The sequence below is a fragment of the Mycobacterium sp. genome, assembly GCF_965229105.1.
GTDB lineage: Bacteria > Actinomycetota > Actinomycetes > Mycobacteriales > Mycobacteriaceae > Mycobacterium.
Map to the genome: position 1 here is coordinate 1,869,653 of NZ_OZ245858.1, position 56,797 is coordinate 1,926,449.

Here is a 56,797-nt window from a genome sequence, read left to right on the forward strand (position 1 = left end):
CGATCAGCACCCGGTCGCCCACCTTTCCGGCGTTGACCCGGATCGGGCTGTCGGGTGCATAGCGCAACGCGTTGTCGATCAGGTTGACCAGCACGCGTTCCAGCAGCCCGATATCGGCCATCGCGACAGCGTCGCCGACTTCCACTTTGACCCGGTCGAACCCGACGTCGCCCGAAATGCCGCTGCCCCTGCTGATTCCGAGCAACGCCCGTTGCACGACCTCCTCGAGGTACACGCGGCGCAATTGAGGTTTCACCACCCCTGCTGCCAGCCGTGAGGAATCCAGGAGATTGCCGACGAGTGCGGTCAGCTGGTCGATCGACTCCTCGACGGTGGCCAGCAGTTCGGCGGTGTCCTCGGGGGAGAAGCCGATATCGTCGCTGCGCAGGCTGGACACCGCGGCTTTCGCGGCGGCCAGTGGGGTCCGCAAGTCGTGGCTTACCGCCGAGAGCAACGACCGACGCAGCTCGTCGGCCTGGGCGATTGCCTCGGCCTTGGCCGCCTCCTCGGTCAATTCGCGTTGTTTGACCAGTCCCGCCGCTTGTTTGGCGACAGCAGAGAGCACTCGTCGATCGCGGGCCGCGAGTTTCTTGCCCGCCAACAACATCCAGAATTGGTCGTCGCCCACTTCGATGGCAGTGTCTGCGCTATCGACCTGGACACACGGGTCGGTACCCACGCAGGCCACTATCCCGGTCCCTTCTTTCAGCAGGCTGACGGCGCGTTGTGAGTAGGTCTCCCTGACCCGTTCCAGCAGGGTGGCCAGGTCACCGCCCCGCAGCACCGATCCGGCGAACAGGGCGAGCAGCTCGGCCTCCTGGGAGGCGCGCCGCGCTTCCCGCGATCGACTGGCAGCGCCGTCGACCAGTGCGGCGACCGCCACCGCCACCGCCAGTAGCACCACGATGGTGATGGCGCTGTCGGGCTCGGCGATGGTGAAGGTGTGGCGGGGTTCGACCAGGAAGTAGTTCAGCAACAGCCCGGAGAACACCGCCGACAATGCCGCCGGGGCGACACCGCCGAGCAAGGCGACGATCAGCACGCCGACGAAGAACACGGCGCTTTCGCCCCCGATGCCCAGGAACTTGTCGAGCAGCAGAACGGTCACCGCGCAGATGGCCGTCGGCACCACGATGGCGGCCAGCCATGAGGCCAAGTGTCGGTGCCGCGGGGACAGGGATGCCCAGGTGAATCCCGGTTTGGTCTGCTCATGGGTCACCATGTGCACGTCGATCTTGCCCGAGTGCTGCACCGTCGCTGCGCCGATTCCCTCGTCGAAGATCCGTGCCCAGCGCGAGCGCCGCGACGTCCCGAGCACCAGCTGGGTGGCGTTCATCTCGCGGGCGAAGTCGAGCAGCGCCGCGGGGACGTCGTCGCCGACGACGGTGTGCAGCGTCGCATCCAGGCTGGCTACCAGTTCGCGAACCTTGCCCATCTGAGGTGCTGATACGCCGGCCAGGCCATCACCGCGGACGACGTGCACCACCATCAGCTCGGCGCTGGACTTCGATGCGATGCGGAAAGCGCGGCGCACCAACGTCTCCGACTCTGGGCCGCCGGTCACGGCGACGACAACGCGTTCGCGCGCCTCCCATGTTGCGGTGATCTTGTTCTCGGCCCGGTACTTCGCCAGTGCGGCATCGACCTGGTCGGCGAGCCACAGCAGGGCAAGTTCCCGTAGCGCGGTGAGGTTTCCTCGCCGGAAATAGTTGGACAGCGCCGCATCGATCCGCTCGGGAGCGTAGACGTTTCCGTGGGACAGTCTGCGCTGCAACGCTTCTGGAGTGATATCGACAAGTTCAATCTGAGCCGCGCCGCGGACCACCGTGTCAGGGACGGTTTCCTGCTGTTCGATACCGGTGATCTGCGCGACGACGTCGTTGAGGCTCTCCAGGTGCTGGACGTTGACGGTCGAGATGACCGAGATGCCTGCCTCAAGCAGCTCCTCGACATCCTGCCAACGTTTGGGGTTCTTGCTGCCGGGGGTGTTGGTGTGGGCGAGTTCGTCGACCAGCACCACCTCGGGGTTACGGGCCAGAACCGCAGGCACATCAAGTTCGGGGAACCGACTGCCCCGGTACTCGATGTAGCGCGAGGGCACCATTTCGATGCCGGCGAGCCGCTCCGCGGTCTTCTCCCGACCGTGCGTCTCGATCACCGCACCAACCAGATCGGTGCCCCGCTCCAACCTGCGGTGCGCCTCGCCGAGCATCGCGAATGTCTTCCCGACACCCGGCGCGGCACCCAGGTAGATCCGCAGCTCGCCTCGCTTGGCGCCGTGCTGCGTGGTCGTACTCACCCGCTCATCATCCACTGCCGCAGTCAGCTTTTCGCGGAGTACTTCTGGTCGAGTTCGAGGTTGAGCTCCAGAACATTGACCACGGGCTCGCCCATGAAGCCCAGCGCGCGACCGGTGGTGTTGTCGCCGACGGCATTCTGGATATCGGCGACGCTGACACCGCGGGCCTTGGCTACCCGGTCGACCTGCAAATTCGCATAGGCAACCGAGATGTTCGGATCGAGTCCGCTACCGCTGGCGGTGACGGCATCGGCCGGCACGGCGGGGTCGGCGGGCGCGGCACCCTGTACCGGCACAATCTGACCCAGCGAGTAGTCGTCGCCGAACTTCGCACATTCCACCCGGACACCCTCGTAGGTCGCCAGGAACGGAACCTTGGTCGTCGAGCACGGTTCGTTGACACTGATCACCCGGGTCGGAGCCGCGACGTTGCCACGGGCGTCGCGCGGGCCGATCACCGACAGCACCGCACCGACACCGTCACCAGTGCAGAAGGGCCGCGACCCACTCACGCCCTCGCGCTGGCCGATGGCCGCGCTTCGTGAGCACACCAGAGTGAGCAGGCTTGCCTTGTACCCGTTGTCATCTGCGGGCAGGGCAGGATCGGCGAGTGTGTCGACGACGCTCTCCGGCCCGAGGTTGCTCGCGCTCGTGGAGAGCGGGTCGTAACCGTCTCCGGCCGCGGAAGGCCGGCTCTGGAAGTACTGCGGCAGCGCATTCCCGTCGGCGTCGGTGAACGACTGGCCGATCAGGCGACTACCCACTGGCTTGCCGTCGACGGTGACAATCGACCCCTCGGCGTTATCGTGCAGGCCGGGGATTTGCGCGATGGCCAAAACCACCAGCGGATAGGCGATGCCGGTGATCACCGTGAGGACCAGCAGTGCGCGGATCGCCGCCCAGTGCAGGCGAATCAGGTTGGAAATCTTCATAATCAGGACATCCCGGGGAAGAGTTGGACTACCAGGTCGATGAGCTTGATCCCGACGAACGGGGCGATGATGCCACCAAGTCCGTACACATAGAGGTTGCGGCTCAACAATTTTGATGCGCTGCTCGGCGTATATCGCACCCCGCGCAGTGACAGGGGGATCAGCGCGATGATGATGATCGCGTTGAAGATCACCGCGGACAGGATCGCCGACTCCGGGCTGTGTAACCGCATGACGTTCAGCATGTCCAGGCCGGGGAACAGCGCCACGAACATCGCCGGAATGATGGCGAAGTACTTCGCGATGTCGTTGGCGATCGAGAACGTCGTCAGTGCCCCGCGGGTGATGAGCAACTGCTTGCCGATCTCGACGATCTCGATCAGCTTGGTCGGGTCCGAGTCGAGGTCGACCATGTTGCCGGCCTCCTTGGCTGCCGACGTTCCGGTGTTCATCGCCACGCCCACGTCGGCCTGCGCCAGCGCCGGAGCGTCATTGGTGCCGTCACCGGTCATCGCAACGAGCTTGCCGCCCTCCTGTTCGCGTTTGATCAGCGCGAGCTTGTCCTCGGGGGTGGCTTCGGCGAGGAAGTCGTCGACACCGGCCTCGTCGGCAATGGCCTTGGCGGTCAACGGATTATCGCCGGTGATCATCACCGTGCGGATGCCCATCCTGCGCATCTCGTCGAAGCGCTCACGCATACCCTGCTTGACGACGTCCTTGAGGTGAATCACGCCGAGCACCGATGCTGTGCCGTCGATGACATGTCCCACCACCAGCGGGGTGCCGCCTGCCGCGGAGATCCCGTCGACGATATTGCCGAGCTCCGGGGGAACGATTCCGCCCTGGGCGCGTACCCAATCGGCCACCGAGGTGGCGGCTCCCTTACGCAACTGTTGGCCGTCTTCGAGGTCAACGCCGGACATCCGGGTGGTGGCGGTGAATTCCACCCAATGGGCACCGGTGAGCTCGCCGGGCGTCCTGGCCCGCAGCCCGTAGGTCTGTTTGGCGTAGACGACGATGGAGCGGCCCTCGGGGGTCTCGTCGGACAGGCTGGACAGTTGGGCGGCGTCAGCGAGCTGCTCGGGCGTAACACCAGGCACGGGAAGGAAATCCGAGGCCTGTCGGTTACCGAGGGTGATGGTGCCGGTCTTGTCGAGCAGCAGCGTGTTCACGTCGCCCGCGGCCTCGACCGCACGCCCTGACATGGCCAACACGTTGCGCTGCACCAGCCGGTCCATGCCGGCGATGCCGATCGCCGAGAGCAGCGCGCCGATCGTGGTCGGGATCAAGCACACCAGCAGCGCCACCATGACGATGCCGGTGACACCGTTGCCGTCCAGCGCCTGGGTGTCGGGCACACCGGGGTTGTTGGCCTTGGAGAAGATCGCCAACGGCTGCAGGGTGGCCACCGCGAAGACGAAGATGATGGTCAGTGCTGCCAACAGAATGTTCAGGGCGATCTCGTTGGGCGTCTTCTGCCGGTTGGCACCCTCGACGAGCGCGATCATCCGGTCGATGAAGCTCTCTCCGGGCTTCTGGGTGATCTTCACGACGATGCGGTCGCTGAGCACTGTCGTGCCACCGGTGACCGCTGAGCGGTCACCGCCGGACTCGCGGATCACCGGGGCGGATTCGCCGGTGATCGCCGATTCATCCACTGAGGCAATGCCTTCCACCACGTCACCGTCGCCAGGAATGGTCTGACCGGCCTCGACGACCACGTATTCGCCCTGCTGGAGTTGCGGGGCGGCGACCTCTTCTTCGGCGCCTACCACGCCCGGTGTCCAGTCGGTGAGGCGCCGCGCCATCATGTCTGTCTTGGCCTTGCGCAGCGTTTCGGCCTGGGCTTTACCGCGGCCTTCGGCGACGGCTTCGGCCAGGTTGGCGAACAGCACCGTCAGCCAGAGCCAGAAGACGGTCAGCCAGGCGAACCAGGTGGGGCTGGTGATCGCCAGCACGGTCGACCACACCGCGCCGATCTCGACGATGAACATCACCGGGTTGCGCCACAATGTGCGTGGGTCGAGCTTGCGCAGTGCATCCGGCACCGAGCGCAGCAGCATCTTGGGATCGAGCAGGCCGCCCTGGACGCGCGCCTTGGGGTGCTCGTCGTCGTTCTGTCGAGTTGTTGAATCAATCATGGACACAGTCATTTTCAGTGAATTCCTTCAGCAAGGGGCCCGAGTGCGAGCACGGGCAGGAAGGTGAGCGCGACGAGGATCACCGTCACGCCGGCAACCATGCCGACGAACTGTGGTCGGTGGGTGGGCAGCGTGCCGATGGACTCCGGGGTCCTGCCCTGTTTGGCTAGCGAGCCGGCCAGGGCGAGAACGAGAATCATGGGCAGGAAGCGACCGAAGACCATGGACAGTCCGAGAGCGGTGTTGTACCACTCGGTGTTGACCGAAATCCCCGCGAACGCCGACCCGTTGTTATTGGCCGCCGAGGTGAACGCGTAGAGCACCTCGGACAAACCATGCGGTCCGGTGTTGAGCATGCTGGCCCGCTGGCCGGGCATGGCCATCGCGATTGCGGTGCCTGTCAACACAATCAGCGGGGTGACCAGGAAATACGCTGCGGCGAGCTTGATTTCGCGGGGGTTGATCTTCTTGCCGAGGTATTCGGGGGTGCGCCCGACCATCAGGCCGGCGACGAACACCGTGATGATCGCCAGGATCAGCATGCCGTACAACCCGGAGCCGGTGCCGCCGGGCGCGACCTCGCCGAGCTGCATGTTGAACAGCGTCATCATGCCGCCGAGGCTGGTGTAGGAGTCGTGGAACGAGTTGACCGCACCGGTTGAGGTCAGCGTCGTCGCGTCGGCGAACACCGCGGAATTGGCTACACCGAAACGTTGTTCGACGCCTTCCATCGCTGAGCCGATCGCGGTGGGAACCGTGCCGTGGTGCTGCAGCTGGAACTGCATCATCAATGTGACGCTGAAGGTCGCAATGATTGCCATCACCGCGACGATCGCGTAGCCCTGCTTCTTACTGTCGACCATCCGGCCGAAGGTGCGGGGCAGCGAGAAACTGATGACCAGCAGAAGGAAGATCTCGATCCAGTTCGTCCAGGTCGTGGGGTTCTCGAACGGATGCGACGAGTTGGCGTTGTAGAAGCCGCCGCCGTTGGTGCCGAGTTCCTTGATCGCCTCCTGGCTCGCGACGGGCCCGCCGGTGATCGTCTGCTGAGCGCCGGTGATGGTGTTGACCACCTGGTCGTGCAGGTGGAAGTTCTGGATTGCGCCACCGGTCAGCAGGATGATCGCCGCGATGAACGCGAACGGGAGCAGGATGCGGATCGTGCCACGGACCAGGTCGACCCAGAAGTTCCCCAGCTCACCGCTGCGAACCCTGACGAAGCCGCGGACCAGGGCGACTGCCACTGCCATCCCCACGGCTGCGGAGACGAAGTTCTGCACCGTCAGCCCGGCCATCTGCACCAGGTGGCCCTGGGTGGATTCGCCCGAGTAGGCCTGCCAGTTGGTGTTGGTGACGAAGCTGATGGCGGTGTTCCACGCGAGCGCGGGCGTCATCGGGGTCGCGGGATCGTTGAGATGCAGGGGCAGCTTGCCCTGTACCAGTTGGAAGATGAACAAGAACACGATGCTGACCGCCGAGAACGCCAGCACGCTACGGGCGTACGCGCCCCACGTCTGCTCTGCCTTCGAATCGACGCCGATAGCCTTGTAGATCACCTTTTCGGCTCTGGAGTCTTTGGTGCCGGTGTACACGCGGAACATGTAGTCGCCCAACGGCACATGGACAGCCGCGAGCGCCAGGATCAGGAGTGCGAGGAAGAGGATCCCCGCGGTCGTCGTGTTCACTAGAACCTTTCAGGGAACAGCAGAGCGGCAACTAAGAAGAGTGCGACGAGCACGGCCAACGCCAGCCCGACGGTGTTTTCGAAACTCACAGCCGCTCGACCAACTTCTGTGTCAGGCCGAGCAGCGCGAAGATCGCGATGGTCAGCACGATGTAGACCACGACAGCCATTTACGTCTCCATTTCAGTGACTGGAACAACCAACGAAATCTATGACCGCAAAAGACCACCTCAGCAGGGCATTGACGGTTTCCTTACACCTGGGCCCGCCACATTTACGGCCTCCTTGCACCTTGGCCCCGCAGCGCGTCGGTTTGATAGAGCCCTAGGTCACAAGATGAGGTCCACGTCGTAGCGACCAGGCGGTGCTGCCGCGTACAGGAATACGACAAGGCCGGCCGCACTGGGGGTAGGCATTCAGCTACGTCAGCGACCGGCGTCTGCGTCTTGATATATGAATTCTGTTGGTGCAGAACTACTTCTGCACAGTGGTGACATCGGGGGTGACCTCGGCCGCCGAGTTCAACACCGCGTTCGCCTTAATAACGAACACCGGTGGCGCGCGCCTAGGGTTGTTACCCTCCGCGCACGGCGTGCTGATTCGCCCCATTGCTCTGGGTGTACAGACGATCCCCGCGGCGGTTCAGATGGCGGATGCCCAGCAGCACGGTGGCCGGAGCGGCCAACATCACGAGGATTTGAGCGAGATCAGCCACGACGGGCCCTCCTGATCGGCGGTTGGGCCTCGGGACGACCGGCTGGTCGTCGTGAGGTCCTGACACATCGATGTGACACCCGGTGTGAGGGCGACGGCTATGCCCCAAACGCGATCCATACGGGGAGGAGTCGGATCTTTACAGCGCGCGCACGTTTTCGGCGCAGAATGCGCGAGCGCCGAGCGTGGACATCACGCTCGGCGCTCGATCGCAGTAGTTGGCCCGGCTGCGGCGGGATGTGACGAACTAGATGGCTTGCGGGGGCATATTCGGATCACCCAGCGGCGCAGGCACTCCCGCGTTGTCCGCGTTGACGATCACCGGGGCATCAGCCGGCGGTGGAACATCGGCAGGCGGCGGCGGGAGTTGCGCGTCGGCGTCGACGATCATCGGATCCATGGGTGCCGGCGGCAAGCCGGGATCGACTGGTGGGGGCGGCAATTCGGGATTCATGATGTCGACCGGGACCACGCCAGGATCCTGATTCATGCCGTCCTCGGGCATCGGCAGATACATGTGATGGGTGAACTGCGGCTGGTATGCGCCACCGCCACCGATTTTCACGCCGCCGCCCTCGCCGCTGGAAACGGGCGTGCCGTCGGGCAGCGTGACGGCGGTGTGGCCGCTGTTCCACCCGATGACCAGGGCGTTTGGTGCGGTGCCGTCTTGGAAACCACGAGCCCGCAGCGCAGCGGCTTCGTTGGCGGTGTGGAACCTGTCGCCGTAAACGGGCCGACCGGTGGCGGCGTTGGAGACCCAGGAGGCCAATCCGGAGCAATCGGTTCCGTGCGGGGAGTCGCCACCGGTGATGTACGGCGTCCCCTGAACCTGACTGATCAGGGTCAGCAGTGTCGCGATATCAATCATGTTGCCGGACACTAACAACGGATTCTGGAGGTTCTCAAAATCTGTGGTTTGCATCACTTTTGGTAACTTAAATGACCGCAGCTACGAAATAGGTGCCAAATATGGTGCTGTGCAACGCTGTTCAGACTGTTGAAATATAGCGGTTACCGTGGAGTTTCACTAATCGTCTCAGCATCCTCTGTGGTGGAGCGGCCAAACGGCGTTCTTAAGAGAACTCTGGCAGAAATAAGCGCCCTTCGTGTGGCGACCATCACAGATATCGCGCAGTATGCCGACGTGCCGCACAGAGCCTTCTGGCTCGTTATCCACCGCCATGGCCTCTTTGGCCGGACTTCGGGGCTCTACGGCGCTCTGAGGGCCGATTTTGGCTGTCGCTGCATGCGGCGTCGGGCCCCTCGATCGGTCGGATAGGGGATGAACAATCGCGGCACCACGGCTGGCAGCGAGTCCTCGGTGATAGGAACGGCCCACCTGCGTGCTGTTAGTGGTGAGTGCGCGATACTCAACCGTCGTGACGCCGTCGATCTCGCCGGCTGGCCCCCATAGCCCAATTGGCAGAGGCAGCGGACTTAAAATCCGCACAGTGTCGGTTCGAGTCCGACTGGGGGCACCGAGAAAGTGCTGGTAAAGGCGTTTTGGAGGCCAAGCGACAACCGTGCGAACCGATCTCGGTGTCACGAATTGTCTCAATCCGAGCAAAAAGTGCCTGCGGTAGCTTTGAGCGCGTTGCCCTGGCTGTAGGCGTACACGGACAGTGTGAACGCCGCGCTGGCGTCTCAGAGCCATACTGCGATGACGGCAATCGGGACCTGGCGCAGATCCGTCTCGGTCACCTTACTCATCTCGCTGGCCGTGTACGGCTCCGACGGCAACTTCAATTTATCGGGCTAGTCGGCGGAGCATCCACGCCATGACACTGGCTTGTGGACGGCGCGTCGGGCGCGTCCCCCACATGACGATCCGCAGTTGGTGTGCGATTCAGTGTGGCGAGGGGGCGGGTCCTGGGTCAGTACGATCGCATCGAAAGATGTACTCCAGCAGGAACTTTGACATTGTCAGCGGTGATGATCGATCAGGTCAGTGATCGCCTTCTGTGCCTCACTCACGCTTACCGGGAGCGTTGCAAAAAGCTCGGCGATCATCATCGCGACCGGGGTCGTCCAGATCAACATCCCCAATGCGACCCCATGCTCGCCGTCGCCGGTCACTCGCTCAACCAGGCCCACGAGGGCAACGCCTAGACGTTCCACCTGTCGTGCGTCGAGCTGTTGGCGCAACTCTTTGGTGGAGATGAGAATCTCCAACCCCGCCATTGCCTTGGGGTTGGCGAACGCCTCCCATGAGGCCCGCACCAAATCCTCGGTGTCGCTGACCTGAGCAGGATCGGACAGAGCTTTGAGCGTTGCGATCAAGCGCTCCATGGCGTCATCGATTACCGCGCTCAACAAGCCGTCGCGGTCCCCAAAGTGATGCTGGATGACACCCCAGCTCACCCCGGCGCGTTCGATGATGTGCCGGGCACTGGCAGCCGAAAACCCTTCTTCCCGGATGCACCGGACTGTCTCGTCGATTAGCAGTTCACGGGTCCGATCGCCACGCTCTTGGCGGCCAGTGCTCGGACGGCGCGGCGTCGTACGGTTGCGCGCCGTCACCGTCGCAGTCCGCCCTGATCGCCGCATCCGCTCATCAACAGCACTTTAGGACACGGGCGCCGGCGCGAGCTCATCGGATCGGTGTGTGCCGATCTTCAAAATAGAAAGATTGTGGCTCTTGCCAGCAAAACATGGCATGTGCAATGCTATGTGGTGTGCAGAGGTCAAACCGGTTGTCCCGCCCAATGTCTCCCGTGGGTGCGCAGAGGTGTGACCGATGACGGAGACCATCGGCGCCACCAACACACAAGAACCCTCATCGGGGAAGCCGGGGCTGTCGGCGCTACAGAAATCGCTCTTTGGTGTTCTGGCGTTCTTCTTCGTCATCCACGTGGTGTTCTGGTATCTCGAATTTCATGTCGGGGTGTCCCACGTCGTCGCCTCCACGACATTGGTCGTCTTGGTCGTGGGCTGCTTCCTGACCGCGCTCGCGCTGCCATGGCTACCGCTTCCGGGTCAGCGGGACCGCACGAAATCGGAACGACTCGGTGCGATGATCATTGTGTGGGTCTTCATCGCCCTGATACCACGATTCATTTGGGAACTACCGTGGCTCTTACTCTTTGACCAAATCAGAGCCGGTGTCGAGAGTGGCGCGCTCTGGACGTACATGTGGTCGCCCATCCTGCTGGGAGGCGACGCACGTTACCTCAACGGCGATCCACTGATCGTCGTTCTTGAGTGGATCGCCTTCTTCATCGGCCTCTTCGAGGCCTATGCGATGGTGCAGTTCTTCCGCAACGGTAAGCAGTTCACCAGCACTCAGCTTTCCTTCATCATGGGCGGGATGATCGTCGAGGTCACTCTGCCAGCGGTCTATTTCGGGGTCGAGATCGCCAACAACCTTCAGAGCATGACCAGCCCGGTGGAGATGTGGATCAAGTTCGTGGTCCTAAACCTTTTGTGGTGCACCATGCCATTGGTCACCTACTTCTGGGGCGTTCGACGTCTGGTCCGCGGGAATCTTGCAGTGAAGTTCTAGCCCACCCTCTGCGAACTCATTCCGCTGGCCTGCGCAGCCAGAGCCAACCCAAACCCGGTGGGGCCAAATCGACCTTGCGATCTGACCGCCGCCTGACTCCCACGCTAGGACCCGGAGCCCACACTGTGACACCGTGCCGATACTTGACCAGTGATGTGGTGGCAGGACAGGGCAATCGAGGGTGTGGCCCGTCCGATCGTTTCACCGATCTCTCATGCCGTGGTGCGACCGAATCGTTTCGCGGGCAATGAAAGAACATGTTCGCCCGTTGGCTGGATTGGGGATGGTAGTGACCATCGGCCTCATCGTGGCCTGTGCGGTCGCATTGTTCCGGGGCAGTTTCGCCGACACCGTGTCGTTGACGGTGATGTCCCAGCGGGCCGGTTTGGTGATGAATCCAGACGCCAAGGTCAAATTTGTTGGAGTACCGGTGGGTCGGGTCGACGCGATCGAAGACCGTCCCGACGGCCAGGCCGCCATTCACATAGCCATCGATCCCGAGGCGCTGTCCAGGATCCCCGATAACGTCATCGTGGACATCTCGTCTGCGACCGTATTTGGCGCCAAGTCGATCGAACTCGTATCACCGCAGCACCCATCGGCGCGCATCCTGCGACCCGGCCAGGTCTTAAGTGCTGAACACGTGACCGTCGAGTTCAACACCATCTTCGAACAGCTCAACTCAGTGCTCTCGACCATTCAGCCGGACAAACTCAACGAGACGCTGGGCGCCATCGCCTCTGCGCTCAATGGTCGGGGAAGCGAATTCGGCCAGACGCTGAGCAGCCTCGACACGCTCCTGGCAAAGATTGAACCGAGCCTGCCCAGTCTGAGCCATGACATCGAGGTGGCACCGGTGGTGCTCAATGCCTACGCCGATGCCGCCCCGGATCTGATCGACAGCGTGAACAACGCGACTCAAATCGGCCAGACCGTCGTCGACCAGCAAGGCGACCTCGACACGCTTCTGGTGAGCGCCATCGGGCTCGCCGATGTTGGAAACGACGTCCTAGGCGCCAACCGCGAGGGAGCTGCAGGTTTGCTGCATGTGCTCGTGCCGACCACCGATCTCACCCAGCGGTACAACCGGGCACTGACGTGCGGGCTGGGCGGAGTCGCCACCATTGCCTCCGGGCCGCCGCTGCAGAAACCCGGGATCACCGACTCAGTCGGGTTCGATCTGGGGCGCGAACGCTACCGCTACCCGACGAACTTACCGAAGGTGGCTGCAACCGGTGGCCCGCAGTGCACGTCGCTGCCAAACGTTCCCTTCGAAACCGGCCCCCCGTTCGTCGTGGCGGATGTCGGCACCAACCAAGCGCAGTACGGGAATCAAGGGATCCTGCTGAACTCTGACGGGCTCAAGCAATTGCTGTTCGGCCCCGTCACCGGGCCGGCGCGCAACAGCGCGCAGATCGGGCAACCAGGATGAACGGGTCGCGCGGACACCTGCTGAAGTTCGGGGCCTTCGGCGCAACGATGATGGTTCTCACGGCCTTCTTGTTCGTCATATTCGGCCAATACCGCACCGGCTCCACCAACGAGTACACCGCGGTATTCGTCAACGTGTCAGGTCTCAGCACCGGCGACTCGGTACGGGCCGGTGGATTGCGGGTCGGTACCGTCCGCGACCTGACACTGCGACCAGACCACACCGTCGTCGTCGCTTTCGACGCCGATCGGAACGTGACGCTCGGCAGCGGCACCAGAGCCGCCGTTCGCTACCTAAATCTCGTGGGCGACCGTTTCCTTGAACTGATCGACGGACCCGGATCGACCAGGACGATGTCGGCGGGATCGCAAATCCCGACAGACCGCACTACCCCCGCGTTAAACCTCGATCTGCTTCTGGGCGGGCTTAAGCCGGTCATCCAGGGGTTGAACCCCCAAGACGTCAACGCCCTGACAGGCGCGCTGCTGCAGGTGTTTCAGGGCGAGGGGGGCACCGTCGAGTCGCTGCTGAGCAAGACCGCGTCGTTCTCCGGCACGCTGGCTGATAACAACGGTGTGATCGAGCGACTCATCGACAACCTGAACATAGTTGTTACCACGATCGCTTCCAACGGTGATCAGTTCTCCGGCGCTATCGACCGCCTCCAACGTCTGGTGACCGAGCTATCGGCCGAACGCGACCCGATCGGCACTGCCATCGACTCGCTGAACAACGGAACGGCGTCGCTTACTGACCTCTTGGGACAGGCGCGAGCACCACTGAAAGGCACCGTCGATCAGTTGAACCGGCTCGCGCCGCTACTCGATAACGACAAAGGCTTACTCGACGGCGCTCTGCAATCCGCGCCGGAGAACTACCGCAAACTGGTCCGTCTCGGCTCCTACGGCAGCTGGCTCAACTACTACATCTGCGAACTATCCGTGCGGGTCACCGACCTGCAGGGTCGCACCGCTGTATTCCCGTTCATCAAACAGGACAACGGAAGGTGCGCGGAATAGTGCTCAAATACCGTGAATCTGGCCTCGTCCGAACAGGTTTCATCGGCGTCGTGCTGATCATCCTCGTCATCGCCGTCGGACTGCAACCGGAACGGCTCATCGGATGGGCAACATCGCTGCGCTATCAGGCGCTGTTCGCCGAAGCTGGCGGCCTCAGCGCCGGAAACGACGTCCGCCTATCAGGAATGAAAGTCGGGACTGTCGCTGAGGTGACACTGGACAAGGGCAAGGCCCTCGTCACTTTCAGTGTCGACAGCACTGTCATGCTCGGATCCGATAGCACAGCCCATATCGAGACTGGGACGCTACTGGGCCAGCGAATCTTGACGTTGGAGTCCGCTGGCAACACCACACTTCATCGCGGTGAGGTCATCCCGCTGGCACGCACGTCGTCGCCGTATTCCCTCACAGAGGCTGTCGGCGACCTCACCGCCAACACCGCCGGCACCAACACTCAGAGCGTCAACGAGGCACTGGACACGTTGTCCGACACCATAAATCAGATCGCTCCGCAGCTCGGCCCAACATTCGATGGCCTGACTCGGCTCTCGCGCTCGCTCAACAGCCGCAACGACACCCTGCGTGAACTGCTCACCAGCGCCAGCACGGTCACCGGAGTCCTGGCCCAGCGCAGCGAACAGCTCAACACCCTCATCGTCAACGCCAATGATCTGATTGGTGTGCTCAACGATCGACGGGAAGTGATCGTCGGCCTGCTCACCAGCACCTCAGAGGTGTCCAAGCAACTGACCGGTCTGGTCGCCGATAACGAGGAGCAGCTTGCGCCGGCCTTGCAAAAACTCAACTCTGTGACCGCGATGTTGGAGAAGAACCGTGACAACATCGCCAAGGCGTTACCCGGATTGGCGAAATACGAGGTCACTCAGGGCGAGGCTGTCGCCAGCGGGTACTACTACAACTCCTATGTACCCAATCTCATACCGTCGCAGGTGTTGCAGCCATTCCTGGACTACGCGTCAGGGTTCCGGCGTGGAGCCGACAACGGTCGCCCACCGGATAACGCCGGTCCGCGCGCCGAACTGCCTTTGCCTTACAACGGGATTCCGGGCGGCACACGATGAACGCCAAGCGGTTGACGCCGTGGGCGGCGGCCCTATTGGTCATATCCTCGCTTGGAGGGGCCGCGGTCATTGTGCGGAATGCCTACTTCGCACCGAGATCGATTACCGCGTACTTCACCAGTGCCACAGGCATCTACCCAGGTGACGAGGCCCGCGTCTCCGGGGTCAAGGTCGGCTCCATCGCCTCCATCGATCCGGTCGGGGCGCAAGCCAAAATGGTCATCCAGCTCGATCGCGGCGTACCTATTCCCGCCGACGCCAAGGCCATCATCGTGGCCCAAAGCCTGATCGCCGCACGTTATGTACAACTCACACCCGCCTATGAGACAACCGGGCCCACCATGCCCGACGAGGCCGTGATTCCCGTCGAGCGCACCGCGGTTCCCGTGGAGTGGGATCAGGTGAAGGAGCAATTAACGCGGTTGGCAACAGATTTGGGGCCGCGCAATGGTGTGTCGGGATCGTCGGCGTCCCGGTTCATCGATAGCGCAGCTAACGCGATGGACGGCAATGGGGCCAAATTGCGCCAGACCCTGGCGCAGCTGTCGGGGCTGGGCCGAATCTTGGCCGAGGGCAGCGGCAACATCGTCGACGTATTGAAGAACCTGCAGACCTTTGTCACCACGCTGCGCGACAGCAACCAGCAGATCGTCGAATTCCAAGGACGGTTCGCCACCTTGACCAGCGTGGTAAACGACAACACCGACCTAGGCTCGACGCTGACCGATCTGAACTCGGCCATCGTCGATGTGCAACGCTTCGTAGCCGGAAGCCGAGACCAAACGGCCGAACAAGTGCAGCGCCTTGCCAATGTCACCGTGAATCTGGCCGAGCACCGGCGCGACCTGGAGAACATCCTACATGTCGCGCCCAACGCAATCGCCAACGCCTACAACATTTACAACCCCGACACCCACAGCCAGGTCGGGGCGTTTGTGCTGAACAACTTTTCGAATCCGACCGCGTTCCTGTGCACCGCGATCGGGGCGGTCGCCGACGTTACGGCATCAGAAACGGCGAAGCTGTGCGCGCAATACCTAGGTCCGGCGTTGAACACCGTTGGCGTTAACTACCTGCCCTTTCCGTTGAATCCATACCTGATGAAGTCACCAAGCCCGGAAAACCTGATCTACTCCGAACCGAACCTCGCGCCCGGGGGCTCCGGACCCGAACCAGCACCGCCCGAGCTGGCACCTTCGGTCTCGGCCTACACCGGCCTCGACGGGGATCAGCCACCACCACCTGGGTACGGAGCGCCACCAGCAATAGCACCGGGCCCATCGGCACCCGATCACCTACCCGCTGCCCCCTCGCCGGCGTTGTTCCCCGGAGCGCCGGTGCCCGCACCACAAGCCCTGCCGGACCTCCTCCTACCCGCCGAGGCCGCACCGCCGCCCGCACAGACAGGGCCACCGTCATGACCTATCACAAGACACTGCACCGATTGACGGCAATCGGCGCCTGCGCGGCGCTGACGCTCACCGGCTGCACGTTCAACGGACTGAATTCTCTGCCTTTGCCCGGCGCGGTCGGGCAAGGCTCCGGTGCCAGCCTCTACCGCGTGCAGTTCGCGAATATCGGTACCCTGGAATCAAATTCACCGGTGCTCATCGACGATGTCATCGTCGGAAGCGTCGGAAAAATGACCTTCTCGAACTGGCACATCGATGTCGAGGTCTCGGTGCGACCCGGTGTCGCTATACCGGCTAACGCAGTGGCCAGCATCGGACAGACCAGCCTACTGGGATCGATGCACGTCTCATTGGACCCGCCGCTCGGTCAAGCCCCACAAGGACACCTGCAGCCGGGGGCCACCATCGGTACTGACAAAACCTCAACGTTCCCCTCCACAGAGAAGACACTGTCCTCCCTCTCGGCGGTCGTCAACGGTGGAGGGCTGGGGCAAATCGGCGACATCATCCATAATTTTGCTGCGGCGCTGGCCGGGCGTGAAGGCGACATCCGCGATCTACTCACGCGCCTGAACACTTTCATCGGCACACTGGATCGCCAGCGCGACAACATCATCGCCTCCATCACCGCGCTGAACAGACTAACCGGCACCTTCGCAGACCAGCGCGACAGCATCACCCGCGCCCTGGCCACGATCCCCGCCGCCCTGGATGTGCTCAACCGTGAACGTCCCCGCATCACCACCGCGCTGGAGAAACTGGGTACCTTCAGCGATACCGCCACCGGATTGATCAACGACACCCAGGCCGACCTGGTGACCAACCTCAAGAACCTTGAGCCGACCCTGCGCGCACTGGCTGACGTCGGACCCGGGCTGGACAACGGGCTGGCCTTCGCGTCGGTTTTCCCCTTCGGCACAGATCTGGTCAAGCGGGCTGTCAAAGGCGATTACCTCAACTTTTTCGGTCAAATCGACCTCACAGTTCCGCGCCTCAAGCGGTCACTGCTGCTGGGCACACGCTGGGGTGACCAAAACACACCGCTGGTCCCCGCGCCGGGCGAGCCCTACTACAGCAAATACACCAACGATCCTCTTGGGCTCCCGCTAGCGCCGCCGCCGCCGGGCGGCCCACTCGGGCCTGTCCCTGGCAATCCGCCGACGCCGGCGCTGCAAGCGTTACCGCCAGGTGCTGTGCTGCCGGCCAGCCCACCACCTGCGGCGACGACTGATGGGACGTCTCCGCCGCCTGGCGCTTCGCCACCGATCTTCGCCGGCCCGTATGGCGTTCAGCCGCAGGCAAATCCGGCACCTAATTCCAGTCCTGCGCCGACACCTGGGGGCGGGTAATGCTGACCCGTTTCATCAAAACCCAGCTTGTGATCTTCACCATCACCTCGGTCGTCGGGTTGTCGGTGATGATCTTCGGATACATGCAGGCACCGGTACTGCTAGGCATCGGGCATATCACCGTGACCCTGGAGCTGCCCACATCCGGTGGGCTCTACCCTCTCAGCAACGTCACCTACCGCGGCGTGCAGGTCGGCAAGGTCACCGACGTGAAGGCCGTCGACGGACCACACGCTCAAGCGACGCTATCGCTGAACTCGTCCCCGAAAATCTCGGCGAACCTCACTGCTCGCGTACTGAGCGTCTCGGCGGTGGGGGAGCAGTATGTCGATTTGCAACCCTTGGACCAGATGCCGCCATACCTACACGACGGATCGGTCATCGCGATGGCAGACACCACGATCCCTCAACGCGTCGGGCCGATGCTTGACCAACTCAGCGCTCTGGTCGCTACCATCCCCAAGGACAAGTTCAATTCGCTGCTCGACGAATCATTCACCGCGTTTCACGGCGCCGGCTACGACTTCGGGTCGCTGCTGGACTCCTCGTCGAAGATCACCGGCGACCTCACCACGGTCGCCGATCAAACCCGGGTACTCATCGATGACAGCGGCGCGCTGCTGGATGGGCAAGCCGAGAGCGCCGACGCGCTGAAAACATGGGCACACGGATTCGCCGGCCTCACAGATCAAGTGGCACAAAATGATTCGCAAGTGCGGACGCTCTTCCATACCGGGCCCGGAGCTGCCGACGAAGTCTCGCGACTGCTCAACCAAGTCAAACCCACCCTGCCGGTGCTGCTGGCAAACCTCACCAGCGTCGGGCAAGTCTTGGTCACCTATAACGCATCACTGGAACAACTTCTGGTCTTACTGCCGCCCTACATCGCCTCCATCCAAGCCGCCACCCCCGTCAACAACAGCACCGGACAGGCACTAGGTGACTTCGCCATCACCATCGCCGACCCGCCAGCGTGCACCGTCGGCTTCCTACCCCCAAGCTCGTGGCGTTCGCCCGATGACCTCACCGACGTGGACACCCCCGACGGGCTGTACTGCAAACTGCCGCAGGACGCACCAATCGCCGTTCGGGGCGCACGCAATTACCCCTGCATCGAACATCCCGGAAAACGTGCCGCTACTGTCGAAGACTGCGACAGCGACAAGCCGTTCCAACCACTGGCCACCCGCCAACACGCGCTGGGCCCGGCACCACTGGACCCGAACCTCATCGCTCAAGGCGTTCCACCGGATGCCCGAGTAAACCCCGGTGAGAATATCTACGGTCCACTAGAAGGCACTCCCTTGCCGCCTGTACAACCTCCAGCGGACGGCCCTCCAAACGGGACTGAAAACGCCACCGCGGGGCCCGTTGCGCCTCAGACCTCCTCGGCGGGACCATCACCGATCCCAGAGTCAACCACCGACGGCCCTACGGCAGCGCCAAGTGCGTTCGTCGCCAACCAACCCGGACAACCGGCGCCGGTTGCGGTCGCACGATACAACCCGAAATCCGGTGCCTATATGGCTCCCGACGGCAAGTTCTATGCCCAAACGAACCTTGTTGCCGCAACGGCACCTCCGGCGTGGACCGACCTGGTCCTTCCCTCGCCATAGCTGCTGGACCAGCTTGAGCGGCAAACCAACCCGCGCCCAATGAGAAAGGCCCCACATGATCCGAGCAACGGCGATCTCAGTCGCAGCGCTTCTGTGTACGGCCTTACTCGTGGTGAACGCGACCCCGCGCGCCGTCGCGGACTACGCGCAGTACGCCATGAACGGGACGTTCGCCGTCGTATCCAATGGCGAGTGGGCGATGATGAACGACCGCTATCAAGACGCACCGACGGTACGCAGCACGTGGACCGTCTCATCGACCTGTACCACCGCGAGCACGTGCGCAGGCACGGTCACCAGCAGTCTTGGCTGGACCGAAGACATTTACACCGAGGCCGGCTACTTCTGGTTCGTCAAACACGCAGTGCCCGAATGGATACCGTGCCCGGACGGCACCACCGCTCCTGGGCTTCAGGTGTATAAATTCTATCCGGCCGCCGACAGTGGTCTTCTCCAGAGGATTACGGATCAGTGGCTCGGCGAAGACGAAACAACAGGCGTCAGCGGCAACTGCGGACGAAACCGATCCCTCGTCCTGAACCTGCCGGTCAAGATCACCAAAGTGGACTGAGCGATGCCTCGGTCGCACGCCACGTCGCCGATGTGATGCAACCCAGCGCTCCGCAGAGTCGCAGATGGGCACATGAAGCGCGAGGAAAACAGTCGACATCGTCACATAGAACGCTCATTCAACTTGGTGCCGAACGGATTTCGCGAGACAAGGACCTGACGCGCCAGTTTCGAATCATTGGTACGGCTCCCCCTGTTCAGAGGGACCGCCGTGGCGGACGTCCGGCTGTACCTATGTGCTATCGCCCAGTACACCGGCGTCCCAGAGGAGGTGGTGCTGGGCGGTCTGCGCGAACCGGCTACGGAATGGTTGGCGATGGCGCACAGAGCCATGAGATGCATGCCTGGGATCGCAGACATCGAGTCGGGTCGGTGCCGCGGAAGGGTCAGTCATCGGCGGTGGTGTGAAGCACGTGGGTGCTTCGCTGGGGCCGCCTTGTCACGAGGTGGTCACGAGACCCGCGAAACGTGGCGAAATGCCTGGGCATCCCTCGGGTCCATCGCTGCAGTTCAGCGATATTCAGACGCGCGTAATCGCCGATCTTCGGACTGTAAATCTGTCGGCTGACCCCTAGACAGCTTCGAATCCTGTAGCTGTCACGCGGGCGCGTTCGCAGGCGGTGTGCGTGTTAGTCACGTCGGGCGGGAATCCCCGCGGGGATTGTTGTCTGCATGCGTTCATGCGGCGGACGGGCGAGCCGGACTACCTAACGATGTCTGACGGAGCACCCCCTTTAGAGTCGCACCGTGCTGGACAGGTATGAATTCGTCGACCTCGCCGACTGGACCCGCGGAGAGAGTGAACAAGGAGGTGATGAGGCGAAGCGATGGTTCATGGGGCCCGAGTCCTCGCTGCATTCCAACCACCGGCTGTTCAAGCCACGCCGAATCAAAATACCCAAAATGTCAAGGAACGGCAGCGCCTGGGGGACGCCACTGGGATAGGCCTGCTAGACGGGATTTCGCACCACCGACTCAGCCCTGCGAGCCGGTCTCAGTGTCACGAGTTGTCACATAATCGCCCGAAACTGCTTGCTGTTTAGGGCATCGTCCTGGCGATGGGCGTAGACCGACAGCGTGAAGGTGGCGCTGGCGTGGCCCCGTCCATGAGCACGGTGACAACGGTGCCGCGTAGGTCTTGCAGTCGCTGTCGGGGCGGCGGCGTCCTGGCGTGGATCCGCCGTGGGGGCAGGAGTTGACGGTGCCGGGCCCAGCGGGTGTTGTCACGCTGGCCACAGCCTAACGCCGAAAGCCGTCAGCCGCCTCGGTCCGATGGGAGCGGTATGCGGATTTGCCGGCGCCACGGTCACATTCACCACCGGCGGCCGTCAGCAGGCCGGGCGATCCCCACGGATCGGGTCTACCGCAGGTTACCGGTGAGTGTGTTCAGCGACTGTGCGTCCTTGGCGAGCCAGTTGGCGAGGCCCTCGCTGGTCTGGGTGTACTGGTCCATGGTGGACTGAAATTCGATCATCTGTGACTGAGTTGCGCTGGTAAGGCTGTCGATTTCGGCGGTGATCGCGTCCTTTTCGCTCTGGCTCAGGTTCGGATCTTGAACCTTGTCTTTGAGCGCCGCGAGGTTGTCGCTGTTCGCCTTGACCTGGGCCGACTGCGCGCGTACCTGCGCGTCGAGCCACGATTGCCGGTCTGTATTGACCTGCAGCATGAGCTGATCGAGGCTCATGTTTGCGTAATTGGGCGGGATCGCCGTGGCAGGCGCAAACGGCGCGGCCGGGGCTGTGATGCCCTGTTGGTCGGCGAGGGCGTGGACGAGTTGTTGCTCGGTCACCAGTACGTCGGCCTCGTCGTCGACCACCGCGACGACTTCGGGCAAGAAGCCGGGATCGCTGTCCACCTGCTGCCTTAGCGTGACGACCTCCGCCACCTCCGCGTCGATGTCAGCCAGCCGCTTCGCCAGGTCGGCTTTGTCAATGGGAGACATCTCAGTGGGATCAGACCCGAGCTTGGAGGCGGGCGGCCCGCCCGGATCGTCAGGGGCCGGCCCTCCGCCGGCGCCTTGGCCGGAATCGGTGGGTGCAGTCCCGGACGGTGAGTCCCCGCCCGGGGCATTCGGGCTCCCATCCGAGGAGCCATCGGAGCTGGAGCCCGAACCGGACGGGTCGGCGACCGCAACGCCCGGGGCAAGCACCATGCCCAGAGTGATCAGAACCGTGAGTGCACCTCTGGACAGTGCGTGCATCGTTTCCCCCGAACGCACGGGAACATCCCGGATTTCGTGGAGTGTAGACCGCGGTCGTCACAGTGTGTGCTAGATGCAAGAACGGGGCGGGGTACCGCCCCACCCGATCGGACATCCGTGCGACAGCGTTCCGCTGTAGAACGCTGGCCGACGCTGTCGCCGAGGGCGTCGAACGCGGCGTAGCCTTCGGCGCATGTACGCAGCGGCCTGGGAGTCCGTCGGCTCGCATCCGCTCCCGGACTGGTATGACGACGCCAAACTCGGTGTCTTCCTGCACTGGGGCCTGTACTCGGTACCCGGATGGGCGCCACAGGTCCCCGACATCCAGCAGCTGCTCAAGAACAGCGGGCCCGCAGAGATGTTGCGGGACAACCCCTATGCCGAGTGGTATCTCAACACCAGCCGGCTCGAGGGCAGCCCCACCTGGTATCACCAGCGCGACACCTACGGCCCGGCCGCCGGCTATGACGACTTCGTCCCGGTCTTCGACGAGGGCACCGCCACCGCCGACATGGCGGCCATCGCCGCGACGTGCCGCGACGCCGGCGCGCGCTACGTGGTGCTCACCACCAAGCACCACGACGGCTTCTGCCTGTGGCCCACCGAACTGGTGCATCCCCGCAAGGGCCACTACCACGCCAAGCGCGATATCGTCGGCGACCTTCGCGCGGCCGTGCACGCGGCCGGCATGCGGATGGGTCTGTACTACTCGGGCGGCTACGACTGGCCGTATAACGACGCGCTGCTGGCCAACCCCGCCGACAGCTTCCTGGCCATCCCGCACACCCCCGACTACGTGCGCTATGCCACCGCGCACGTGCGTGATCTCATCGACCGCTACCAGCCGTCGGTGCTGTGGAACGACATCGGCTGGCCCGCCGGCGGCGACCTCGCCGCGCTGTTCGCCGAGTACTACAATGCGGTGCCCGACGGGGTGATCAACGACCGCTGGATCGAGCCGCCCGCCCACCGCGGCGCCGTCTCCGACAGGCTCGCCCGCATCGGAGGCTCTCTGGTGCAACGGTTCTGGTCAATCATTCCGGAGGAGCGCAAGTCGCTGACCTTCCCGGCGAGCCATCACTACGACATCCGCACCCCCGAGTACGCGCAGTTCGACACGATCCAGGCCAAGAAGTGGGAGTCCACCCGCGGTGTCGGGCATTCGTTCGGGGCCAACCGCAATGAGCGTCCCGAGGACATCGTCACGGCCACCGAGCTGGTCCGCTCGTTCGCCGACATCGTCGCGAAGAACGGCAACCTTCTGATCGGCATCGGGCCGGACCAGTACGGCAGGTTCCCTGAGGAGCAACGCGTACCCCTGCGCGGGCTGGGGCAGTGGCTGACCGTCAACGGCGAGGCCATCTTCGGGACCCGGCCGTGGCGCATCGCGCAGACCACCACCACCGAGGGCGGCGAGGTGCGGTTCACCCAGCGCGACGGGTGGGTGTACGCGATCCTGCTCGACGTCTCCGCACGCGAATTCGGGATCCGCGGCATCGAGGCCACCGAGGCTCGGATGCTGGGTCTCGACGAGCCGATCGAGGCGACGACGACCCACAGCATGCTGCGAGTGCGGCTGCCGCAACGGCTGCCGGTGTCACCGGCCTACGTGCTGAACCTCGGCCGCGGGGCGCGCCCGATCTAGAGCACCTTGGACAGGAACTCCTGCAGCCGAACGCGTTTCGGGTTGCCGAAGACCTCGTCGGGGGTGTCGTCCTCGACGATGTTGCCGTCTGCCAGAGGCATCTAGTCACGATCGGTGACGTCGGCGTAGACCGGGTGCTTGTCGATGAAATCGGCCACCATCGAGCAACTCGGCACGATCCGCAGCCCCGCGGCGCGGGTGGATCGTAAGGCTTCGGCGACGAGAATCGTTGCCAGACCACGACCTTGGTACTGCGCTGCCACTTCGGTGTGCGGGAAGATGCGACGTCCGTCGCGGTCATGGAAGTCGGCCAATCCGACCATGCGACCGTCGACCTCGATCGTGAACCGCCCCGGCTCTTCGGCGACTCTAGTGGCTGCACCGGTTCGGTCACGGGGCGTTTCGACGCTCATGGGATTCCTCGGTCGCGGATCTGTATCGAAAGTTCGCTCTCTCGCGCGTCGGCACCCGGCCTCAGCCGATATGCGGTGGCGAGGGCGGTGACGACGACGATGACGGCGCCGACGGCGCTGACGCCGGCCAGGATCGGCGAACCACGGTGGGCTGCGCCGAGAGCCGCGGCGATCAGCGCCCACAGGACGCCCGCGACGTACCCGGGAGTGCCACGCAACAGCACCGTCAGGGCGACACCAGTCATGGTGGCTGCCACCAGTATCAGCGCCTGCCACAGCGTCGCCGTGGGTGACCAGCCCGTGTCGATCAATGCGGCCGCGACATTGACGAATACCGCGATGCTGCTCCAGCCGAGGTACAGCCCGAAGGTGAGGGTGGCCAGCACCGCCAGCCATCGTGGGCAGGTCAGGTCGCCGTGATGTCGGACCAGCAGTCGCATCATGTCGGTCAAGGCGGCGACCATCACAGCGAATACGGCGACGGTGCACCACAACCAGTTGTTCGCGGCGAACACCAGCCAGACGCTGAAGCCGACGAACACCACGGATGCCTCGATGAGCAGACGCATCTCCCACTGCGCGCCCAGACCACGCCAGAGCACTCCGGCCGCGGTGGCGACACACAGCACACAGATCAGACCCCAGATCGAAAACGCGTAGCCCGACGGCGTGATCACCGCGTCGTTCGTCACCCCCGACCTGAGGAAGTCGCCCGCGAGCCTCGCGGTGATCGCCGGCGTCCCCAGCTGAGCCACCGCCAGTAGTGCAACGACCACACGCCAGATTCCGACTCTTGGCGTTGACCCCGACGTCGTGACGCTGCTGGGGTCAGAGACGTTGTGCGACATGATCCTCAGTCCTGCCCGGTCGCCACCGGCGTTCTGGCCGGCAGGAACGTGCGACCAATCCTTTGAACATGGGGCACCGCGATTCTACCGGCGACTGGGCACCAGCGGCACCTACCGAGGGTCATGGAAACCCTGCTGAAGATGGACGAGATCAGGATCGTCGAGGTCATTGCCTCCGACTACGAAGGTTTCAGTTCCGGCGGGCTGGTCGAGGACATCAAGCTGGGTTTCGGCACACTGTTTCACCGCCATTCGGCGTTCAAGCGGACCGCGGCACCGATAAGGGATGGATCGGCCACACGCTGCATGCCCTGTCGTGGATGGTTCCCGGCGAGGTCGCCCTGTTCGGCCTCGACGAGCTCGATCGCGCCAAAGAATGGGCGGCAGGCTGAGCCTGGAAGGCAGCTCTGACATCGTTTGCCGGCACCACTGTGGACGTCACAAGGCGGCGTAGACCGTTGATGGTGGATGGAGCTCACGCGACTGATTTGCGAGTAACGAGCGCCCAGTCAGTGCGCCGAGTCCCCATCACGGCCGTTGTGGCACGAAATCATTGACGCTCGCGTAGATTTCGCTGGAAATCCCGAGGTAGACGTGGTCGTCGTCCCTGTGGCAGGACCGCCACAACAGTAGCTGTGAATGTCGAACGCCTCGTCCCAACAGGCCGCAGATGCTTGCGTTAGTAACAATTCGGACACTCCGTGGCCCCCTCGCGCGCCGATCATGGATTTGCCGAGCCGGTCGGGGCACACTGTCGGGACATAGCCGCCTAACTGTCATGTAGAGGTTGACAGTGGCGGTTGCACCGGCAGGCTCTCGATTCGACGGATAGGGATATGACGGCAGTCCACGACGCAGACGGCGCCGCCCTGGAGGACGCCTACTACGACCGGGTTGACGACCTCTCGCGCGCGACGGCTCGTCGGGGCTTCGACCCGTTTGTCGATATCGACTGGGACGCACCGGAGAACGAGCTGGTCAAGGACGACCCGCGGTGGCGGTTGGATCCGCAGACCGCGCCCCTCGCGGCCACGGCCTGGTATGCCGAGCAGCCGCTCAGTCGCCAGATCGACATGGGGCGCTGGATCACGGCGAACACCTTGAAGGTCACGTCGCAATTCGAAATGGCGTTGATCCGCGGGGTGCTGCACTATTCGGGAAAGTTGCCCAACAGCTCTCCGGTGTTCCGGTATCTTGTCCACGAGCTGGGCGAAGAATGCAATCACATTCAGATGTTCCAGGAATTCGTCAACCGTACCGGCGAAGATGTTCCCGGAATGCGCCGTGCCTCTCGGATAATTGCGCCGATCCTGGGCTTTATTGGCGGTTATGCCAATATTCTCCATTTTATCGGCGTGCTGTGTGGTGAACAGCCACTGCACCATCAGCAGACGGTGCAGCACCGCGGCGAAGCCGGCGTACCCCCGCTTCTGCACAAGATCACCTACATCCACTTGGCGGAGGAAGCCCGTCACATATCGTTCGCCGACGAGCACCTGGCGCAACGGTTGCGCAGTGCCGGTCGATTCAGGCGAGCGTGTTATGCGATTGCGTTCCCGATTTTTCTCCGTTGGTTGATCGGGGAGATGCTCGGACAACCCCGTTCTTTTGGCCGCCAGTTCGGGATTCCGCGACGGGTGTTCAAGGGCGCCTATTGGCGCAGTGATGTGTCGCGTCGGATGCTCGCGGATTCAGCCGCCGACGTACGGCGAACCGCTGAGGCGTTGGGATTGCGAACACGCTGGTCAAGGTGGTTGTGGCGACTGCTTCGGATCGACGGTCCGGTACCGAGGTACCGCAGTGAGCCAGACCGGACCAGTCGCCCCATCGCTGACGCCGACGGCTTCCGGTCGGTGACCCGGGCACGCGTCGTGGCCGCGGCGATGATGGCAGGCGTCGCGCTGACGGCGACACCGGTCGGATTGCGGATCATCGTCGTCGCCGCTGCCGGGGCGTGTGTATGGGCGATCTACCACGCTTGTCGGGAACGCCGTGGCGGTGTCGTGGGCAATCAGCCATTCGAATGGCCGCGGCTGTTCGTCTGGGTTGCGGTATGTGTTGTCATGATTCCCACCGGCGGCCTGATTGGGCTGGCTTTAGTGGTGCTCATGCTGCTTACGCTCGCCGAATTCATGCCTACCATCTGAACAGGCCTGACTAAATGAGAACGTGAGTCAATTGTCGCTGACGCTATTTTCCATCCCCCTTCAGCGTGAAGATAACAATTCAGAATTTTTCGCCACGGCCGGAGTTTCACCGTTGCCGGACGCCCGCGAGATGATAATTTTCGCGAATGCCTGAACTCCCTTACTTTGATTTGCTCATCGACGAACGGCAAGGCGGCGGCGAAACCGGCCAGCTATGGGAACGCCAGGTGCACTGGGGTTACTGGGAAGACCCCAAGGCTGCCGAGGGGACCCGTGCGGACTACGTCGCGGCCATGGAACAGATGAACGCCGTGTTGTTGGACGCCGGCAACGTCGCAAACCATCAGCGTGTACTGGACGTCGGGTGCGGCTTCGGTGGAACCGTCCAACAGATCAACGCCGGACATACCGGCATGCATCTGACGGGATTGAACATCGACCCCCGCCAACTCGCCGTCGCGGAGGCCGAGACCTACGCCACCAACGGCAACGAGATCGACTGGGTCGAGGCCGACGCGTGTCGGATGCCCTTCGAGGACAACACATTTGACCGCGTGCTCGCCGTGGAATGCATATTTCATTTCCCGTCGCGTGAGCAGTTCCTCGCCGAAGCCGCGCGGGTGCTCAAGCCGGGTGGCTACCTGGCGGTATCCGATTTCGTTCCGGCCGTTGCCTTTCTGGCGAAAACGCCGTTCTGGATGGTGGTTCGTTCTCAGATCGAGAAGTCGTACGGAACCCTCGGGAACGTGCCCCTTAGCTCCTACAAGGCCATGGGCAAGCGCGGAGGTCTGCAACTCGTCGCCAACCGCAGCATCGGGAAGAACACGTCGCCGACGTACCCGTTCCTGATCAAGTTCTTCCGCGAGCAAGGATCAGAAGACGCTCAGAAGATGTTGATCGCGGGCACTCGGTGGATCAAGTGGCTGTCCAAGCTCGGCCTCATTCAGTACCGGGTGTACACCTTCCACAAACCTGCCTGACAGATGTCAGCCGTGGCTGAAGGTGGGCCGTCGCTTTTCCCTGAACGCCAGCATGCCTTCGACTTGGTCGGCGCTCCCGAGCGTCGCATGGACGGCGGCGCGTTCGTCACGAAGCGACACCTCCAGGGGTTTGTCCTCGCCCGTCACCAAACACCGAAGCATCGCCGCCACGGCCAACCGCGGCATCGCCGCGAGTTCGTCTGCCAGATCGATCGCTTTCTGCTTCAGATCGGCGGTGGGCCAGACTTCGGTCACCAGCCCGAATTGCAGAGCTTCGGGGCCAGAGATGGTCTTGGCCCGAAGGATCAGATCGACCGCCCGATCCCGGCCGATACGCCTGGCCAACCGTGCGCTGCCACCCCAGGCGGGGACGGTGCCCAGGTGAAGTTCAGGCAGGCCGATGTTCGCTCCGTCGCTCGCGGCCATCCGGAAGTGGCACGCAAGGGGTAGCTCCAGTCCGCCACCCAGGCAGTTGCCGAAGAGCGTCGCGATCCACGGCTTGTCCATGTTCTCGATTGCCGTGAGCACCCGCAGACGCTGATCGAAAATCTCGTCGATTCGGTCGCGGTCGGTCAGTGCACCGGCGATCTCCTTGAGGTCCATGCCCACCGAGAAGTTCTCCTCCCCGGCTGCGGTGATGACGACCGCGCGAATGGTGGAGTCGGCGGCGATGGCGGCAGCGAGCTGGTCAAGGGCGTCCATGAACGTCAGCGACATCCGGTTGTACGGCGCGTCGTCGATAGTGATGATCGCTACTGCGCCGCGGCGGTCGTAGGTCAGGCCCGCGTCACTCATTCCGGCGCCTCAACGCATCGAAATCGATGACCTCGCCCCGATTGATCGATACCCAATCACGGGCCTCCAGATAGGGGCGGAAGGTCTCGGCGATCAGGCGTTCGTCATCGGGGGTCTTTGGCCGTTGGAGTTCGTAAAGGTGCGGGAACTCCGTCCAGGTGACGACGGCGTCCCAAAGCCGTACGGCTGCTTGGCCTTCGGGCGGATCGATGAGGACCGGCCCGAAGAGGCACTGTCCGTCGGGGAAGAACAGCGTCGGCACACCGTAGCCGTTGGCCGCGGTCACTCGCTGGTGGTCGGTGAGCACCTCGTCGCTGGTGGTGGGGTCGGCCATTGCTTGGTCGACCAGACCCGGGTCGAGACCGAGCTCGCCGAGCAGGTGCTCGGCGACCGCCTTCTCGTGTGGCTTGTGCCCGTCGACGTGAAGAGCCTTGCCGGCCCGGCCATACCAGGCGTCCAGATTATCCATCGACGTGCGACGCAACAGCGCACCGATGCGCATCATCGACCAGCCGTAGGACCATTCCCGTTCCCACGGGTGCTTCTTGCCGTCCTGGCGGTTGATTTCTTCGAGGCTGAAGAATCGCCAGTTCACCGTGAGCCCAGTAAGTTTGCGCACCTCGCGGATCCACAATGAGGTCTGGTAGGCGTACGGGCACATGACGTCGAAATGGAAATCGACGGATTCGACTTGGTTCGTCACATCGTGAACCTGAGGTTGCGGGCGGCGCATTCGCCGAGTTCGGCGTCGCCGGTCCAGGTGATCGCACCGGAATCGATCACTCCCTGGGGGTCGATGCGTCCGCAGGCGAGCTGAACGAAAGTCGTTGAATCGGTGACAATCTCGACATCGGGATGGTCCAGCTGGTCGACCTGCCTGGCCCGGCCTTCGACCAGGACGTTGAGGTCCCGCACGATCGGTCCGGTGAGGTGGAAGGTGATGCTCTGCCCTTCGGTGAGTCCCACTTTCTTGCCGACGATGTAGCCCAACGAACCCACCACCTGGCTCAGTGCGATCTCAGCGGTCACCCCGCCGCCATCTGTCGTCCTGGCCAGTGGGGTGGTGATATCGCGTTCGTGGACCCAGAAGTCGAAGACGCGAATCTCCATGAACCGTCCGTAGGTCCCGGGACCCGTCGGCATCCACGAGGGACGTTCCAGATCCGCGGCCGTGAGTGCGGCGAGATCCCGCCTACGAAGGTCGAAGGTGGTGCGGACTCGTTCGGCGAATGCTGCGTTGTCCAGCCCGGCGGTCTCGCGTTCGAACTCCGCGATCCTCACCAAGGGCGGTGGCGTCGCAGCATCCTCGGGGAGCCAGCCTGCCAGAGCCGCCTCCACGCTGGCGAGATGGTTGACGACACCTCGGACCTTCCAGTCCGGGCACAGGGATTGGACCTGCCAGTCCGCATCGTCAAGACTGGCGCAGAGGGTTTCCGTTGAGAGATAGCAGCTTTCGAGGGCGGTACGGATCTCATCGAGGTTGCTCATCGCGCACCCACCCGGATTCTCATGCCGGGGGAGTCGAATAACGTTCTGCGTTTCATGGTGGTGATCTCCTCAGATCAGGTTGGGGGGCTGGGTCTTTGGTGCGTTGATAGAGGGTGGCCCGCCGACGGGGGAGAACGCGGCGGCGAGCACGGCTATGAGCCTGTGCGCGGCCAGCGTCGGTTGCTCCGGTGTGGGCTCGTCGAGTCCGAGGATGGGATCCAGTCCACCGACGAATGGTGCCATCGCCATATGCGGAAAAATCATCAACAGTAACGACAGCAGTGCGTCGGTGTCGGAATCCGCCCGAAGGTCGCCGCGCGCCTGCGCGTCGCGAACCAAGGGCCGCAAGAGCTCCAGGTAGTGGCGGTGGATGAGGCTCCGCACGCTGATACGCGCATCGACGTCGATCTCCAATACCGTTGCGGCGTGCAGCGAGCGTTCCCGAGGGTGATCGGCGAAGTACGCGACCCAGGAGTCCAGAAGATCGGTGAGAAACTCGAAAAAGGGTCTGCTGGGGTCTAGCTCGCGGACGCGCTCTTCGATGGCGGCGCGCACACGCTCGCTGGCGACGTCGACGATGAACGTGTAGAGATCCCGTTTGTCCGTGAAGTACTGGAACAGACTCCCTTTGGCGACGCCCCCACGCCGAGCGATCACGTTCAGACTGCCTTGCGAGAAGCCGTGCTCGCCGAATTCAGCCTCTGCGGCTGCCACCACGGCTGCGCGACGAGCCGGGGCGAGGCGCTCCCAGGTGAGAGTCGGCATGCGGCCTCCCCGACGCGAATATGACCACTGGTCACAAAATATGACCGGTGGTCATATTACCTTTTGCGCGTGCGCAGTCAAGGCCTGTCTGTGCCTGGGTCAGTATCCGTCGGCCTGACGCCTCGGTGTGCCGTTTCTGCCTCGAAGAGACAGGAGGTCTGTGCATTCGGCCCAACGGGGTGCTTCAGAACCAGTACGGGCGCTTTCGCACGTGAATGAATTCAATGAGAATATTTGCGATGCATTTTGTCGTTGTCTGTGGGTCTCCTGTGCGAATTTATGATCTTGATTAGCGATCCCCGACGAATTTAGATCTTGATTGCACATAACAAATAATGATCTTGATTATTGACGCCAGCAAATTCGATCTTGATGGAAAATAAAGAATCGGCCCCCCGGATATCAACGGGGGGCCGATCTTTTGATCTACCACCGAGCCCTTGGCGGGGCAACGGTGTTGGTGCTACTGGGCCTTGCCGGGTGCGCCCGCCTTCCCGTTCGCACCGTTGGCGCCGGCGGTCCCGGCCGAACCCCCGGCTCCGGCTGCGCCGGCGGTGCCGGCTTTACCTGCCTTGCCGGCATTGTCGGCGCCGGCGTTGCCGGCCGTGCCAGTGGCACCCGTGGCACCTGTGGCACCCGTTGCTCCTGCCGTGCCGGCCGCACCGGTGGCACCTGTGCCACCAGCCTTACCTGCCGCGCCGACCGAGCCGAACATGCCGCCCGCTCCAGCGGTACCAGCAGCTCCACCGGCCCCACCGGTACCGGCTGTCGTGCCCGCCGCACCACCAGCGCCACCTGCTGCGCCAGTCCCGCCAGCTCCGCCAGCGCCGGCCGCACCGCCCTTGCCAACACCGGCTGCGCCGGCCGCACCACCTGCGCCGCCGGCACCGCCAGCGGCGGCTTGACCAGCCGCACCGCCGGTGCCACCGGTTCCGCCTGCGCCGCCCGCACCACCTGCGCCGTTCTGACCGGTGGAGTCGCCGCCTGCACCGCCGTCGCCGCCGTCGCCGCCCGCGGAGCCGTTGCCTGCATTGCCGCCGACACCGCCGACTGCGCCGTTGCCGCCGTCACCGCCGTCGCCACCGACAGCGCCCTTGCCGCCGTTACCGCCTTGACCGCCCGTGCCGCCTGCGCCGCCCGCGCCGCCCGCGCCGCCGTTTCCGGCAGCACCGCCTGCACCGCCGGTGCCGCCGTTGCCAGCGGCGCCACCCGAGCCGAACAGGTTGAACGCGCCGACACCGCCACCGGTGCCACCCTTGCCTGCGGCCAGGCCGTTGGTGCCGTTGCCGCCGTCGCCGCCTGCACCGCCTGCGGTGCCGTTCCCGCCTGCCCCGCCGGCGGTGCCGGCCTTCCCGGCCTCACCTGCGGTGCCGTCGGTACCGGCCTTGCCGGCTCCGCCCACGCCGCCAGCGGTGCCGTTCCCGCCGGCCACGCCGTTGCCGCCATTGCCGCCTGCACCGCCGTTTCCGCCGGTAGCAGTGCCGGCCGCGGTTCCGTTACCGCCCGCGCCGCCAACACCGCCGGCAGCACCGGTTCCGCCGTTACCGCCTGCGCCGCCGTTTCCGCCCTGTGCGGTTCCGGTCAAGTTGGTCGAGGCCGTCCCGCCTGCGCCGCCTGCGCCGCCAGCGGAGCCCGCGACGCCGTTGCCGCCGTTGGCACCGTTACCGCCGACGACATTCTGGCCGGCCAGCGAGTCCGCTTGCCAGCCCGCGCCGCCGTGACCGCCGCCGTTGCCGTCACCACCTGCGGTTCCCGGATTGCCTACGACCGGGTTCGACCCGGTGGTCCCGTTGCCATCGACGCCGGGTGTTCCAGGTGCCCCGACGGGCACAGGTGTTGAGCCGTTGGTGCCGTTGGTGCCAGGCGTGGCCGCAGCTCCGGCTGCGCCGGTGGTGCCGTTGGTGCCGGCAACCGCGCCGTCGGCGCCATTCCCGCCCACGGTCCCGGTAGCACCTGCCGTGCCTGCGGTGCCGGTCGTTCCCGTCGTGCCCGCCGTACCGGCCTGACCTGCTCCACCGGTGCCACCCGCACCGCCATTGCCGAACAAGAGGCCGCCGGTGCCGCCATTGCCACCGGTGCCGCCGATGACCCCGGTGCCGCCTCGGCCGCCATCGCCGATCAGTCCGGCGTTGCCCCCGTTACCGCCGTTGGCCCCAGCACCACCACTGCCGAAGAGTAAACCGCCGTTGCCGCCGTTACATGCGGCTCCGGTGCAGTTCGCGGGAGCGTCTGCACCGTTACCGATCAGCCCGAAAATCGGTCCAGCGGATTGGACGCTGGCGAGCGCGGAGGCCAGTGCGTTCGGCACGGGTGCGGAGACGTTCGCGGCGCCGCCCGGTGAGCATCCCGCCCCATCGGGAAAGAGGCAGCTTGAACTCGGTGACAGCGGCGCTAGCACGTCCGGAGCCGCGGAGGCCGGCGATGCCAGCAGGATCCCGGCTCCGACCATCGCTGCTCCGGCAAAACCCGTGGCGACATAAGGGGCGTATGACCGTGAAGGCCGACTCGAACCCTTTTTTGCAGATCTACTAAGTGAAGACATATCTAAGGCACCCCCAGCTAAAAAATCTCCCCCGGAGCCTGGTTGCCCCTAGGCAACATGAAAGTAACACTCACGAGATAGGTCCGATATAAATTCGAACGTCATTTTTATTGAATACATCTCGGGTATTTGTGAACGCAAAAATTAGCCTGTTGAAACACCGTGGACCTGCCTGACCAGCGTCGACTAAATCCTGTCGCGACTATCTTTGGCAGAAATAGCGACGTCAAAGATCTGCATTCGGTCGCGGGATGAGGTCGGGCACAGCCGGTCGCTGGTCGCATTCTCGGGCCCGGCCTTCCCCGGCCAGGACGCGGCCGTGGCAGGACCAAGACGCCAGAACAGGCAAGGTGGCAGCTCTGGGTGCGTTACGGTTCCGCGATCGTGCGAAATGTGACGTTAGTGACCGTTGGGTTCATGGCGGTACTGGGTTTCGCTCCGGTGGCGATTGCCGAGCAGGGGTCGTGCGATCCGAATTACTCCGGTGCCTGCGTTCCGATCGCCAGTGACGTCGACTGCGCCGGCGGTAGCGGTAACGGACCCGCCTACGTTGCGGGTCCTGTCACTGTGGTCGGAAACGACATCTACGACCTTGACCACGACGGCAATGGAACTGGGTGCGAATAGCCTGCAACCCCGTCCGCGGGAAGCTGTTTTTGCCACTGGCACAACGATTTTGAAGGATCTCAACGGAGTCGACGACAATGTCGCAACGAGGTGGTGCCGCCGACCTCAGTGGCGTCTCGGATTCCCAAGACGACGAGGTGCTGAAATTGGGTGTGTGATCCAGCGCACAGTGGGTACCCGGCCCGGGTTGGTCTCCCCTCGGCGTTGGAGGTTTTCATGGGCGCGGCACCAGCTCTGAAGAAAGCGTTGACTCAGCGGCAGCTGACGATGATCGCCATCGGCGGTGTCATCGGTGCGGGCCTGTTCGTCGGATCCGGTGTGGTCATCTCCACCACCGGACCGGGGTCCTTCATCACCTATGGCCTCGCCGGCGTGCTGATCATCATGGTGATGCGGATGCTGGCCGAGATGGCCGTGGCCAACCCCTCCACGGGGTCGTTTGCGGACTACTCACGCAAGGCCATGGGGAACTGGGCGGGTTTCTCCGTCGGTTGGCTGTACTGGTACTTCTGGGTCATCGTGGTCGGTTTCGAAGCGATCGCGGGCGCCAAGATCGTGCAGTACTGGATCGACGTGCCACTGTGGTTGTCCGCGTTGATCTTCATGGTGCTGATGACGGCAACCAACCTCTTCTCGGTCGCCTCCTATGGTGAATTCGAATTCTGGTTCGCCGGCATCAAAGTGGCCGCGATCATCGCCTTCATCGGCCTGGGCGCTGCCTTCGTCTTCGGGCTCTGGCCCGGCAAATCGATGGACTTCTCCAATCTGACGGCGCACGGCGGGTTCATGCCGTTGGGCTTCGGCGTGGTGACCGTCGGCATCGTCACCGTCATCTTCTCGATGGTCGGCGCCGAGATCGCCACCATCGCGGCCGCGGAATCGTCGGATCCGGAGAAAGCGGTGGCCAAAGCGGCGAACTCGGTGATCGTGCGCATCCTGGTGTTCTACGTGGGCGCGGTGCTGCTGTTGGTGCTGATCCTGCCGTGGAACGACGAGGGAATCGCCGCGTCGCCGTTCGTCGCCGCGTTCACCCAGATGGGCATCCCCTACGCCGACCACGTGATGAACGCCGTCGTGCTGACCGCCGTCCTGAGCTGCCTGAACTCGGGCATGTACACCGCCTCGCGCATGCTCTTCGTACTCGCCGCACGGCGGGAAGCGCCGCCCGCACTGGTGAAGGTCACCCGCCGAGGTGTGCCGATGAATGCCATTCTGGCGTCCTCGGTGATCGGATTCCTGTGCGTCATCGCCGCGGCGATCTCACCGGATACCGTCTTCGCGTTCCTGCTCAACTCGAGCGGCGCGATCATCCTTTTCGTCTACCTGCTCATCGCGATCTCGCAGATCATTTTGCGCCGTCGCACTCCGGATTCCGAGCTGCGGGTCAAGATGTGGCTATTCCCAGTGCTTTCCGTGCTCACCGCACTGGGCATCGTGGCCATTCTGGTGCAGATGTTCATCGACACCGAACTGCGGTCGCAACTGGTACTGAGCTTGCTTTCCTGGGGTGTCGTGCTGCTGCTCTTCGCGGCCAACAAGTGGTTCCTGAAACGGCGCCCAGAAGCTCCCGATGACGATGCTGCCGGTCCGGCGCACCGAGTGCTCGTGCTGGCCAATCAGACGTTGGACTCTGATGAGCTGCTCGATGAACTACGCCGCATCGGCGCTGACAAGGAATCGAAGTACATGGTGGTGGTGCCGGCCAACCCCGTCGACACCGGCGCCGCAGCCAGCCATGGACCGCGCGACGTCACGGAAGCCACGCAGGAGGCCGCGCAGAGCAGACTCGATTCCACGTTGACCGCATTGCGCACCGAAAACCTCGATGCTGAAGGCGAACTGGGGGACTACCGGCCGCTACGGGCACTGGCGAATGCGGTTGAAACATTCAGCCCGGACCAGATAGTGATCTCGACGTTGCCGCCCGAGTCCTCGGTGTGGCATCGATTTGACGTCGTCGACCGTGCCCGCGCACAGTTCAAGGTGCCGGTGAAGCACGTGGTGGCGAAATCAGTTGAGGTGAAACAGGTTCGGCGATGACCATTATCGCGGGGTTCAGTGCGAGCCGGCAGGGAAGCGCTCCGCTGCACCTGGCCGCTCAGCTGGCGCGTTGCACGGGTGCCAGGATAGTGGCGGCGGCGATCCTCGAGCGCCCGTCGCCCCAAAAATCCGATCCTGTCGAAAGCGAATACCTGAATTATGTTGGCGCGCAGGCTGCGGCGTCGCTGAAACGAATCGTCGATGAACTGCCCGCCGATCTGGACGTGTGGCAGCTGGTCCACCAGGCCACCTCAATCCCCGAGGGCCTGACCGAGCTGGCCGCCGAGCTGAAGGCCGATGTCGTTGTTGTCGGCTCGTCGTCGTCGGGGTTGCTCGGCAGAATCGCCCTGGGCAGTGTCACCGACCGTCTTGTGCACACTGCGTCGGTCCCCGTGGCGATCGCGCCCCGGGGCTATCCGGCGAATCCCGGTCGGATCACCCGAGTGACCGTCGCCTACGGCGGGCACGCTGATGCGGTCGGCCTGGTGGAGACGTGTGCGGAACTGGCCAAGGCATGGTCTGCGCAGCTGCGGATCGCGTCCTTTACGGTGCGGCCGCTGGCCATGTTCGGCGGCGCGATCGAACCGTCCGCCGAGGATCTGGTGGTCAAGCAGTGGGCGCGACGAACTCACGACGGCATCGCGGCTCAGATGGAAAAAGTCCGGTCTGAAGTGGACGTCCTCCACGCCGAGGTGGTGATCGGTGCCGGGCCGACCTGGCGTGATGCGGTGGATGCCGTCGAGTGGGACACCGGTGACATCCTCGTGTTGGGTTCCGGGGCAGCCGGACCGGCCGCTGCGGTGTTCCTCGGTTCGGCGGCGGCGCGAATCCTGCGACACGCGCCGGTCCCGACGATGATCGTGCCGCGCCGCGCGGCCGGCTAGCTTCCGCGGGACGGAAGACCAACCATCCGGCGGGGATTTCCGGCGAGTAATCCGCGGACCTGTACTCACGAAGTACCGTGGACCCAGGGCAGACCGAGGGTAGGAGCTGCGGATGGTTGCGCCGGTATCAACGGGACCCAATCTTGCGAACTCAGAGCTGTTCTGGGCCACCGCCCAGGCGGTGACCGCAGTAGCCGAGGACTTGGCCGGCGAGTTCTTGTTGCGACCACTGCTCGAACGGATCCTGTTGCGCTGCACCGAACTCCTCGGATGCGATGCCGGCTCGATCGCCAGCGTCGACGAAGCGGCCGGCACCTACCGCAAAGAGGCCGATATCGGCATCCGATGTCAATCGGGACAGGTGTTTCCGCTCAGTGAAGGCATGACCGGTGCGGTCGTTGCGCAGCGGGGCCCGGTGTGGTTTGACCGCTACGAGGATGTGCGGGGCGGTCACGTGAACGCCGCGGACCGCGCGACGTTACGCGGCGTCATCGGCGTACCGCTGGAGTGGCGGGGGTCCATCATCGGCGTGTGCGTGGTCTTCAGCCGCGACAACGCGCGCGCCTTCGGACCCGCCGACGCCGCATTGCTGCAGCTGTTCGCTACGCACGCGGCCATCGCGCTGACGAATGCGCGCCTGCACGATGTCGCTGAGGAGCGGGCCCGTGCAAACGCGACTGCCGCCGAGCGAGAGCGGCTACTGCGCGAGGTCTACGGCACACTGAATCAAGGCCTGGTCGGCATGGTGGGCCAGCTCGCCCGAGCAGAACAGTCGCTCGCAGATGGCACCGACACGGCATCGCTGCTGGCCGCCGCGCATCGTGAGGCACGCATGGCCCTGGCGGAAACGCGCCGGACGATGTTGGGACTGCTCGGCCCCGCGCTCGATGACCGGACACTCGAAGACCTACTCGCCGACGAGGTCGATTGGGTGCGGCGAGCCGGCCAACTCGATGCGCGGCTCGTCGTGGCCGGGACACCGACAGCGCTCGATCCGGTTCAGGCCCATGAGATCCTTCGGATAGCCCAGGAGGCGTTGACCAATATCGTCCAGCACGCCGACGCCAAGCTGGTTCGGCTCGGCATTGCATACGAGGGCGCAACTGTCTCGTTGCTGGTTCAAGACGACGGCAAGGGCTTCGATCAGCACAACCTGGCCGATGAGGCCACCTCCGGCTTGCGGAGGATGACAGATCGCGCCCACGCCGTGGGCGGTCTGATCGAGCTCAACTCGATCCCTGGTTGGGGAACCAGCCTGCGGGTGCGGTTTTCTTCCGATCGGAGCGAGCAGCCGACCACAGGACGACCGTTGCGGGTGATGGTCGTCGACCCGCACCCGCTCGTGCGTGCCGGGGTGAGCCGGCTGCTCACCCAGGCGGGCCTGAACATCGACGTTGTCGGCGAAGCTGCGGGTGCGGTCGCGGCCGCCACACTTCAGGAGGCCGTCCAAGCGGACGTGGTGGTCGCCGGTCTTCGGCTCGGCGAACGCGAACCTGGTGTCGCCGACCTGACCCGGATGCTGAGCGAGGCCGGCCACGGGGCGGTGCTCTGCCTATCTGAACCGGGCGACGACCATCTGCTCGCGGCAGCACTGCGCGCCGGAGCCCGCAGTTGCCTGGACAAGAGCGCCGACGGACCCGCGCTCCTGCAGGCAGTGCTCGCCACCGCTCGCGGAGAAGCGTTGCTCTCGGGAACGACCGCGCAGAATCTGCATCGGGGTCTGTTGCAAGACGGTGCTGCGCTGACCAGTCGCGAACTCGAAGTCCGGGCGCTGCTGGAAAAAGGCATGCCGGACAAGGTCATTGCGCAAGAGCTGACGATCTCGGTCAAGACGGTCGAAAAGCACGTCAGCTCGTTGCTGCGTAAGGCGCAGGCCCGCAACCGGACGGAATTGGTGGCTCTCATCCGGCGACCCTGACCGTTCGGAGGGGAGGGAAATCCCCACCATCAAGCGGGTGTTCCCACCGATGCAGCGCCACCCGCGCCGGACGTAGCTTCAACGGGTGCCAGTCGTTCCCCTGAAGGAGATTCTGGATAGGGCGCTCACCGAGCGCTACGGAGTCGCCGCCATCAACGTGTTCAACGACCTGACCATGGAAGCGGTGCTGACGGCCGCGGTCGAGCGGCGTTCGCCGTTGATCGTCCAGACGTCCGTCAAGACAGTGCGGTCCATCGGACTCGACGTTCTCTACGGCATGTGGACGACGATGACCGCCGGTATCGAGGTGCCGGTCTGCCTGCACCTCGACCACTGCCCAGAACGCGAGGTCATCACCGACTGTCTGCGCAGAGGCTGGAATTCGGTGCTTTTCGACGCGTCACGGCTGCCCGTGGAGGAGAACCTGCGGCAAGTGATCGAGGTGGTCGCGCAGGCCCGTGAGGTCGGCGCCCATGTCGAAGGCGAGATCGAGGCGATCACCGGAGTCGAGGACGGCATCGGCTCCGACGATGTCGCCAGCCGGCAGTCCCTGCAAGTGGCGGTCGACTTCATCGAGCGGTCCGGCGTCGACGTGTTCGCGCCGTCGATCGGCAACGCCCACGGGGTGTACGCCGCAGAACCCACCCTGGACAACCAGCGCGTGACCGACCTCGTGGAGGCGACAGGCATACCCGTTGCGTTGCACGGCGGTACAGGGATGACCGACGCACAGTTCACCGACCTGATCGCCAGGGGCTGCGCCAAGGTGAACATCTCGACGGCGCTGAAGGTCACGTTCATGAAGTCGAATCTGGATTTCCTCCGGGATGCCGAGGCGGCCGACAAGTGGGATCCGCCGTCCCTGTTCTCCAGCGTCGGCGCGACGGTCGAGCAGTTGGCCGCCGGCTTCATCGACACCTTCGGCAGCACAGGCAAAGCCTGGTGACCGCAGTGCTGCGGGCGCTCATCTTCGACTGTGACGGTGTACTCGCCGACACCGAACGCTACGGCCACCTGCCTGCCTTCAATCAGATGTTCGCCGAGTTTGGTCTGCCGGTGCGGTGGACCGAGCGCGAGTACGGCGACAAGCTGAAGATCGGTGGCGGCAAGGAGCGGATGGCCAGCCTTCTGACACCGGAATTCGTCGCGGCCACCGGGCTGCCCACCGACGCCGAGGAGCAGCAGGAGCTCATCGCCCAGTGGCACCGGCGCAAAACCGAGATCTACACCGAAATCGTCTCGGCGGGAAAGCTTCCGGGACGCCCTGGGGTGGCCCGATTGGTGGACGAAGCCCGAGCCGCCGGTTGTCATCTCGCCGTCGCCTCGACGTCGGCAGAGCCATCGGTACGTGCGGTGCTCGAACACGTCGTCGGCCCGGAGATCGCCGCGGAGTTTCTGGTCTTGGCCGGCGATGTCGTGCCCCGGAAGAAGCCCGCCCCCGATATCTACCTGCTGGCCCTTGATCGGCTCGGTGTGGCGGCATCAGATGCGGTGGTCGTGGAAGACTCCGCCAACGGTTTTCGAGCGGCCCGAGCCGCCGGTATCACCACTGTGGTCACCGTCAACGACTACACCCGCGACGACGACTTCGACGGGGCCGCGCTGGTGGTATCGAGTCTCGGTGACCCCGACGGCGAACCGAGCACAGTAGTGGCCTCGGCCAGCGGCGCGTCTGTTGGTGACTGGATCACCGCAGCCGACGTGGCAGCGCTGCTGTCCTGACCAAGGAAGGAAATATCAGTGGTCGCAACACTTCCCGATGTAGAGCGGGCCGTCCGGGTGATGGCGGAAACCGTCTTGGCGAATGAGAAATACTTCGGTGACCTCGACGCGGTGGTCGGCGACGGCGACTTCGGCTACTCGATGGCCCGCGGATTCGAGGTGGTGCTGGCGGACTGGGACGGTTTCGACCGAAGCGATATCTCATCGTTTCTCAAGAAGATCGCCGTCGTGATCACCAGCCGGATCGGCGGCACGTCCGGACCGATCTGGGGGACCGGATTCCTGCGGGCCGCCACTACTGCTGCCGGTGCGGACAGCCTGGAGACCGACCAGATCGTCGCGATGCTCCGTGCTGCGGTCGACGGGATCAAGGCGCGTGGCGGAGCCGAGCTCGGCGAGAAGACGCTGCTCGACTCGCTTGTCCCCGCCACCTCGGCCATCGAAGACGCAGCGAAGGACGGCCTGACTGCGGCCGAGATCCGCACAGCTGCGGCGACTTCCGCGCGTTCGGCAGCGGAGGCTACACGCGAAATGCAGGCCCGACGCGGGCGTGCCTCTTATACCGGCGAGCGCAGCATCGGCACCCTCGACGCAGGCGCGGTGGCAGTCGCCGTTCTGTTGGAGGCCCTCTCTGACCAGTGGCCGAAATCATCCCCCGACGCCTGAGTGCGAGACCGCAAGACCAAATGCCTGAGGAGGCTCCCGGTGAAGAAGTTCGTCAACGATCCCAAGCACTTCGTCCCAGAGATGTTGCACGGCATCGCCGTCGCCAACCCGGACACGCTGAAGTACGTGCCCGAATACAACCTGATCATGCGCGCGGATGCCCCTAGCGATAACAAGGTGTCGATCATCCAGGGCTCCGGCTCGGGCCACGAACCCGCCCATGTGATGATTGTCGGCAAAGGGATGCTCGATGCCGCCTGCCCCGGTGATGTATTCGCCGCGCCACCAATGGATTACGTGCTTGAGACCTCGAAGCTGTTGTCTACGCCCAAGGGTGTGCTGCACATCATCAACAACTACACCGGCGACAAGATGGCCTTCGAGATGGGTCGCGAGATGGCCGAGGCGGACGGAGTGACGATCAAGACCTTGGTTGTCGATGACGACGTTGCGGTGAAGGACTCCACCTACACCGTTGGCAGGCGCGGAGTCGCCGGCAACTTCTTCGTCATCAAAGCCGTTGGTGCGGCTTCGGAGAAGGGTGCCGATCTCGATGAGCTCATCCGGATCGGCGAGAAGGTGAACTCGGTGACTCGGACCATGGGTATGGCGTTGACGTCCTGCACGCCACCAGCCAAGGGGTCACCGCTTTTCGAACTGGGCGACGACGAGATGGAGATGGGGGTGGGAATCCACGGCGAGCCCGGCCGGCGGCGAGAGAAGCTGGCTTCCGCTGATGCCATCGTCGACGAACTCGTCGAGGCCGTCGCAGTCGACCTGCCCTTCGGCCAGGGCGACGACGTCGCGTTGATGATCAACGGTCTTGGCGGCACGCCGATCAGCGAACTCTATCTGCTCTACGGCCGCGCCCATGACCAGCTCGTCAAGCGTGGCATCAACGTGCGGCGCAACTACGTTGGTGAATACTGTACGTCGTTGGATATGGCCGGGTGCTCGGTCACCTTGGTGCGACTCGATGACGAGATCACCTCTTTGTTGGCTGAACCCGCCGAAATCGCGTTGAGAATCTTCTGACGTGTGCGGTCTGCCTATCCGGCAGCCTTGTGGTAGCTGACGAGATTGACGTCGCAGTACTCGTTGGTGAACATGTCCCGGCAGCCCCGGAGATATCTCATGTAGCGGTCGTAGACCTCTTGCGACTGGATCTGGATTGCCTTGTCCCGGTTGGCTTCCAGTGCATCGCCCCAGATGCCGAGCGTCTTGATGTAGTGCGGTCGCAACGAAAGCACCTCGGGGACGGTGAATCCGGCCGCCTCGCCGCGTTCCTGCATCATCGTGGCTGTCGGGATCCGGCCACCCGGGAAGATCTCGGTGATGATGAATTTGACGAACCGCAGGGCTTCGAACGTGATTTTCTTGCCACGCTCGGCCATCTCGTAGGGGTGGTAGCTGGTGGTGCTCTGGATCGTCATCCGGCCGTCGTCGGGCAGGATGTCGAAGCAGTTCTTGAAGAACTGCTCGTAGCGCTCGAAACCGAAGTGCTCGAATGCCTCTATCGACACAATCCGGTCGACGGGCGCACTGAATTCTTCCCAGCCGTGTAGCTGGACATCGTGAGTGCGCTCGGAATCAACCTGGTCGAGAAGCGCCGTGGTGTGCGCGTGCTGGTTCTTCGACAGCGTCAGACCGATGACGTTGACGTCGTACTTCTCCATCGCTCGCTTCATGGTGGCACCCCAACCACAGCCGATGTCGAGCAGCGTCATTCCCGGCTTGAGGTCCAGCTTGTCCAGGTTCAAGTCGATCTTGGCGATCTGTGCCTGCTCCAGCGAGAGGTCGTCAGGTTCGAAATAGGCGCAGCTATACGTCCGGCTCGGATCCTGAAAGAGGCCGAAAAAGTCGTCGGAAAGGTCGTAGTGGGCCTGGATGTCCTCGAAATGCGGTCGCATCTTCGCAGAAGTCGGTCGATTGTCGGCCATGGCGGCGTGCACCCTCCCGTCGTGGGACTATGTGAAGCGAATCACACCTTGTCGTGATGGGACGCACCCTACGCGGTTGCTGCCGGCGGGTCGATGATTTCGTTGGGCGACCGATGCGCTGCGCTGAAATCACGCCATATCCATAGCGGTCCCTTGGCTTTTCCTTAGCTAGCGTCGGCACTGTGGAGGCATGTCCGATTCGATCCAGGTCCGTGGCCAGGCAGCTCCTTATCGGAATGCGACCGCGCTCCGGTTCGGATTGGCCGGTGTGTTCGCCCTGATGCTGCTCGGCGCCGCGCAGGCAAGTGATCAGGCGTTGCCGACGACACTCGGATTCGCCACGGCCATCACGATCATCGCCGCAGCGTTCATCGGCTGGGAAAGGCAAGTCGCCGAAGCGGAGTCCGCCGGCCTGGTGAAGTAAGCAAGGGGTGGCTGCGCAGCACCCCGGAACCCGTCCGCAGGAAGATATCCGGTGACAAGGTGGGTTGCACCAAAGGCTGAACAACCCCAGCCGACCCAGGACGAGAACGAGGCACCCGCTATGAGCGCAGACATCCCCGATCAGGCACTCGAACTGCGATCGTTGGTGACCTCCGACGGAACACTGGAACTGTCCCTGCACGACGTCCCCGTTCCGACCCCGTCCACCGATGAGGTGCTGATCCGCGTCGAAGCGTCCCCGATCAACCCGTCCGATCTCGGCCTGCTCACCGCAGGTGCGGATATGTCCGCTGCGACGGTGTCCGGTACGCCGCAGCGTCCCGTCGTCACCGCGCCGGTGGCAACGGGTGCCCTGGCTGGGCTCACGGCACGACTTGATCAGTCGCTTCCGGTCGGCAATGAGGGCGCAGGCACCGTGATTGCCGCCGGCTCCTCACCGGCGGCGCAAGCGCTCATCGGCAAGAAAGTGGGGATTGCCGGCGGGGCGATGTACTCGCAGTATCGGGTGGTGCCTGCTGCGGCGTGTCTGGTCCTGCCGGATGGCGCGACAGCCAGGGATGGCGCGTCGTCATTCGTCAACCCATTGACAGCCCTCGGAATGCTGGAAACCATGCGCCGCGAAGGCCATTCGGCCCTCGTGCATACCGCGGCCGCGTCGAACCTGGGTCAGATGCTGGTCAAGATCTGCCTCAAGGATGGCGTGCCCCTGGTCAATATCGTGCGCAAGCCAGAGCAGGAGGAGCTGCTCAAATCGCTTGGCGCGGAGCACGTGTACAGCTCGGCCTCGCCGTCGTTCACCACAGATCTCGTCGAAGCGCTGAAAGCGACATCGGCGACCCTTGCCTTCGATGCCACCGGAGGAGGCACGCTGGCCGGTCAGATCCTCAACGGTATGGAGGTGGCGGCCACCGCCACCGCGGGCGCCTATTCTCGGTATGGGTCGACGGTGCACAAGCAGGTGTATATCTACGGTGGATTAGACACGGGCCCAACGGTTCTGAATAGAAACTTTGGGATGGCGTGGGGTATCGGCGGATGGCTGCTGACACCCTTCCTGCAGAATGCCGGCGCCGAAACCATCGGACGACTACAAGCCAGGGTGGCTGCGGAACTGACGACGACGTTCGCCAGCACCTATACCGCTGAGGTGTCGCTGGCTGGGATGCTGCAGCCAGATGCATTCCACGCCTACGTCAAGCGCGCGACCGGCGAGAAATTCCTGGTCACCCCGCACGCTGACTAGCTTGTGTATCGCTGCAACCGACGAAGGGCGGCTGCGGGCAATGGCCCCTCGGTGGGCCGCAGTGCCAATGTGAGCCGGCGTCGAACATCGTCGGTGTCGAAGTGCGTGCCGATCGCGACCAGACAGTTGATCGGGGTGCCGGCCCGTGTGCGGGAAATGTGGACCGAGGGTCCCACCATATTGACGACGTATGCGCGCGTCGCCGACCGCTGGCGAACCGCCACCGTCCCCTTCATCCGGTAGACCCCGGTCGGCGGATCCTCCACCAGGTCGAGGAGCGCGTCGGGGGCGATCATGCCCTCGCTGGTCACGGTGACCGATTCGGCATGCACGTGGTGATGGACGTCGTCATTGGCGGAGTCGAAGAGCACATCGCGAAACGTGAGTTGACCACCCGCATCATCTGCGTCCGTGGCGGCGGCAACGTCGTACAACAGTGCCGGATCGATGCGTCCGCTGATTGCGCCGACGACATGGGCGCGTGGATTACGTTGGTGCACGCGGTGTTTCACCCGCTGGAGAACGGCATCGGAGTCAGCTAGCTGATCGAGTTTGTTGACCACCACCAGCGTTGCCGCGCCGTACCGTGCCGGCGGCTCTCCACCGTGGTCGACGGTGTCGAAGTGCATCGCGGCGTCGACGACGTCGACCACCCCACCGTCGCGCACACCGTCGACGCCGCTGAAGCCCACGATGCGGGCTATCGACACCGGGTCAGCCAACCCGCTGGCCTCGACGATGATGGCATCGAGCCGCAACCGGGGATCGGCAAGTTTGGTCAGGGCGGCGTCGAGTTCACCGTCTTCGGGTAGGCAGCAGATGCAGCCGCCGGCGATGGAGGCCGGTTCGTCGATCTGGCCGCTGACCAGTCCGGCGTCGACATTGATGTCACCGAAATCGTTGATCACCACGCCGATCCTGGCCCGCGATGTGCGAAGCACGTGGTTGAGCAGACTTGTCTTGCCCGCGCCCAGATAGCCGGTGAGGGCAATGACCGGGATGGGTTCTACGGGTCGTGCGCCGGCGGTGCTTCGGGGCGCGGACATGCCGACAGGGTAGCGGCCTGAGACTGCAGTCGATCCAAACGCACGTACGCCCCCTCCTCCCGGCGGGGTCCGCCGCTGTTGCTGACGGCCGAGCCATACCGGTTCCCGATATTCGAGCGGTGTTCATATATGCCGTATCGGCAGCGCCGGGATGGGAGCTGATCGCATCGAAGCGATCCGGATTTCGGCGCTGGCCTTCCGTGCAAAGGGTGTATTAGCTCGGGTGCGCACCACGCGCCGAAAGGTGTTCCAGGTGGCAATGATCGGTCGAATGTGGCCATTCGCTGACAGTTCACCCCGGAGCGAGGTGGTGGTGCGGCGCACACGGTGGCCACACGGTGCACGAGCGAGATTTTCAGGCCTCGATCCCGTGGTGCACCACAGTGACGAGGTTGCTGCCGAATGTTAATTCTTTGCTTCTGCAAAGATTTGCCCACGTGAGGGTCGTTGTCTCTTCTTTTGTGGGTTTGGTCGGGTTACTGTGAACCGTTTTGTCGAGCTCACCTGCATAAAAGGACGCGTTCATGACCCAACCTCCTCCTGGCAATTACCCGCCGCCGGCCGCACCGGCCCCGGCGCCCAGTAACTACCTGGTGCTCGCCATCCTGACGACCCTGTTCTGCTGCCTTCCGTTCGGCGTCGTGTCGATCGTCAAGGCCGCTTCCGTCAACGGATTATGGGCCGGTGGCCGCTACGCCGAAGCGCAGGCAGCTTCCGCCAGCGCCAAGAAGTGGGCCTACTGGAGCATCGGTGCCGCCGTCATCGTGTTCATCATCTACGGAATCCTGTTCGCCACCGGAGCGATCGCGACCGATTTCGATACGTCGTCCTGATCTAGTTTGGCGGTTCTACTGACCCCCCTGCCGCTCCGCCTTGGCGCGCCGTTACTGGTAGGCGCCTTGGCGGGGTGCGGGTGTGTGGCCGTTGTCTTCGCAGACCCGACCACGCCCGGTGGTGTCATCCCCGTGTGTCCGACGAAAGCCCTTCTCGGCCTCGACTGTCCAGGATGCGGCAGCATGCGGATGCTCTACTCCCTGCTGCATGGCGATGTCGTGACCGCGGTGAAGTTCAACGCCCTGGCACTCATCGGGTTCGGGCTGCTGATCCTCGCGTATGGGACGTGGACCTACGGTCGCATTGTCGGCCGCCGCATCGGTGGCTGGCAGCATCACCGCTGGGCGGCGGTGCTGACGCTGGTGCTGGTCTCGGTATGGTTCGTGGTCCGTAACCTGCCGTTTGCGCCCTTCACCGGGCTTTACGTCTAACGGGGCAATACATATCTGACTGAGTCGTCAATTTGCTGGATCGCACTTTAGTCAGCGGGAGCAGTCCAGTGACACGGTGACCGTGCGGCGGTCGACGACCTCGATGAGACGGTCGCGGCCACCACGCCCATTGATGCGCACGAGGCGGGTGCGCTCCTGAGGATTGCGAACGCTGGTGACCGAGCACTGATCCAGGGGTGCGCTCCCGACGCGATCCACGCGGACGTCGAATCCCTGCGCCTCCAGCAGGCCGATCGTGACAGCGGCCGAATCGGCCGCCATCGCTGGAACTGCCGGTGCGAGAAGCACACCGGCGGCGGCGGCGGTCGCGGCCACCGATGTCAACAGTGTGGCGCTGACAGTGGAACGGATGATCTTGTTCATAGTGAAACCCCTTGTGCGGGCGAGCTCTTGGCGGCTCGCGGTGTGATGCTTCGATGTTGTCGCACGGGGCTTGGTCGGTGCATGAAGGTTGTGTGGAGATCATCGGGAGATTGGCGGCGTGGGCCGTCCTGGTTATGGCCCCGCCGGTAGATCGGTATAGCGCGGGGCAAATCCGTCGGCGGAGAAGGTGAAACCTCGCTGGCTGGACTCGCTCAGACAGGAGATGCCGAGGTCCTGGACGTTGCAGCGGAATCCGGCCGCGGCCAGGATCTTGCCGAACTGCAGCGTCTGGGCGGGACCGGGCGCAAGGGTGAGGTCTCTGGCATCGAGCGTGGCGAAATGCGCATCGCCGGCGGTCTGTACCACCAGCGCATTCGGCTTTACCTCGGCGCCGTCGGCGGCGCCGGTCACGGTAGCCGGCGCGCCCTTGATGCTCAGGGCTCCAGTGCTTTTCGCGGATTGGCAGGCTGCTTGTTCATGCGGGACGATGGCGCATCGCCAGCTTCCGCTCGGCGTGGTGAAGAAGTAGCCGGGACCACCGCTGGACTGGCCGTAGAAGTCGAACGCATTGACCAGGTTCGCGTTGCTCGGCCGCTGGCTCGGCGGCGGCGGCGCGGGTGGTGGCGACGAAGCGGGTACCGAGCCGTCTCCGGTGGTGACGACGCCACCGGAGCACGCCGCCGCGACCTGCACCGCCATAGCGAGCGCAACGCTTCCGCATAGCCGATATCTACTGAACCGCAAGCAGTTTCAGCCTTGCTCGACGGTATTGCCCGAACCGGAATTGCTGATCTCGGGTTGGCCGGAATGGAACGTGATTCTGTTCTGAAAACCGGAGGCATTGATGGCGCCGGCACTGTCGAGCGTGACGATATTGCTGACGCCGGACACCTGGACACTCGCGCAATCACCGGTGATCACCACGGTGTTGGAGACGCCACTGATACTGACGACGCTGCCGTCGCAGGCCAGTGCCTTGCTTTCGCCGATCCCCGAAACGCTGAGCCGGTCACCGGACATCGGCGGCTCCACGGTCGGCGCCGGGTCGAGGGTGAAGCCCCCCGGTGTGCTGGGAGTGGTATCGAACCCGCCGCCACCGCCCGATGCGCGGGTAGGGGTGCTCGAGATCGGTAGGCCGCTGGTCACCCGGCTGGCGGTAAAGGCGAACACACCACCGCCAATCGCGAGGAAGGCGACCACAGCGACGCCGAGGATCAGCGGCAACCGGTTGCGCCGAGGCGGCTGCGGGGCCGGAAACTGCTGACCGCCGTACCAGCCCTGGGTCGGCATGGGGTAGGTCGGCGGGGCTGGCGGCGGATAGCCGCCGTACTGATCCGTGCCGAGTTCGCGGGCGACATCCTTGAGTGGACGTTCCAGTTCCCGAATCCGGGCTTCCGGGTCGTCCTGCGGGTCCATTCGCAGATAATCCCACACCCGTACGGCACCGCTGGCAGGAATTTTGACAGTGGATTACTGCCTGACAGGCAATATTGCCCGACGGGCATATTTCGGTATGGTGAGGGCATGGGCATTGAGTTATCGCTGGGTCTTCGAGAACGAAAGAAGCTCGACACCCGCCGCGCGCTGAGTGACGCCGCGCTCGCGCTGGCTTTCGAAAATGGTCTGGAGAACATCACCCGCGAGGACATCGCCGACCGGGCCGGAGTGTCCCTGCGCACCTTCAGCAATTACTTCACCGGCAAGTACGACGCCATTGCCTACCGTCAGGTTGAACGTGTTCGACGCAGCCTCGACGTTCTCCGTCAGCGGCCGGCCGATGAGCCGCTCTGGACGGCCGTCACCGCCGCTGTGCTCGAGCCGCTGGAAGCCGAAGGCGTCGCGGACGTGGTGCCCAGCGCTGCCCAACTTGCCGAAGTCCGCAAGGTGGTGCTGACGCCCCAGGCGAAGATCGCCTTCACCAAGGGCGCATTTGCAGATTGGGTCGAGGTCATCGCCGCGCGCACCGGTACCGACCCTCAACGCGATATCTACCCGCGGTTGGTCGTTGGCGTGATCGCAGCCGTCGTCGAAGCGGCGATCGAAACCTACGTCAACACCGAACCGCCGACACATGCCACCACTGTGCTGAGGCAGGGGTTTGCCGCGGTGGCCGCGGGCCTACCGTCGCCCACCGGAGAGGAACATCGCTGATGTCTGAGCGCGACGCCGATATCGTCATTGCCGGTGCGGGCCCGACGGGACTGATGCTTGCCCGCGAACTCGCGCTGGCCGGGGTGCGCCCGCTGGTACTCGACCAACAGGTCGGCCCCAGCGCTGAACCGAAGGCCAATGGTCTTGTCGGACAAGTTATTCGGCTGATCGATATGCGCGGGCTCTACCACGAGCTGGGGGGTGCACCCGGCGCTCCTGCGCCCATCCCCGGCTATACATTCAGCGGAATACCCCTATCGTTCGAGGGTATTGCGGATAACCCGATGTACGCCTTGATGGTGCCGCAACCACGCGTGGTCAGTGTGCTGGATCGACACGTCCGCGAGATGGGGGTCGACCTTCGGTGGGGCCACAGCGTGTCCGGGCTGACTCAGCACCCCGACCACGTCACCCTCGCTGTGGCAGGTCCCGACGGCCCCTACGAGCTGACGGCGCGATTCCTGGTTGGGGCGGACGGTGGACGCAGTCAGATACGGAAGTGGGCGGGCATCGAATTCCCGGGTGTCACAAGCGATGTGATCATGCGACTGGCACACGTGTCGCTCCCGGATCAGTTCAGGACGCCTGAGGGATGGTTCGAGATCCCGGGGTACGGTCGACTTCCCTTCGGGCACAACCGCTGCCAAGACGGGATGGTCGTCTTCGCCGCGTTCGAGGCGGGACGACAATTGATCGGAACCTTGGAATACGGCGGCCCCAAGGCATCTGACGACGCCCCGGTGACGCTGCAGGAGGTCGCCGACAGCGTCCGGCGGGTTCTCGGTGCGGACGTGCCGATGACACCACCGAGTGGACCGGGTCCGCACGCGTTGCGCCGGATCAACGGCCAGAACACCCGTCAGGCCGACCGCTATCGGGCGGGCAACATCTTCCTGGTCGGCGACGCCGCGCACGTGCATTCCGCGATGGGTGGCCCGGGCCTCAATCTGGGCCTGCAGGATGCGGTGAATCTCGGTTGGAAACTCGCCGCTGTCAGCCAGGGCTCGGCGCCCGACGCTCTGCTCGACACCTATCACGCCGAACGCTATCCCGTCGGTGAGCGGGTCATGACGCAATCGCTGGCGCAGACGGCGCTGATGGCCCCCGGTGACGAAGTGACGGCACTGCGCGGGCTGTTCGGCGAGCTTGTCCAGCAGCGTGACGTCGCAGCACATCTGGCCCAGACCCTCGCTGGATCGGACACCCGCTATGACATCGGCGACGATCATCGATTCTCCGGCCGATTCGTGCCTGAGCTGATGCTGACGTCCGGGCAGCGAGTGGCCGACCTCATGCATACCGCCCAACCCACGCTGCTCGATTTGGCCGGCGGATTCTTCGCCAACGCCGTCGCAGGCGATCAGGCCGGGGTGCGCAGTGTCGTCGCCACGAGTCCGTCGACCACCGCGGCCGCGCTCCTCATCCGGCCCGACGGCTACGTCGCGTGGGCCGCGGACAGCACCACCGATACCGACCTCCATCGCCTGCGGGAGGCGATGTCGAGGTGGTTTCGGGCACCCGCACAGGTCGATTGCTGAGATCTGCGCAGGCGGTGCAGCGGCCGTGCTGGACACCGCTGCGGTCTGCGAGAAATGACCGCTCTGGGCAATCGCTCACCCGGGTTGTCTGAATCAGCGAACATTCGGATGGCGCCGCGGCGGCAACTCGCCCGCGATGGCGGCGGACGTCCGCACGCCCACCCCGATGGGGTATCGGCGGGCTGACACGCCCAAATTCGACACTGTGATCTGCCACTCATCTTGGCGGCCGCGGCTAAGAATTTAGTAATTAAGAAACCTCGAAGATTTGCCCGAACCTGATTAGCCGATACTGGTATAACTGCAGATCAAGTGGTGTTGTGTGATAGCTATCAGCAAACAACACGGTTTGATAACGATGCAACCTGAGCAACACCTGAAACAATGTCATCCGGCCGGCGCGATTTCCCCCGAAGTAAAGATTTCACTACGAATTTGCCCACTACACTCAATCAGGACCAGCGTCGATCCGACGCTCACAAGCACGACCAGACGGGCTGAATACCTTCGCCCGCGGGAGGTACCGATCGATATGGCAAACAAAGTGGCCACTGTGAACGTTGTGACTGATGCACTGCGTAGCGTCTCGCTCGCCGAGCCCACCACGCCGTTGCGGCCGACTTGGCGCTCGACGGTGCGTGATCTGCCCGACGCGCAGGTGCGTTCGCACCTGCAGCGCCTCCCGGAGGTCGTCACCGAGGAGCCGGTCCTTGAGGCCGCATTGATCCCCGGCTTCGCCGAGGTCGGCCAGGTGTCGATAGGACGCGGGCCGATCGCCGATATGAGCATCAGCGCACGCGGCGGTTTCATCTTTGCGACCAACCAGATCGACGGCAGCGTGGCGCGCCTCGACCCGGAAACCCTGGCCGTGGTCGGCACCGTGACCGGCCTCGACGAAGCCTTCGTCGTGAAAGCGGCGGGATCCCGGGCCTACGTCAGCATGGTGGGCGAGGCGTATGACGCCGTCGCCGTTGTCGACACCAAGACCGGTGCGGTCGTTGCCACCCACCCCTTGGCACTGTCGGTGCGTGACTTGGCCCTCAGTGCGGACGGACGCCACGTCTACGCCGCCAGGACCGGCCGGGACGGCGCCGACGTCGCGATCATCGATACGGTCACCGACCGCGTCCTCACACTCGAACTCGGCACCCGCACTGATGCCACCGCCGAAGCCATGGCCATCAGCCGCGACGGCAGTCGCCTCTACGTGGCCACCGCGGACCACATCGGCGGTGAGGTGGTGGCGATCGACACTCGCACCAACCGGGTCATCGGTGGGTGCGCATTCGCCGCGCAGGTCCGCGATATCGCGGTCAGCCCGGATGGAGCGACCCTTTTCGTTGCCGGCTACGACACAGCTGTCGGCGCGCAGATCGACATCGTCGACACCCGGACGTTCACGGTGAGCGACACCGTCAGCCTCGGCGGAACCGTCACCCAGCTGGTCCTGAGCGTCGAGGGCGAACGCGCCTACGTCGTCAACGGTGATCGGGTCGCGGTGTTGTGCACGGCAACGCACGAGATCATCGACGCCATCACCGTCGGCGCTGAGCCGGCCTGCGTCAGCGAAAGTCGCGATGGTAGTCGGCTCTTCGTGGCTGACTACGACGGCGGTGTGACGGCGTTCGCTGTCGCCTCGACTACCGAGTCGTTGCTGGCGAAGATGATGACCCCGCAGGCGCTGGAGATGCTCGCGCTTCGCGAACTGGAGCCCGCAGGCGTCTGATCCCACTCAACACAAAAGCCGGGCGCTGATAGCGCCCGGCTTTTGTTGTTTGACGACTAGGTGCAGTTCAGCGAGACCGAAATCGACTGGCTGATGGTTTGTTCGACCAGGACCGTGCGGTCACGATTGCCGAGCACCGGACCCACTGCCGGTACCCACTGGGTGACCTGCTGGGGATTGCGGACGCTGGTGACGACGCAGTCCGATAGCGGCGCGGAACCGACCTTGTCGATGTTGACGGTGTAGCCCTGGGACTGCAGCTCGCTGATGGTCTGTTGAGCCGTCTTGTCGGCGAACGCAAGACCAGCCGGCGCGGCCAGAACACCGAATGCCGCTACTGCCGCTGCTGTGATTGTCATTGCGGTCCGCATGGGCGCCGCCTCCTTTGGGGTGATCAGCTGATTCTCTCACTGATTACATCGTTTGAACCGGCCAAAACGTTCCCGGTTCAGCCCGCCCGCGGGATGTACATGATCATCCCGACGCCGGCCAGACAGACCAGCGCGCCGATGACGTCCCAGCGGTCCGGGCGGAAGCCGTCCAGGGCGACGCCCCACACCAACGAACCGGCCACGAAGACGCCGCCGTAGGCGGCGAGGATGCGGCCGAAGTTGGCATCGGGTTGCAGGGTCGCGACGAATCCGTAGGCGCCGAGCGCCAGCACGCCGAGTCCCATCCACCACCAGCCACGGGACTCCCGCACGCCCTGCCAGATCAGCCAGGCCCCACCGATCTCGAACAGGGCTGCGACCAGGAACAGGGCAATCGATTTGGCGACCGTCACGCAGCCAGCTTCTCATCACCGCTGTGAACCGTCTGACCTCGTTGCGCGTGTCCTCAGCAGAGCTGTGCAACACCTGGGTGGAATCTGACGATGTAACTCTCAAAGAGGCATTCCCCGTGGCTCACAAGCTCCTAAGAACAGGAGGGGAACTCATGCACACATTGACTACCGTGGCCGGTCTGGCGCTGACGGCGGCAGCGGTTTTTGCCGCACCCGCAGGCGTCGCCGCCGCGGAATCGCCCGCCGAGACCATCGGCCAGCTCGAAGCGCAGGGATACTCCGTCAACATCGATCGCGTCGGGAGCGCACCGCTGCAGGACTGTGTCGTCGTCGGCGTGCGAAATCCGCAGACGGTGACCAGGCTGGTCCGGGTCGAGCGCAACGGCGGCAGACACCACGATGACGATGACGACGGTGGTGGCGGTGGAGGGGACCGGCGCGGACACGGGGATCGCGACTACGACCTCGTCGAGGTGGTGGTGAGCAAATCGATTTCGGTGTCACTGAACTGCGCGCGCTGACACGCTAGCCTTGGCCCCAACTTGAGCCGGCCACGCGAATCGAAGGCGGTGCATTGATGCACAGCACCATGCAGGACTTCCCCTTGACCATCACCGCCATCCTGCGGCACGCGGTCACCGTGCACGGTGACCGGACGGTCACCACGGCCACCGGCGACGGCGTCCGGAGTGCGAGTTACCGCGAGATCGGAATCGAGGCCGCGAAACTCGCCAACGCACTGCGTCGGCTCGGCATCATCGGTGACGAACGTGTGGCCACTTTCATGTGGAACAACCAGGAACACCTGGCGGCCTATCTTGCGGTGCCGTCGATGGGTGCGGTGCTGCACACGCTGAACATCCGGCTCGCGCCAGAGCAGATCGCGTTCATCGCCAACGAGGCGGAAGATCGCATCGTCATCGTCGACAGCTCGCTCGCCGCGCAGCTTGCCGAGGTGCTGCCTAGCCTGCACACTGTGCACACCGTGATCGTTGTTGGCGAGGTGGGATCGAAAGACGCTGCAGCACTGGAGAAGTCGGGCAAAGCCAGGCTGCGGTATGCCGATCTGCTGGCCGTTGAGCCACCAGAGTTCGACTGGCCTGATCTCGACGAGAAGTCAGCTGCGGCGATGTGTTACACCAGCGGTACCACTGGGAATCCGAAAGGTGTTGTCTACAGCCATCGTTCGAGCTATCTGCATTCGATGTCAACCAATGTGGTCAACGGTTTCGGGATGGGATTCGGCGATTCGGTGCTGCCGATCGTGCCGATGTTCCATGCCAACGCCTGGGGTATGCCCTATGGGGCGATGATGGCCGGAGCTGATCTGGTGCTGCCCGATCGCTATCTGGATGCGCCGTCGTTGATCAACCTGATCGAGACGCAACGGCCGACGATGGCCGGCGCGGTGCCGACCATCTGGAACGACGTGATGAATCGTCTGGAACGGGACCCCGGCCGCGACATCTCGTCGCTGCGGATGGTGGCCTGCGGCGGATCTGCGGTGCCCGTATCGCTGATGAAGGCGTTCGAGGAACGGCACGGCGTCCAGATCCGGCAACTGTGGGGGATGACGGAGACTTCGCCGCTGGCGACACTGGCGTGGCCACCGCCCAACGTATCGCAGGACCAGCATTGGGAACTGCGTGCCACCCAGGGCCGGCCGGTGTGCGGCGTGGAGGCGCGCATCGTCGATGACGAAGGTGCAGTGCTGCCCAATGACGGTGAATCAGTCGGCGAGCTCGAGGTCCGTGGGCCCTGGATCGCCGGCGGCTACTACCTGGGCCGCGATGAGTCCAAATTCGCCAGCGGCTGGTTGCGGACCGGCGATGTCGGGCGGATCGACGCACTCGGCTTTGTCACCCTGACCGACCGCGCCAAGGATGTCATCAAATCCGGGGGTGAGTGGATTTCATCGGTGGAACTGGAGAATCACCTGATCGGCCATCCCGCGGTACTTGAGGCTGCTGTTGTCGGTGTCCCCGACGAGCGGTGGCAGGAACGCCCGCTGGCGGCCATCGTGATCAAAGACAACGCCGACGTCACCGCCAAGGAACTCCGAGAGTTCCTCGCCGACAAGGTCGTTCGCTGGTGGTTGCCCGAGCGATGGACGTTTGTCGATGAGGTACCCAGGACCAGTGTCGGGAAGTACGACAAGAAGACGATCCGCGCCCGGCACGCCGATAACGCTTATACGGTCACCGAGGTCCGTGACTGACAATCAGGCAGTCGCGTTGCTAAGCAGTCGCGGCGAGTTCGTGGTGGCGGTGCGGTGCCAATGCGTCCAGCCGACGCAGCGCACTGCTGAGCTGCCGGTTGATGTCGTTCTCCATTGCATCGCCGACGACACCCTGGATCAGCTCGCCACGGAAATCGCCCTTCATGGCGAATTCCGTTCCATCCCGCGTTGGGGTGATGGTGAACTCGAACCGGCAGCGCACTCCCGCCGCACCGGTTCCCGTCAACACCAGTCGCGATCGCGGATCCATCACGCCGACATGCCATGTCATCGTGGTGGGCACGCCGAGAACGGTGATCTTGGAGGTCAGGTTGGCGCCCGGTGTCAGTGCCGGAGGGTTCTTGACCCAGCTCTGGTGCAGCGTTAGCCACTTCCCCCAATTGGGGAGGTCCGTCACCATCGCCCACACCTCGTCCGGTGTCAACCAAAGATTGCGGGTGGCATGGATGTGTCCCGTCATCGCTCCACTTTCTGGTAGGCGGTGACGGCTACTGCGCCACCGAGGCCGATATTGTGCTGCGACGCAGCAGTGACGTTTGCTCCGAAAATTCTCTGGATGGCGGAAGAATCCATGCCGGCGTTGTTGAGAGACGGGGTCGAAGACC

General features: G+C 63.9%; 52 protein-coding genes, 1 tRNA gene and 3 pseudogenes (1 of these 56 only partly in view). 30 read left to right on the forward strand and 26 right to left on the reverse strand.

The window, feature by feature from the left end; all coding sequences use genetic code 11:
• The 7 genes from ADBZ9O_RS09070 to ADBZ9O_RS09100 form a co-directional block, all read right to left on the reverse strand.
• Positions 1–2,326, reverse strand: the 5' portion of a protein-coding gene (locus ADBZ9O_RS09070) for a DUF4118 domain-containing protein (RefSeq protein WP_526532993.1). 230 nt of this gene lie to the left of the window's left edge; only the first 2,326 of its 2,556 coding nucleotides appear in the window; its start codon is at positions 2,324–2,326; its stop codon lies off the left edge, out of view.
• Positions 2,323–3,231, reverse strand: coding sequence for a potassium-transporting ATPase subunit C (locus ADBZ9O_RS09075; protein WP_526530410.1), 909 nt, complete (start codon positions 3,229–3,231; stop codon positions 2,323–2,325). Before ADBZ9O_RS09075 ends, ADBZ9O_RS09070 begins: the two co-directional genes overlap by 4 nt.
• 2 nt (positions 3,232–3,233) lie before the next feature.
• A complete protein-coding gene (kdpB, locus tag ADBZ9O_RS09080) occupies positions 3,234–5,384 on the reverse strand; it encodes a potassium-transporting ATPase subunit KdpB (RefSeq protein ID WP_526530412.1) in 2,151 nt (716 codons plus the stop codon).
• A gap of 2 nt (positions 5,385–5,386) precedes the next feature.
• Entirely contained in the window at positions 5,387–7,057 is a 1,671-nt protein-coding gene (gene kdpA / locus ADBZ9O_RS09085) for a potassium-transporting ATPase subunit KdpA (protein ID WP_526530414.1), read from the reverse strand.
• Positions 7,057–7,146 carry a potassium-transporting ATPase subunit F gene (locus tag ADBZ9O_RS09090; RefSeq protein WP_526530416.1) on the reverse strand — a complete coding sequence of 30 codons (90 nt, stop codon included), beginning with the start codon at positions 7,144–7,146 and terminating at the stop codon, positions 7,057–7,059. Before ADBZ9O_RS09090 ends, kdpA begins: the two co-directional genes overlap by 1 nt.
• Before the next feature lie 484 nt (positions 7,147–7,630).
• Positions 7,631–7,771 carry a hypothetical protein gene (locus ADBZ9O_RS09095; RefSeq protein WP_526530418.1) on the reverse strand — a complete coding sequence of 47 codons (141 nt, stop codon included), beginning with the start codon at positions 7,769–7,771 and terminating at the stop codon, positions 7,631–7,633.
• Between the two features lie 246 nt (positions 7,772–8,017).
• On the reverse strand, positions 8,018–8,695 hold the full coding sequence (locus ADBZ9O_RS09100) for a peptidoglycan endopeptidase (RefSeq protein ID WP_526530420.1): 678 nt from the start codon (positions 8,693–8,695) through the stop codon (positions 8,018–8,020).
• A gap of 479 nt (positions 8,696–9,174) precedes the next feature.
• Between ADBZ9O_RS09100 and ADBZ9O_RS09105 the strand changes: the two genes are divergently transcribed.
• Positions 9,175–9,248 (forward strand) — tRNA-Leu (locus tag ADBZ9O_RS09105).
• 445 nt (positions 9,249–9,693) lie between these two features.
• On the opposite strand, the gene ADBZ9O_RS09110 is transcribed toward ADBZ9O_RS09105, so the two are convergent.
• Positions 9,694–10,290, reverse strand: coding sequence for a TetR/AcrR family transcriptional regulator (locus ADBZ9O_RS09110; RefSeq protein ID WP_526530422.1), 597 nt, complete (start codon positions 10,288–10,290; stop codon positions 9,694–9,696).
• Positions 10,291–10,507: 217 nt separating this feature from the next.
• On the opposite strand from ADBZ9O_RS09110, the gene ADBZ9O_RS09115 reads away from it, so the two are divergent.
• From ADBZ9O_RS09115 to ADBZ9O_RS09150, 8 genes are all read left to right on the forward strand, one after another.
• The gene (locus ADBZ9O_RS09115) at positions 10,508–11,272 is read left to right on the forward strand and encodes a hypothetical protein (protein ID WP_526530424.1); all 765 of its coding nucleotides are present in this window, start codon (positions 10,508–10,510) and stop codon (positions 11,270–11,272) included.
• A gap of 214 nt (positions 11,273–11,486) precedes the next feature.
• Positions 11,487–12,704 carry an MCE family protein gene (locus ADBZ9O_RS09120; RefSeq protein ID WP_526530426.1) on the forward strand — a complete coding sequence of 406 codons (1,218 nt, stop codon included), beginning with the start codon at positions 11,487–11,489 and terminating at the stop codon, positions 12,702–12,704.
• Entirely contained in the window at positions 12,701–13,723 is a 1,023-nt protein-coding gene (locus tag ADBZ9O_RS09125; RefSeq protein ID WP_526530428.1) for an MCE family protein, read from the forward strand. Before ADBZ9O_RS09120 ends, ADBZ9O_RS09125 begins: the two co-directional genes overlap by 4 nt.
• A complete protein-coding gene (locus tag ADBZ9O_RS09130; RefSeq protein WP_526530430.1) occupies positions 13,723–14,805 on the forward strand; it encodes an MCE family protein in 1,083 nt (360 codons plus the stop codon). The genes ADBZ9O_RS09125 and ADBZ9O_RS09130 overlap by 1 nt, the downstream gene beginning before the upstream one ends.
• Positions 14,802–16,226: an MCE family protein gene (locus ADBZ9O_RS09135; RefSeq protein WP_526530432.1), complete on the forward strand. Its 1,425-nt coding sequence runs from the start codon at positions 14,802–14,804 to the stop codon at positions 16,224–16,226. Before ADBZ9O_RS09130 ends, ADBZ9O_RS09135 begins: the two co-directional genes overlap by 4 nt.
• Positions 16,223–17,566 carry an MCE family protein gene (locus tag ADBZ9O_RS09140; protein ID WP_526530434.1) on the forward strand — a complete coding sequence of 448 codons (1,344 nt, stop codon included), beginning with the start codon at positions 16,223–16,225 and terminating at the stop codon, positions 17,564–17,566. Before ADBZ9O_RS09135 ends, ADBZ9O_RS09140 begins: the two co-directional genes overlap by 4 nt.
• Positions 17,566–19,182 (forward strand): MCE family protein, encoded by a 1,617-nt coding sequence (locus ADBZ9O_RS09145; protein WP_526530436.1) that lies wholly within the window; start codon positions 17,566–17,568, stop codon positions 19,180–19,182. The genes ADBZ9O_RS09140 and ADBZ9O_RS09145 overlap by 1 nt, the downstream gene beginning before the upstream one ends.
• Before the next feature lie 109 nt (positions 19,183–19,291).
• Positions 19,292–19,753, forward strand: coding sequence for an Rv2253/PknI dimerization domain-containing protein (locus ADBZ9O_RS09150; RefSeq protein ID WP_526530438.1), 462 nt, complete (start codon positions 19,292–19,294; stop codon positions 19,751–19,753).
• 1,359 nt (positions 19,754–21,112) lie between these two features.
• Here ADBZ9O_RS09150 and ADBZ9O_RS09155 read toward each other — a convergent pair.
• Positions 21,113–21,637 (reverse strand): hypothetical protein, encoded by a 525-nt coding sequence (locus ADBZ9O_RS09155; RefSeq protein ID WP_526530440.1) that lies wholly within the window; start codon positions 21,635–21,637, stop codon positions 21,113–21,115.
• A gap of 508 nt (positions 21,638–22,145) precedes the next feature.
• Here ADBZ9O_RS09155 and ADBZ9O_RS09160 point away from each other — a divergent pair.
• Positions 22,146–23,597, forward strand: a complete 1,452-nt coding sequence (locus ADBZ9O_RS09160; protein WP_526530442.1) for an alpha-L-fucosidase — start codon at positions 22,146–22,148, stop codon at positions 23,595–23,597.
• On the opposite strand, the pseudogene ADBZ9O_RS09165 reads toward ADBZ9O_RS09160, so the two are convergent.
• From ADBZ9O_RS09165 to ADBZ9O_RS09175, 3 genes and pseudogenes are all read right to left on the reverse strand, one after another.
• Positions 23,594–23,698: pseudogene (locus tag ADBZ9O_RS09165) on the reverse strand (peptide ABC transporter ATP-binding protein); the annotation flags it as partial. The gene ADBZ9O_RS09160 and the pseudogene ADBZ9O_RS09165 sit on opposite strands and share 4 nt — an antisense overlap.
• Positions 23,699–24,010 carry a GNAT family N-acetyltransferase gene (locus ADBZ9O_RS09170; protein WP_526530444.1) on the reverse strand — a complete coding sequence of 104 codons (312 nt, stop codon included), beginning with the start codon at positions 24,008–24,010 and terminating at the stop codon, positions 23,699–23,701.
• The gene (locus tag ADBZ9O_RS09175; RefSeq protein WP_526530446.1) at positions 24,007–24,858 is read right to left on the reverse strand and encodes a TspO-related membrane protein; all 852 of its coding nucleotides are present in this window, start codon (positions 24,856–24,858) and stop codon (positions 24,007–24,009) included. Before ADBZ9O_RS09175 ends, ADBZ9O_RS09170 begins: the two co-directional genes overlap by 4 nt.
• An 81-nt stretch (positions 24,859–24,939) precedes the next feature.
• Here ADBZ9O_RS09175 and ADBZ9O_RS09180 point away from each other — a divergent pair.
• The 3 genes and pseudogenes from ADBZ9O_RS09180 (at position 24,940) to ADBZ9O_RS09190 (ending at position 27,985) form a co-directional block, all read left to right on the forward strand.
• Positions 24,940–25,250 (forward strand): annotated as a pseudogene (locus tag ADBZ9O_RS09180) (STAS/SEC14 domain-containing protein).
• 444 nt (positions 25,251–25,694) lie between these two features.
• A complete protein-coding gene (locus ADBZ9O_RS09185) occupies positions 25,695–27,005 on the forward strand; it encodes a diiron oxygenase (protein ID WP_526530448.1) in 1,311 nt (436 codons plus the stop codon).
• 146 nt (positions 27,006–27,151) lie between these two features.
• On the forward strand, positions 27,152–27,985 hold the full coding sequence (locus ADBZ9O_RS09190) for an SAM-dependent methyltransferase (RefSeq protein ID WP_526530450.1): 834 nt from the start codon (positions 27,152–27,154) through the stop codon (positions 27,983–27,985).
• A gap of 6 nt (positions 27,986–27,991) precedes the next feature.
• On the opposite strand, the gene ADBZ9O_RS09195 is transcribed toward ADBZ9O_RS09190, so the two are convergent.
• The 5 genes from ADBZ9O_RS09195 to ADBZ9O_RS09215 form a co-directional block, all read right to left on the reverse strand.
• Positions 27,992–28,780 carry an enoyl-CoA hydratase/isomerase family protein gene (locus ADBZ9O_RS09195; RefSeq protein WP_526530452.1) on the reverse strand — a complete coding sequence of 263 codons (789 nt, stop codon included), beginning with the start codon at positions 28,778–28,780 and terminating at the stop codon, positions 27,992–27,994.
• Entirely contained in the window at positions 28,773–29,483 is a 711-nt protein-coding gene (locus tag ADBZ9O_RS09200) for a mycothiol-dependent nitroreductase Rv2466c family protein (protein ID WP_526530454.1), read from the reverse strand. Before ADBZ9O_RS09200 ends, ADBZ9O_RS09195 begins: the two co-directional genes overlap by 8 nt.
• Positions 29,480–30,268: a maleylpyruvate isomerase family mycothiol-dependent enzyme gene (locus ADBZ9O_RS09205; RefSeq protein ID WP_526530457.1), complete on the reverse strand. Its 789-nt coding sequence runs from the start codon at positions 30,266–30,268 to the stop codon at positions 29,480–29,482. Before ADBZ9O_RS09205 ends, ADBZ9O_RS09200 begins: the two co-directional genes overlap by 4 nt.
• Before the next feature lie 69 nt (positions 30,269–30,337).
• Positions 30,338–31,033, reverse strand: a complete 696-nt coding sequence (locus ADBZ9O_RS09210) for a TetR/AcrR family transcriptional regulator (RefSeq protein ID WP_526530459.1) — start codon at positions 31,031–31,033, stop codon at positions 30,338–30,340.
• 463 nt (positions 31,034–31,496) lie between these two features.
• Positions 31,497–33,482: a PGRS repeat-containing protein gene (locus ADBZ9O_RS09215; RefSeq protein ID WP_526530461.1), complete on the reverse strand. Its 1,986-nt coding sequence runs from the start codon at positions 33,480–33,482 to the stop codon at positions 31,497–31,499.
• Between the two features lie 510 nt (positions 33,483–33,992).
• Between ADBZ9O_RS09215 and ADBZ9O_RS09220 the strand changes: the two genes are divergently transcribed.
• The 8 genes from ADBZ9O_RS09220 (at position 33,993) to dhaK (ending at position 42,467) form a co-directional block, all read left to right on the forward strand.
• Positions 33,993–34,202: a hypothetical protein gene (locus ADBZ9O_RS09220; protein WP_526532995.1), complete on the forward strand. Its 210-nt coding sequence runs from the start codon at positions 33,993–33,995 to the stop codon at positions 34,200–34,202.
• 216 nt (positions 34,203–34,418) lie between these two features.
• Entirely contained in the window at positions 34,419–36,242 is a 1,824-nt protein-coding gene (locus tag ADBZ9O_RS09225) for an amino acid permease (RefSeq protein ID WP_526530463.1), read from the forward strand.
• Positions 36,239–37,126, forward strand: a complete 888-nt coding sequence (locus tag ADBZ9O_RS09230) for a universal stress protein (protein WP_526530465.1) — start codon at positions 36,239–36,241, stop codon at positions 37,124–37,126. The genes ADBZ9O_RS09225 and ADBZ9O_RS09230 overlap by 4 nt, the downstream gene beginning before the upstream one ends.
• A 112-nt stretch (positions 37,127–37,238) precedes the next feature.
• The gene (locus ADBZ9O_RS09235) at positions 37,239–39,044 is read left to right on the forward strand and encodes a hybrid sensor histidine kinase/response regulator (RefSeq protein ID WP_526530467.1); all 1,806 of its coding nucleotides are present in this window, start codon (positions 37,239–37,241) and stop codon (positions 39,042–39,044) included.
• Between the two features lie 85 nt (positions 39,045–39,129).
• Positions 39,130–39,990 (forward strand): class II fructose-bisphosphate aldolase, encoded by an 861-nt coding sequence (locus ADBZ9O_RS09240; protein ID WP_526530469.1) that lies wholly within the window; start codon positions 39,130–39,132, stop codon positions 39,988–39,990.
• Positions 39,987–40,766 (forward strand): HAD-IA family hydrolase, encoded by a 780-nt coding sequence (locus ADBZ9O_RS09245; RefSeq protein ID WP_526530471.1) that lies wholly within the window; start codon positions 39,987–39,989, stop codon positions 40,764–40,766. Before ADBZ9O_RS09240 ends, ADBZ9O_RS09245 begins: the two co-directional genes overlap by 4 nt.
• Before the next feature lie 18 nt (positions 40,767–40,784).
• Positions 40,785–41,432: a dihydroxyacetone kinase subunit DhaL gene (gene dhaL / locus ADBZ9O_RS09250; protein WP_526530473.1), complete on the forward strand. Its 648-nt coding sequence runs from the start codon at positions 40,785–40,787 to the stop codon at positions 41,430–41,432.
• A 39-nt stretch (positions 41,433–41,471) separates the two neighbouring features.
• Entirely contained in the window at positions 41,472–42,467 is a 996-nt protein-coding gene (dhaK, locus tag ADBZ9O_RS09255) for a dihydroxyacetone kinase subunit DhaK (protein WP_526530475.1), read from the forward strand.
• Between the two features lie 14 nt (positions 42,468–42,481).
• Here dhaK and ADBZ9O_RS09260 read toward each other — a convergent pair whose 3' ends face one another.
• Complete coding sequence (locus ADBZ9O_RS09260; protein WP_526530477.1) at positions 42,482–43,372, reverse strand: cyclopropane mycolic acid synthase family methyltransferase; 891 nt, start codon at positions 43,370–43,372, stop codon at positions 42,482–42,484.
• A 190-nt stretch (positions 43,373–43,562) separates the two neighbouring features.
• Between ADBZ9O_RS09260 and ADBZ9O_RS09265 the strand changes: the two genes are divergently transcribed.
• Both ADBZ9O_RS09265 and ADBZ9O_RS09270 read left to right on the forward strand, forming a co-directional pair.
• Complete coding sequence (locus ADBZ9O_RS09265; RefSeq protein WP_526530479.1) at positions 43,563–43,796, forward strand: hypothetical protein; 234 nt, start codon at positions 43,563–43,565, stop codon at positions 43,794–43,796.
• A gap of 120 nt (positions 43,797–43,916) precedes the next feature.
• Entirely contained in the window at positions 43,917–45,059 is a 1,143-nt protein-coding gene (locus ADBZ9O_RS09270) for a zinc-binding dehydrogenase (RefSeq protein WP_526530481.1), read from the forward strand.
• On the opposite strand, the gene ADBZ9O_RS09275 is transcribed toward ADBZ9O_RS09270, so the two are convergent.
• Entirely contained in the window at positions 45,056–46,105 is a 1,050-nt protein-coding gene (locus tag ADBZ9O_RS09275; RefSeq protein WP_526530483.1) for a CobW family GTP-binding protein, read from the reverse strand. The genes ADBZ9O_RS09270 and ADBZ9O_RS09275 overlap by 4 nt on opposite strands.
• A gap of 524 nt (positions 46,106–46,629) precedes the next feature.
• Here ADBZ9O_RS09275 and ADBZ9O_RS09280 point away from each other — a divergent pair.
• Positions 46,630–46,938, forward strand: coding sequence for a CD225/dispanin family protein (locus ADBZ9O_RS09280; protein WP_526530485.1), 309 nt, complete (start codon positions 46,630–46,632; stop codon positions 46,936–46,938).
• A gap of 27 nt (positions 46,939–46,965) precedes the next feature.
• Complete coding sequence (locus ADBZ9O_RS09285) at positions 46,966–47,370, forward strand: DUF2752 domain-containing protein (protein WP_526532997.1); 405 nt, start codon at positions 46,966–46,968, stop codon at positions 47,368–47,370.
• Positions 47,371–47,421: 51 nt separating this feature from the next.
• Here the strand turns inward: ADBZ9O_RS09285 and ADBZ9O_RS09290 are convergent, their stop codons facing one another.
• From ADBZ9O_RS09290 to ADBZ9O_RS09300, 3 genes are all read right to left on the reverse strand, one after another.
• Positions 47,422–47,754: a hypothetical protein gene (locus tag ADBZ9O_RS09290; RefSeq protein WP_526530487.1), complete on the reverse strand. Its 333-nt coding sequence runs from the start codon at positions 47,752–47,754 to the stop codon at positions 47,422–47,424.
• Positions 47,755–47,886: 132 nt separating this feature from the next.
• The gene (locus ADBZ9O_RS09295; RefSeq protein ID WP_526530489.1) at positions 47,887–48,453 is read right to left on the reverse strand and encodes a hypothetical protein; all 567 of its coding nucleotides are present in this window, start codon (positions 48,451–48,453) and stop codon (positions 47,887–47,889) included.
• Positions 48,454–48,504: 51 nt separating this feature from the next.
• Complete coding sequence (locus tag ADBZ9O_RS09300; RefSeq protein WP_526530491.1) at positions 48,505–49,170, reverse strand: DUF3060 domain-containing protein; 666 nt, start codon at positions 49,168–49,170, stop codon at positions 48,505–48,507.
• Between the two features lie 108 nt (positions 49,171–49,278).
• Here ADBZ9O_RS09300 and ADBZ9O_RS09305 point away from each other — a divergent pair, with 108 nt between their 5' ends.
• From ADBZ9O_RS09305 to ADBZ9O_RS09315, 3 genes are all read left to right on the forward strand, one after another.
• On the forward strand, positions 49,279–49,905 hold the full coding sequence (locus tag ADBZ9O_RS09305; protein ID WP_526530493.1) for a TetR/AcrR family transcriptional regulator: 627 nt from the start codon (positions 49,279–49,281) through the stop codon (positions 49,903–49,905).
• Positions 49,905–51,443 carry an FAD-dependent oxidoreductase gene (locus ADBZ9O_RS09310; protein WP_526530495.1) on the forward strand — a complete coding sequence of 513 codons (1,539 nt, stop codon included), beginning with the start codon at positions 49,905–49,907 and terminating at the stop codon, positions 51,441–51,443. Before ADBZ9O_RS09305 ends, ADBZ9O_RS09310 begins: the two co-directional genes overlap by 1 nt.
• 562 nt (positions 51,444–52,005) lie before the next feature.
• Positions 52,006–53,169 carry an MmpL3/TtfA transport complex stabilizer gene (locus ADBZ9O_RS09315; protein WP_526530497.1) on the forward strand — a complete coding sequence of 388 codons (1,164 nt, stop codon included), beginning with the start codon at positions 52,006–52,008 and terminating at the stop codon, positions 53,167–53,169.
• 56 nt (positions 53,170–53,225) lie between these two features.
• On the opposite strand, the gene ADBZ9O_RS09320 is transcribed toward ADBZ9O_RS09315, so the two are convergent.
• Positions 53,226–53,528 (reverse strand): hypothetical protein, encoded by a 303-nt coding sequence (locus ADBZ9O_RS09320; protein ID WP_526530499.1) that lies wholly within the window; start codon positions 53,526–53,528, stop codon positions 53,226–53,228.
• Between the two features lie 89 nt (positions 53,529–53,617).
• Positions 53,618–53,953 carry a YnfA family protein gene (locus ADBZ9O_RS09325; protein WP_526530501.1) on the reverse strand — a complete coding sequence of 112 codons (336 nt, stop codon included), beginning with the start codon at positions 53,951–53,953 and terminating at the stop codon, positions 53,618–53,620.
• Positions 53,954–54,105: 152 nt separating this feature from the next.
• Between ADBZ9O_RS09325 and ADBZ9O_RS09330 the strand changes: the two genes are divergently transcribed.
• Together ADBZ9O_RS09330 and ADBZ9O_RS09335 are read left to right on the forward strand one after the other, a co-directional pair.
• Positions 54,106–54,474 (forward strand): hypothetical protein, encoded by a 369-nt coding sequence (locus ADBZ9O_RS09330; protein ID WP_526530503.1) that lies wholly within the window; start codon positions 54,106–54,108, stop codon positions 54,472–54,474.
• 56 nt (positions 54,475–54,530) lie between these two features.
• Positions 54,531–56,171: a long-chain fatty acid--CoA ligase gene (locus ADBZ9O_RS09335; protein ID WP_526530505.1), complete on the forward strand. Its 1,641-nt coding sequence runs from the start codon at positions 54,531–54,533 to the stop codon at positions 56,169–56,171.
• Between the two features lie 19 nt (positions 56,172–56,190).
• On the opposite strand, the gene ADBZ9O_RS09340 is transcribed toward ADBZ9O_RS09335, so the two are convergent.
• Together ADBZ9O_RS09340 and ADBZ9O_RS09345 are read right to left on the reverse strand one after the other, a co-directional pair.
• The gene (locus ADBZ9O_RS09340; RefSeq protein WP_526530507.1) at positions 56,191–56,652 is read right to left on the reverse strand and encodes a type II toxin-antitoxin system Rv0910 family toxin; all 462 of its coding nucleotides are present in this window, start codon (positions 56,650–56,652) and stop codon (positions 56,191–56,193) included.
• Positions 56,649–56,729 (reverse strand): annotated as a pseudogene (locus tag ADBZ9O_RS09345) (hypothetical protein); the annotation flags it as partial. The pseudogene ADBZ9O_RS09345 and the gene ADBZ9O_RS09340, both read right to left, overlap by 4 nt.
• Positions 56,730–56,797 lie beyond the last annotated feature (68 nt).

Coding starts and splice junctions, on each gene's coding strand:
- ADBZ9O_RS09075 (WP_526530410.1), bottom strand. CDS start 3,231: ATGAAGATTTCCAACCTGATTCGCCTGCACTGGGCGGCGATCCGCGCA.
- kdpB (WP_526530412.1), bottom strand. CDS start 5,384: ATGACTGTGTCCATGATTGATTCAACAACTCGACAGAACGACGACGAG.
- ADBZ9O_RS09115 (WP_526530424.1), top strand. CDS start 10,508: ATGACGGAGACCATCGGCGCCACCAACACACAAGAACCCTCATCGGGG.
- ADBZ9O_RS09120 (WP_526530426.1), top strand. CDS start 11,487: ATGCCGTGGTGCGACCGAATCGTTTCGCGGGCAATGAAAGAACATGTT.
- ADBZ9O_RS09125 (WP_526530428.1), top strand. CDS start 12,701: ATGAACGGGTCGCGCGGACACCTGCTGAAGTTCGGGGCCTTCGGCGCA.
- ADBZ9O_RS09135 (WP_526530432.1), top strand. CDS start 14,802: ATGAACGCCAAGCGGTTGACGCCGTGGGCGGCGGCCCTATTGGTCATA.
- ADBZ9O_RS09140 (WP_526530434.1), top strand. CDS start 16,223: ATGACCTATCACAAGACACTGCACCGATTGACGGCAATCGGCGCCTGC.
- ADBZ9O_RS09145 (WP_526530436.1), top strand. CDS start 17,566: ATGCTGACCCGTTTCATCAAAACCCAGCTTGTGATCTTCACCATCACC.
- ADBZ9O_RS09160 (WP_526530442.1), top strand. CDS start 22,146: ATGTACGCAGCGGCCTGGGAGTCCGTCGGCTCGCATCCGCTCCCGGAC.
- ADBZ9O_RS09170 (WP_526530444.1), bottom strand. CDS start 24,010: ATGAGCGTCGAAACGCCCCGTGACCGAACCGGTGCAGCCACTAGAGTC.
- ADBZ9O_RS09175 (WP_526530446.1), bottom strand. CDS start 24,858: ATGTCGCACAACGTCTCTGACCCCAGCAGCGTCACGACGTCGGGGTCA.
- ADBZ9O_RS09185 (WP_526530448.1), top strand. CDS start 25,695: ATGACGGCAGTCCACGACGCAGACGGCGCCGCCCTGGAGGACGCCTAC.
- ADBZ9O_RS09190 (WP_526530450.1), top strand. CDS start 27,152: ATGCCTGAACTCCCTTACTTTGATTTGCTCATCGACGAACGGCAAGGC.
- ADBZ9O_RS09195 (WP_526530452.1), bottom strand. CDS start 28,780: ATGAGTGACGCGGGCCTGACCTACGACCGCCGCGGCGCAGTAGCGATC.
- ADBZ9O_RS09205 (WP_526530457.1), bottom strand. CDS start 30,268: ATGAGCAACCTCGATGAGATCCGTACCGCCCTCGAAAGCTGCTATCTC.
- ADBZ9O_RS09210 (WP_526530459.1), bottom strand. CDS start 31,033: ATGCCGACTCTCACCTGGGAGCGCCTCGCCCCGGCTCGTCGCGCAGCC.
- ADBZ9O_RS09215 (WP_526530461.1), bottom strand. CDS start 33,482: ATGGTCGGAGCCGGGATCCTGCTGGCATCGCCGGCCTCCGCGGCTCCG.
- ADBZ9O_RS09220 (WP_526532995.1), top strand. CDS start 33,993: ATGGCGGTACTGGGTTTCGCTCCGGTGGCGATTGCCGAGCAGGGGTCG.
- ADBZ9O_RS09225 (WP_526530463.1), top strand. CDS start 34,419: ATGGGCGCGGCACCAGCTCTGAAGAAAGCGTTGACTCAGCGGCAGCTG.
- ADBZ9O_RS09230 (WP_526530465.1), top strand. CDS start 36,239: ATGACCATTATCGCGGGGTTCAGTGCGAGCCGGCAGGGAAGCGCTCCG.
- ADBZ9O_RS09235 (WP_526530467.1), top strand. CDS start 37,239: ATGGTTGCGCCGGTATCAACGGGACCCAATCTTGCGAACTCAGAGCTG.
- ADBZ9O_RS09260 (WP_526530477.1), bottom strand. CDS start 43,372: ATGGCCGACAATCGACCGACTTCTGCGAAGATGCGACCGCATTTCGAG.
- ADBZ9O_RS09265 (WP_526530479.1), top strand. CDS start 43,563: ATGTCCGATTCGATCCAGGTCCGTGGCCAGGCAGCTCCTTATCGGAAT.
- ADBZ9O_RS09270 (WP_526530481.1), top strand. CDS start 43,917: ATGAGCGCAGACATCCCCGATCAGGCACTCGAACTGCGATCGTTGGTG.
- ADBZ9O_RS09275 (WP_526530483.1), bottom strand. CDS start 46,105: ATGTCCGCGCCCCGAAGCACCGCCGGCGCACGACCCGTAGAACCCATC.
- ADBZ9O_RS09280 (WP_526530485.1), top strand. CDS start 46,630: ATGACCCAACCTCCTCCTGGCAATTACCCGCCGCCGGCCGCACCGGCC.
- ADBZ9O_RS09290 (WP_526530487.1), bottom strand. CDS start 47,754: ATGAACAAGATCATCCGTTCCACTGTCAGCGCCACACTGTTGACATCG.
- ADBZ9O_RS09295 (WP_526530489.1), bottom strand. CDS start 48,453: ATGGCGGTGCAGGTCGCGGCGGCGTGCTCCGGTGGCGTCGTCACCACC.
- ADBZ9O_RS09300 (WP_526530491.1), bottom strand. CDS start 49,170: ATGGACCCGCAGGACGACCCGGAAGCCCGGATTCGGGAACTGGAACGT.
- ADBZ9O_RS09305 (WP_526530493.1), top strand. CDS start 49,279: ATGGGCATTGAGTTATCGCTGGGTCTTCGAGAACGAAAGAAGCTCGAC.
- ADBZ9O_RS09310 (WP_526530495.1), top strand. CDS start 49,905: ATGTCTGAGCGCGACGCCGATATCGTCATTGCCGGTGCGGGCCCGACG.
- ADBZ9O_RS09320 (WP_526530499.1), bottom strand. CDS start 53,528: ATGACAATCACAGCAGCGGCAGTAGCGGCATTCGGTGTTCTGGCCGCG.
- ADBZ9O_RS09330 (WP_526530503.1), top strand. CDS start 54,106: ATGCACACATTGACTACCGTGGCCGGTCTGGCGCTGACGGCGGCAGCG.
- ADBZ9O_RS09335 (WP_526530505.1), top strand. CDS start 54,531: ATGCACAGCACCATGCAGGACTTCCCCTTGACCATCACCGCCATCCTG.
- ADBZ9O_RS09340 (WP_526530507.1), bottom strand. CDS start 56,652: ATGACGGGACACATCCATGCCACCCGCAATCTTTGGTTGACACCGGAC.